This window comes from Methylophilus glucosoxydans (assembly GCF_042676145.1).
GTDB lineage: Bacteria > Pseudomonadota > Gammaproteobacteria > Burkholderiales > Methylophilaceae > Methylophilus > Methylophilus glucosoxydans.
This window is the reverse complement of sequence record NZ_JBHTJW010000001.1, coordinates 170785-228455: the sequence shown is the minus strand read 5'-3', so window position 1 is coordinate 228455 and position 57671 is coordinate 170785. Positions and strand designations below refer to the sequence as shown.

At 52.4% G+C, this 57671-nt stretch carries 53 protein-coding genes and 1 other RNA gene (1 of these 54 running past the window's edge); 21 read left to right on the top strand and 33 right to left on the bottom strand.

From position 1 onward, the window contains the following. From lpxC to mraZ, 17 genes are all read right to left on the bottom strand, one after another. A protein-coding gene (lpxC, locus tag ACFQ1T_RS01105; RefSeq protein WP_379073442.1) for a UDP-3-O-acyl-N-acetylglucosamine deacetylase crosses the window boundary here: on the bottom strand, window positions 1-619 show its 5' portion. 317 nt of this gene lie to the left of the window's left edge; the window shows 619 of its 936 coding nt (coding positions 1-619); its start codon is at window positions 617-619; its stop codon lies off the left edge, out of view. A 107-nt stretch (window positions 620-726) separates the two neighbouring features. Beyond that, window positions 727-1887 (bottom strand): cell division protein FtsZ, encoded by a 1161-nt coding sequence (ftsZ, locus tag ACFQ1T_RS01100; RefSeq protein ID WP_194749197.1) that lies wholly within the window; start codon window positions 1885-1887, stop codon window positions 727-729. A gap of 83 nt (window positions 1888-1970) precedes the next feature. After that, window positions 1971-3209 carry a cell division protein FtsA gene (gene ftsA / locus ACFQ1T_RS01095; RefSeq protein ID WP_194749196.1) on the bottom strand — a complete coding sequence of 413 codons (1239 nt, stop codon included), beginning with the start codon at window positions 3207-3209 and terminating at the stop codon, window positions 1971-1973. A 36-nt stretch (window positions 3210-3245) separates the two neighbouring features. Then, the gene (locus ACFQ1T_RS01090) at window positions 3246-3950 is read right to left on the bottom strand and encodes a cell division protein FtsQ/DivIB (protein WP_194749195.1); all 705 of its coding nucleotides are present in this window, start codon (window positions 3948-3950) and stop codon (window positions 3246-3248) included. Between the two features lie 17 nt (window positions 3951-3967). Next, complete coding sequence (locus ACFQ1T_RS01085; RefSeq protein ID WP_379073441.1) at window positions 3968-4888, bottom strand: D-alanine--D-alanine ligase; 921 nt, start codon at window positions 4886-4888, stop codon at window positions 3968-3970. Next, window positions 4885-5790 carry a UDP-N-acetylmuramate dehydrogenase gene (gene murB / locus ACFQ1T_RS01080; protein WP_379073440.1) on the bottom strand — a complete coding sequence of 302 codons (906 nt, stop codon included), beginning with the start codon at window positions 5788-5790 and terminating at the stop codon, window positions 4885-4887. Before murB ends, ACFQ1T_RS01085 begins: the two co-directional genes overlap by 4 nt. Further along, window positions 5787-7196: a UDP-N-acetylmuramate--L-alanine ligase gene (murC, locus tag ACFQ1T_RS01075; protein WP_379073439.1), complete on the bottom strand. Its 1410-nt coding sequence runs from the start codon at window positions 7194-7196 to the stop codon at window positions 5787-5789. The genes murB and murC overlap by 4 nt, the downstream gene beginning before the upstream one ends. Further along, complete coding sequence (murG, locus tag ACFQ1T_RS01070) at window positions 7193-8287, bottom strand: undecaprenyldiphospho-muramoylpentapeptide beta-N-acetylglucosaminyltransferase (protein ID WP_379073438.1); 1095 nt, start codon at window positions 8285-8287, stop codon at window positions 7193-7195. The genes murC and murG overlap by 4 nt, the downstream gene beginning before the upstream one ends. Then, complete coding sequence (gene ftsW, locus ACFQ1T_RS01065; protein WP_228518902.1) at window positions 8284-9450, bottom strand: putative lipid II flippase FtsW; 1167 nt, start codon at window positions 9448-9450, stop codon at window positions 8284-8286. The genes murG and ftsW overlap by 4 nt, the downstream gene beginning before the upstream one ends. Further along, window positions 9435-10805 (bottom strand): UDP-N-acetylmuramoyl-L-alanine--D-glutamate ligase, encoded by a 1371-nt coding sequence (murD, locus tag ACFQ1T_RS01060; RefSeq protein WP_379073437.1) that lies wholly within the window; start codon window positions 10803-10805, stop codon window positions 9435-9437. Before murD ends, ftsW begins: the two co-directional genes overlap by 16 nt. A 28-nt stretch (window positions 10806-10833) precedes the next feature. Further along, window positions 10834-11937 (bottom strand): phospho-N-acetylmuramoyl-pentapeptide-transferase, encoded by a 1104-nt coding sequence (mraY, locus tag ACFQ1T_RS01055; protein WP_194749189.1) that lies wholly within the window; start codon window positions 11935-11937, stop codon window positions 10834-10836. Between the two features lie 8 nt (window positions 11938-11945). After that, a complete protein-coding gene (locus ACFQ1T_RS01050; RefSeq protein WP_379073436.1) occupies window positions 11946-13310 on the bottom strand; it encodes a UDP-N-acetylmuramoyl-tripeptide--D-alanyl-D-alanine ligase in 1365 nt (454 codons plus the stop codon). Beyond that, complete coding sequence (locus tag ACFQ1T_RS01045) at window positions 13307-14737, bottom strand: UDP-N-acetylmuramoyl-L-alanyl-D-glutamate--2,6-diaminopimelate ligase (protein WP_379073435.1); 1431 nt, start codon at window positions 14735-14737, stop codon at window positions 13307-13309. Before ACFQ1T_RS01045 ends, ACFQ1T_RS01050 begins: the two co-directional genes overlap by 4 nt. Further along, window positions 14734-16461 carry a peptidoglycan D,D-transpeptidase FtsI family protein gene (locus ACFQ1T_RS01040; RefSeq protein WP_194749186.1) on the bottom strand — a complete coding sequence of 576 codons (1728 nt, stop codon included), beginning with the start codon at window positions 16459-16461 and terminating at the stop codon, window positions 14734-14736. Before ACFQ1T_RS01040 ends, ACFQ1T_RS01045 begins: the two co-directional genes overlap by 4 nt. 25 nt (window positions 16462-16486) lie before the next feature. Beyond that, window positions 16487-16765, bottom strand: coding sequence for a cell division protein FtsL (gene ftsL, locus ACFQ1T_RS01035; RefSeq protein ID WP_194749185.1), 279 nt, complete (start codon window positions 16763-16765; stop codon window positions 16487-16489). Between the two features lie 36 nt (window positions 16766-16801). Continuing rightward, window positions 16802-17791, bottom strand: coding sequence for a 16S rRNA (cytosine(1402)-N(4))-methyltransferase RsmH (gene rsmH, locus ACFQ1T_RS01030; protein WP_379073434.1), 990 nt, complete (start codon window positions 17789-17791; stop codon window positions 16802-16804). Next, window positions 17788-18234: a division/cell wall cluster transcriptional repressor MraZ gene (gene mraZ / locus ACFQ1T_RS01025; protein ID WP_275356553.1), complete on the bottom strand. Its 447-nt coding sequence runs from the start codon at window positions 18232-18234 to the stop codon at window positions 17788-17790. Before mraZ ends, rsmH begins: the two co-directional genes overlap by 4 nt. A 331-nt stretch (window positions 18235-18565) precedes the next feature. On the opposite strand from mraZ, the gene ACFQ1T_RS01020 reads away from it, so the two are divergent. Continuing rightward, complete coding sequence (locus ACFQ1T_RS01020; protein ID WP_379073433.1) at window positions 18566-18949, top strand: glutaredoxin family protein; 384 nt, start codon at window positions 18566-18568, stop codon at window positions 18947-18949. 305 nt (window positions 18950-19254) lie between these two features. Then, complete coding sequence (locus tag ACFQ1T_RS01015) at window positions 19255-20466, top strand: OmpP1/FadL family transporter (protein ID WP_379073432.1); 1212 nt, start codon at window positions 19255-19257, stop codon at window positions 20464-20466. A gap of 69 nt (window positions 20467-20535) precedes the next feature. On the opposite strand, the gene ACFQ1T_RS01010 is transcribed toward ACFQ1T_RS01015, so the two are convergent. The 3 genes from ACFQ1T_RS01010 to rnpB form a co-directional block, all read right to left on the bottom strand. Beyond that, window positions 20536-21702: a mechanosensitive ion channel protein MscS gene (locus tag ACFQ1T_RS01010; RefSeq protein ID WP_379073431.1), complete on the bottom strand. Its 1167-nt coding sequence runs from the start codon at window positions 21700-21702 to the stop codon at window positions 20536-20538. Window positions 21703-21807: 105 nt separating this feature from the next. Continuing rightward, entirely contained in the window at window positions 21808-23418 is a 1611-nt protein-coding gene (locus tag ACFQ1T_RS01005; RefSeq protein ID WP_379073430.1) for a sensor domain-containing diguanylate cyclase, read from the bottom strand. A gap of 377 nt (window positions 23419-23795) precedes the next feature. Then, window positions 23796-24138: RNase P RNA component class A (gene rnpB, locus ACFQ1T_RS01000), an RNA gene on the bottom strand. A gap of 61 nt (window positions 24139-24199) precedes the next feature. Here rnpB and ung point away from each other — a divergent pair. Beyond that, window positions 24200-24892: a uracil-DNA glycosylase gene (ung, locus tag ACFQ1T_RS00995; protein WP_379073429.1), complete on the top strand. Its 693-nt coding sequence runs from the start codon at window positions 24200-24202 to the stop codon at window positions 24890-24892. On the opposite strand, the gene pyrC is transcribed toward ung, so the two are convergent. Then, window positions 24889-25923 (bottom strand): dihydroorotase, encoded by a 1035-nt coding sequence (gene pyrC / locus ACFQ1T_RS00990; protein ID WP_194749179.1) that lies wholly within the window; start codon window positions 25921-25923, stop codon window positions 24889-24891. The two genes, ung and pyrC, sit on opposite strands and share 4 nt — an antisense overlap. Window positions 25924-25935: 12 nt before the next feature. Then, on the bottom strand, window positions 25936-26793 hold the full coding sequence (rsmI, locus tag ACFQ1T_RS00985) for a 16S rRNA (cytidine(1402)-2'-O)-methyltransferase (protein ID WP_379073428.1): 858 nt from the start codon (window positions 26791-26793) through the stop codon (window positions 25936-25938). 92 nt (window positions 26794-26885) lie between these two features. Here rsmI and ACFQ1T_RS00980 point away from each other — a divergent pair, with 92 nt between their 5' ends. From ACFQ1T_RS00980 to ACFQ1T_RS00970, 3 genes are all read left to right on the top strand, one after another. Next, window positions 26886-27242 carry a YraN family protein gene (locus ACFQ1T_RS00980; protein ID WP_379073427.1) on the top strand — a complete coding sequence of 119 codons (357 nt, stop codon included), beginning with the start codon at window positions 26886-26888 and terminating at the stop codon, window positions 27240-27242. An 80-nt stretch (window positions 27243-27322) separates the two neighbouring features. Next, entirely contained in the window at window positions 27323-27892 is a 570-nt protein-coding gene (locus ACFQ1T_RS00975; protein WP_379073426.1) for a BON domain-containing protein, read from the top strand. 125 nt (window positions 27893-28017) lie between these two features. Beyond that, complete coding sequence (locus ACFQ1T_RS00970) at window positions 28018-28305, top strand: DUF3579 domain-containing protein (protein WP_194749175.1); 288 nt, start codon at window positions 28018-28020, stop codon at window positions 28303-28305. 1 nt (window position 28306) lies between these two features. On the opposite strand, the gene ACFQ1T_RS00965 is transcribed toward ACFQ1T_RS00970, so the two are convergent. Beyond that, a complete protein-coding gene (locus ACFQ1T_RS00965) occupies window positions 28307-28753 on the bottom strand; it encodes a TlpA family protein disulfide reductase (protein ID WP_379073425.1) in 447 nt (148 codons plus the stop codon). 323 nt (window positions 28754-29076) lie between these two features. Here ACFQ1T_RS00965 and trxA point away from each other — a divergent pair, with 323 nt between their 5' ends. The 4 genes from trxA (at window position 29077) to ACFQ1T_RS00945 (ending at window position 32858) form a co-directional block, all read left to right on the top strand. Further along, window positions 29077-29403: a thioredoxin TrxA gene (gene trxA / locus ACFQ1T_RS00960; protein ID WP_194749174.1), complete on the top strand. Its 327-nt coding sequence runs from the start codon at window positions 29077-29079 to the stop codon at window positions 29401-29403. A gap of 81 nt (window positions 29404-29484) precedes the next feature. Next, on the top strand, window positions 29485-30744 hold the full coding sequence (rho, locus tag ACFQ1T_RS00955; RefSeq protein ID WP_194749173.1) for a transcription termination factor Rho: 1260 nt from the start codon (window positions 29485-29487) through the stop codon (window positions 30742-30744). A gap of 103 nt (window positions 30745-30847) precedes the next feature. Next, window positions 30848-31048: a 50S ribosomal protein L31 gene (rpmE, locus tag ACFQ1T_RS00950; RefSeq protein WP_018987393.1), complete on the top strand. Its 201-nt coding sequence runs from the start codon at window positions 30848-30850 to the stop codon at window positions 31046-31048. 124 nt (window positions 31049-31172) lie between these two features. Further along, a complete protein-coding gene (locus tag ACFQ1T_RS00945; RefSeq protein ID WP_379073424.1) occupies window positions 31173-32858 on the top strand; it encodes an ArnT family glycosyltransferase in 1686 nt (561 codons plus the stop codon). 42 nt (window positions 32859-32900) lie between these two features. Here ACFQ1T_RS00945 and ACFQ1T_RS00940 read toward each other — a convergent pair whose 3' ends face one another. From ACFQ1T_RS00940 to ACFQ1T_RS00920, 5 genes are read right to left on the bottom strand one after another with little or no spacing between them, the layout of a single operon-like run. Then, window positions 32901-33098, bottom strand: coding sequence for a formate dehydrogenase subunit delta (locus ACFQ1T_RS00940; protein WP_275356542.1), 198 nt, complete (start codon window positions 33096-33098; stop codon window positions 32901-32903). A gap of 55 nt (window positions 33099-33153) precedes the next feature. Beyond that, on the bottom strand, window positions 33154-34056 hold the full coding sequence (gene fdhD / locus ACFQ1T_RS00935; protein WP_379073423.1) for a formate dehydrogenase accessory sulfurtransferase FdhD: 903 nt from the start codon (window positions 34054-34056) through the stop codon (window positions 33154-33156). Continuing rightward, complete coding sequence (gene fdhF / locus ACFQ1T_RS00930) at window positions 34056-36947, bottom strand: formate dehydrogenase subunit alpha (RefSeq protein WP_379073422.1); 2892 nt, start codon at window positions 36945-36947, stop codon at window positions 34056-34058. Before fdhF ends, fdhD begins: the two co-directional genes overlap by 1 nt. A gap of 18 nt (window positions 36948-36965) precedes the next feature. Continuing rightward, window positions 36966-38531: a formate dehydrogenase beta subunit gene (locus ACFQ1T_RS00925; protein ID WP_194749170.1), complete on the bottom strand. Its 1566-nt coding sequence runs from the start codon at window positions 38529-38531 to the stop codon at window positions 36966-36968. Further along, window positions 38524-39003: a formate dehydrogenase subunit gamma gene (locus ACFQ1T_RS00920; protein ID WP_194749169.1), complete on the bottom strand. Its 480-nt coding sequence runs from the start codon at window positions 39001-39003 to the stop codon at window positions 38524-38526. Before ACFQ1T_RS00920 ends, ACFQ1T_RS00925 begins: the two co-directional genes overlap by 8 nt. A gap of 131 nt (window positions 39004-39134) precedes the next feature. Between ACFQ1T_RS00920 and moaA the strand changes: the two genes are divergently transcribed. The 8 genes from moaA (at window position 39135) to lplT (ending at window position 47514) form a co-directional block, all read left to right on the top strand. Continuing rightward, window positions 39135-40145 (top strand): GTP 3',8-cyclase MoaA, encoded by a 1011-nt coding sequence (moaA, locus tag ACFQ1T_RS00915; protein ID WP_313988555.1) that lies wholly within the window; start codon window positions 39135-39137, stop codon window positions 40143-40145. Beyond that, window positions 40145-40723: a molybdenum cofactor guanylyltransferase MobA gene (gene mobA / locus ACFQ1T_RS00910; protein WP_379073421.1), complete on the top strand. Its 579-nt coding sequence runs from the start codon at window positions 40145-40147 to the stop codon at window positions 40721-40723. The genes moaA and mobA overlap by 1 nt, the downstream gene beginning before the upstream one ends. Next, window positions 40720-41988 (top strand): molybdopterin molybdotransferase MoeA, encoded by a 1269-nt coding sequence (moeA, locus tag ACFQ1T_RS00905; RefSeq protein WP_379073420.1) that lies wholly within the window; start codon window positions 40720-40722, stop codon window positions 41986-41988. The genes mobA and moeA overlap by 4 nt, the downstream gene beginning before the upstream one ends. 89 nt (window positions 41989-42077) lie before the next feature. Then, entirely contained in the window at window positions 42078-42860 is a 783-nt protein-coding gene (locus tag ACFQ1T_RS00900) for a TonB family protein (RefSeq protein ID WP_313988547.1), read from the top strand. A 6-nt stretch (window positions 42861-42866) separates the two neighbouring features. After that, a complete protein-coding gene (locus ACFQ1T_RS00895) occupies window positions 42867-44348 on the top strand; it encodes a sensor histidine kinase (protein ID WP_379073419.1) in 1482 nt (493 codons plus the stop codon). A gap of 109 nt (window positions 44349-44457) precedes the next feature. After that, the gene (locus ACFQ1T_RS00890) at window positions 44458-44919 is read left to right on the top strand and encodes a peroxiredoxin (protein ID WP_194749399.1); all 462 of its coding nucleotides are present in this window, start codon (window positions 44458-44460) and stop codon (window positions 44917-44919) included. Window positions 44920-44931: 12 nt separating this feature from the next. After that, window positions 44932-46326, top strand: a complete 1395-nt coding sequence (locus ACFQ1T_RS00885; protein WP_194749163.1) for a PhoH family protein — start codon at window positions 44932-44934, stop codon at window positions 46324-46326. A gap of 21 nt (window positions 46327-46347) precedes the next feature. Next, on the top strand, window positions 46348-47514 hold the full coding sequence (gene lplT / locus ACFQ1T_RS00880) for a lysophospholipid transporter LplT (protein WP_194749162.1): 1167 nt from the start codon (window positions 46348-46350) through the stop codon (window positions 47512-47514). A gap of 66 nt (window positions 47515-47580) precedes the next feature. On the opposite strand, the gene ACFQ1T_RS00875 is transcribed toward lplT, so the two are convergent. The 5 genes from ACFQ1T_RS00875 to ACFQ1T_RS00855 form a co-directional block, all read right to left on the bottom strand. Then, the gene (locus ACFQ1T_RS00875; RefSeq protein ID WP_379073418.1) at window positions 47581-48906 is read right to left on the bottom strand and encodes an NAD(P)/FAD-dependent oxidoreductase; all 1326 of its coding nucleotides are present in this window, start codon (window positions 48904-48906) and stop codon (window positions 47581-47583) included. 74 nt (window positions 48907-48980) lie between these two features. Beyond that, window positions 48981-49490: a c-type cytochrome gene (locus ACFQ1T_RS00870; protein ID WP_228518896.1), complete on the bottom strand. Its 510-nt coding sequence runs from the start codon at window positions 49488-49490 to the stop codon at window positions 48981-48983. Between the two features lie 140 nt (window positions 49491-49630). Continuing rightward, window positions 49631-50113, bottom strand: coding sequence for a c-type cytochrome (locus ACFQ1T_RS00865; RefSeq protein ID WP_194749160.1), 483 nt, complete (start codon window positions 50111-50113; stop codon window positions 49631-49633). Between the two features lie 222 nt (window positions 50114-50335). Then, complete coding sequence (locus ACFQ1T_RS00860; protein WP_194749159.1) at window positions 50336-51211, bottom strand: quinoprotein dehydrogenase-associated putative ABC transporter substrate-binding protein; 876 nt, start codon at window positions 51209-51211, stop codon at window positions 50336-50338. 245 nt (window positions 51212-51456) lie between these two features. Beyond that, window positions 51457-53322: an outer membrane protein assembly factor BamB family protein gene (locus tag ACFQ1T_RS00855; protein WP_194749158.1), complete on the bottom strand. Its 1866-nt coding sequence runs from the start codon at window positions 53320-53322 to the stop codon at window positions 51457-51459. Between the two features lie 302 nt (window positions 53323-53624). On the opposite strand from ACFQ1T_RS00855, the gene pip reads away from it, so the two are divergent. The 3 genes from pip (at window position 53625) to ACFQ1T_RS00840 (ending at window position 57503) form a co-directional block, all read left to right on the top strand. Continuing rightward, complete coding sequence (gene pip / locus ACFQ1T_RS00850) at window positions 53625-54581, top strand: prolyl aminopeptidase (protein ID WP_313988531.1); 957 nt, start codon at window positions 53625-53627, stop codon at window positions 54579-54581. Between the two features lie 15 nt (window positions 54582-54596). Next, entirely contained in the window at window positions 54597-55871 is a 1275-nt protein-coding gene (locus tag ACFQ1T_RS00845; protein ID WP_379073417.1) for a YhjD/YihY/BrkB family envelope integrity protein, read from the top strand. Window positions 55872-55997: 126 nt separating this feature from the next. Further along, window positions 55998-57503 carry a tetratricopeptide repeat protein gene (locus ACFQ1T_RS00840; protein ID WP_379073759.1) on the top strand — a complete coding sequence of 502 codons (1506 nt, stop codon included), beginning with the start codon at window positions 55998-56000 and terminating at the stop codon, window positions 57501-57503. The last annotated feature ends 168 nt before the right edge of the window (window positions 57504-57671 follow it).

Genomic DNA, 57671 nt, shown 5'->3' with positions numbered 1-57671 from the left:
TGGCGAGCCCATTGGCCCGCAGGTATTCGACCTCATGCATAAAGCCGAATGTGCGTGCACGGCTGATCTCGTCCACATAGCTCTGGCTGTCGTAATCAATGGTGACTGTTTTGCCAGAAAACTCGAACACGGGATGTGCAAAATCAATAGTAAATTCGGCTTTAAAGCCATGGTGCGGCGTAAATTTTGCCCATTTATCGCCTTCGCTTACTTCTACCGGCTTGAGGATACGCACGAATTTTTTCGGTGCCTCCAACTCAGCCAGTCCGGCCGTTTGCAACAGATAGATAAACGGTCCCGAGCTGCCATCCATGATGGGCACCTCGGCGGCCGTCAGTTCTATCAATACATTGTCTACCCCCAAACCGGCGAGGGCAGACATTAAATGCTCCACGGTAGCCACGCGCGCACCTGAAAACTCTAGGGCGGAGCTCAGGCGAGTGTCATTCACTGCCATCGGGGCGACCCGCATGGCAGGCGTATCGGGCAAATCGATACGCTGGAACACCACTCCGTGATCGGCGGGCGCAGGCTTGAGCGTCAGCGTGACTTTTTCACCGCTGTGCAGCCCAACGCCAGTGGCGCTGATCGATTGTTTAAGCGTGCGTTGCTTTAACATGGTTTTCTCTACTGTTAATGATTGGCGACATTATAAGCCAATCGCTGTACTCACTCATGATTCATCTGGCCTTCCCTGTGTTGCACTCGGTTCCGCCAGGGGCATCATTAGTCAGCCTGCTTGCGCAAAAATGCCGGAATATCGTATTCCTCAATCCCGGAGTTCTTCATGGCTTCGACCTGCGCACGACGGCTGTTGCTGGTGAATACGGCCGGCTCGTCTTCTTCAACCGTGTTGAAGATCGGCTGGTTAGTCGTACCATCACGCAGGGTCGTCATCACCTTGAGCTCAGGTTTGGCCTGGCGTTTGCCCACGGAACCATTCAAGCCGGTGGCCACCATGGTCACACGCAAGTTATCGCCCATGCTTTCATCCATCACGTTACCGACGATCACGGTCGCATCTTCTGCGGTGAATTCCTTGATCGTGTTCATCACGTCATAGTATTCACGCATCTTGAAGCTGCCGCTGGCGCTAATGTTCACCAGTACGCCACGCGCATTGGCCAGATTCACGTCTTCCAGCAATGGGCTGGCAACCGCTTGTTCTGCGGCAATCCGTGCACGGTTAGGTCCGCTGGCTTCTGCAGAGCCCATCATCGCCATGCCCATTTCGGACATCACGGTGCGTACGTCAGCAAAGTCCACGTTGACCAGGCCTGGGCAGTTGATGATTTCAGCGATGCCAGACACGGCATTGTGCAAAACGTCATTGGCTGCACGGTAAGCTTCTACCACGGTCACGTCTTCACCCAGCACGTCCATCAGCTTTTCGTTAGGGATAACAATAAGAGAGTCTACATATTGGGAAAGTTCTTCCAGACCTTCTTGTGCGACTTTGGCACGTTTGCCTTCAAAGGCAAAAGGCTTGGTCACCACGGCCACGGTCAGGATGCCCATTTCACGCGCCACTTCTGCAATGATCGGTGCAGCCCCAGTACCAGTCCCGCCACCCATGCCTGCGGTAATAAACAGCATGTCTGCACCATCAATGGTTTCGGCGATACTGTCGCGGTCTTCCAGCGCGGCTTCGCGACCGATTTCCGGTTTGGCACCAGCGCCCAGGCCTTTGGTAATGTCAGAACCAATTTGCAGCACGACTTTGGCATGGCTCTTTTTCAAGGCCTGCATATCCGTGTTGGCGCAAATAAACTCAACGCCTGTCACGCTCTTGGTCATCATGTGCTCTACGGCGTTTCCACCGCAACCACCGACCCCAATCACCTTGATCACGGCGCCATCATTCTCTTTGTCAAAAATCTCAATCATACTCACCCTCCATTGCCTATTATTTGAGTGCTTGGTTTGCCCCGCACACTCGCCCTAAAACACATTAAAAAAACAACAAAAACCTAAAAGTTGCCGGTAAACCAGCGCTTCATTCTTTCAAACAATCTGCCAAATGACCCGGATTGCAGATCGCCTACCATTTGTTTCTCCACCTGCTGTTTGGCCATCAGCAACAAGCCGATGCCGGTGGCATAGCGTGGATTGCCCACCACTTCTGACAAGCCCTCCACATAGCGCGGCACACCCAGACGCACCGGCGTATGGAAAATCTCTTCGCCCAGCTCGACCATGCCGCGCATTTGTGCCGCGCCGCCGGTAATGACGATGCCGGAAGCAATCATGGATTCCATGCCACTGCGGCGCAGCTCTTGCTGCACAAACTCGTAAATCTCTTCGACGCGGTCTTCAATCACCTCGGTCAGCGCCTGGCAGGACAACTGGCGTGGCTCACGGCCATCCACCGCAGGTACTTCCACCACTTCGCGTGGGTCTGCCAGCTGACGCAAGGCACAGCCATGCTTGACCTTGATCTCTTCTGCCGACTGCGTCGGCGTGCGCAAGGCCACCGCGATATCATTGGTAATCTGGTCACCGGCAATCGGGATCACTGCGGTATGGCGGATCGCGCCATTCTTGAACACCGCCAGGTCTGTGGTACCGCCACCGATATCCACCAGACATACGCCCAGCTCTTTTTCATCATCAGTGAGCACTGATTCGCTGGAAGCCAGTGGCTGCAAAATCAGGTCGCTGACTTCCAGGCCGCAGCGCTTGATGCATTTGACGATGTTTTGTGCCGCGGCAATGGCGCCGGTCACAATATGTACCCGCACTTCGAGGCGGATGCCGCTCATGCCCAACGGTTCGCGCACATCTTCCTGACCGTCGATAATGAATTCCTGGGTCAGGATATGCAGAATCTGCTGGTCTGCCGGCAAGGCAATCGCACGGGCGGTTTCTACTACGCGGTCGATGTCCATCTGCGAGACTTCGCTCTCTTTGATTTTCACCATGCCGTGCGAATTGAGGCTTTTCACGTGGCTGCCCGCAATGCCGGAGTACACGGTATTGATCTTGCAATCCGCCATCAACTCTACTTCTTCAATCGCGCGCTGAATCGCCTGCATGGTGGAGTCAATATTCACCACCACGCCTTTTTTCAAGCCACGGGAAGCATGCTGCCCGACCCCGATCACTTTCAGGGTGCCTTCCGGCAAAATCTCTGCCGCAATCGCAACAATCTTCGAGGTGCCGATATCCAGCCCCACGATCAAATTTTTATCTTCTCTGACTCTACTCATGTGTTTTCCTTGACCTTCTTTCTGGCAATGTGCCGCCTACGCCCCAGGCCGTGGCATGCGCAAGGCAAAGCCATTCGGGTAGCGTAAATCGGCATAACGCCAGTCGCTCTCTGCAATACTTGCTTGCTGACGGTAAGCCGTCACAAACTGTTGCAATCTTTGTTTCGCGGCTTCACGCCCCAGCATCATCTGGCGGCCATCCGCTGTTTTAATTTCCCAGGCACGGCGCGAGGACAGGCTCAGTTGCTGTATCTGTAGCGGTGTGCCTGACAGCATCTGTGCAAAACTGGCATAGCCTTGCGCCACTTCTTTCACGGCATCGCCCGGCCCATAAAAGGTGGGCAATTGCTCATCTGAGGCGGCCTGAAACAGTTCGCCATGCTTGTTAACCAATGCCACACCACCCCAACGACCCAGGGCCTGATGCTCTTCAATCTGTACCACAATAGTGTCTGGCCACTGGCGACGGACGGCCACCTTGCGCGCCCAGGGCAGTTTTTCAAAAGCGGTACGCGTGCGTTGCAAATCCAGCGTATAAAAATTGCCCTTCAGGTATTTGCGCACGATGAGCTGGATCTGCTCATGGTTCACATGATCGAGGTTGCCCTCCACCTGTACCTGCTTGACCGGGAAGATGGGCAAATGCAACACCACAAACAACAAGGCGTACAACAGCATCACCACTGCCAGTGAAAACAACAGATTGGCAATCCAGTTCAGCAATGTTGGTCTATCCCACATCGTCTCAGTCGTCCTCGTTATGCGTCACGCAAGGTTTGTTGCAAAATACGGATCACCAAGGCATCAAAGTCCATGCCGGCCGCTTTCGCTGCCATCGGCACCAGGCTGTGATCGGTCATGCCTGGGCTGGTATTCACCTCCAGAAAATAGTGTTTACCGGCCTCATCCATCAAAAAGTCCACCCGTCCCCAGCCTTTGCAGCCCAGCACCTTGAACGCCTGCACGGCTTCAGCCTGGATCTGTTGTTCCTGCTCGGCAGACAAGCCACAAGGGCAGAGGTACTCGGTGTCGTCGCGCAAATACTTGGCTTCGTAATCGTAATATTCGTTTTTGGGCACAATGCGCACGACAGGCAGTGCGGTCTCGCCCAGAATGCCGACGGTATATTCACCGCCACCGACAAACTGTTCGGCAATCACCAGCGGGTCTGACTGTTTGGCCAGTGCATAGGCTGCCTGCAAATCCCCCGCCTGCTTGACCTTGCTGACACCGATGCTGGAACCTTCATTGGCCGGTTTCACAAACAGCGGCAAACCCAGTGCCGTCACGACATTTTCAACATGGGTACTGTCATCCATGAGCACATAGTTAGGCGTAGTCACACCCGCAGCCGTCCACAACAACTTGGTGCGCCACTTATCCATGCCCAGTGCCGACGCCATGACGCCGCTGCCGGTATAAGGGATGCCCATTAACTCAAGCGCCCCCTGTATGGTGCCGTCTTCACCAAAGCGGCCATGCAAGGCAATAAAGGCACGGTCAAACTGCTTGAGCGCTGACAAGTCCTGGCTGGCCGGATCAAAGGCATGCGCATCCACGCCCTGGCGCTGCAAGGCCGCCAGCACCGCCGAGCCACTTTTGAGCGACACTTCGCGCTCGCCGGAACGACCGCCGAACAACACGGCCACTTTGCCAAATTGAGACTGACTTGTACTCATGCTTGTAAAACACCCTCCCCAATTACTTTTACTTCTTGCACCAATGCCACGCCCTGTTTGGCGCGCACGGTGGTTTTCACGTGCTCAATCAGGGCTTCAATATCAGCTGCGCTGGCCTGCCCCAGATTCACAATAAAGTTGGCATGCTTTTCAGAGACCTGTGCGCCACCGATGGTGGCCCCCTTCAACCCTGAAGCTTCAATCAGCCGCGCAGCAAAATCGCCTTCAGGATTTCTAAAGGTAGACCCTGCACTCGGCATATTCAGTGGCTGGCTGGCCAAACGCTTGGCCAGCAACTGCTTGATCTGTTCGGCAGACGCCTTGCCATCGCCGGCAGGGACGGCAAACCAGCCGCCCAAAAACCACTCATCTGCCGCCGGATGCGCCACATGACGATAGCTGGGCTGGTATTCTGCTTTCATGCGCGTTTGTACCAAGCCTGCACGGTTAATCGTTTTCACTTCACTGACCCACTGCCAGGTTTCCCCCCCATAACAACCGGCATTCATTGCCAGCGCGCCGCCTACGGTGCCCGGAATGCCAGCCATAAACTCGGCCCCAACGCGGTCCTGGCTGGCCGCAAAGCGCGCCAGCTTGGCACAGGTCACGCCAGCATCCGCATAAATACGCTCACCGTGCATCTCCAGCGCTTGCAGCGCCTGATGCATGACCACCACAGTCCCGCGCACGCCCCCATCGCGTACCAGCAGGTTGCTGCCCAAGCCAATAAAGGTCAGCGGTTCACTGGCTGATAACTGCTGCAAAAACTGCTGCAAGGCTTCTACGCTGTCAGCCAGCACCAGGCGATCCGCCGGGCCGCCGACACGCCAGCTGGTATAGCGGGCCAAAGGCTCGTTCTTGAGCACTTGCAAGCCTGAGGTTTTCACACGGGTGGCACTCATACGCTAGCCAGCTCCCGTGTTTTGGCCGCCACGCTACCGATATTGCCAGCGCCCATCACCACCACCACATCGCCAGGCAACACACTCTCAAGAATGGCTGCCGGCAGCTCTTCGGTGGTTTCCACAAAGCGAGGCTCCACCTTGCCGTTGACGCGGATGGCGCGGATCAGGCTGCGCGTATCCGCCGCCACAATCGGTGATTCGCCCGCCGAATACACTTCGGTCAACAGCAAGGCATCCACGGTCGACAGTACTTTTACAAAATCTTCAAAACAGTCGCGGGTGCGGGTATAGCGGTGCGGCTGGAAGGCCAGTACCAGACGGCGACCCGGGAAGGCGCCGCGCGCGGCTGCAATCACCGCCTGCATTTCAATCGGGTGATGTCCGTAGTCATCCACCAGCGTGAAGTGTCCACCGGCATGCTCGCCTTGACTGATCGGGATTTCACCATAACGCTCAAAGCGACGGCCCACACCGCGGAACTCAGCCAGCGCCTTGAGGATGGCGGCATCCGGCACATTCAACTCAGTAGCAATCGCAATCGCCGCCAGCGCATTCAGCACATAGTGGTGGCCCGGCAGGTTCAAGGTCACTTCATTACGTACGGTCACGCCGTTTTTGCGCACCAGGGTGAAATGCATCTTGCCGTTGTCGGCAACAATATTTTCCGCGCGAATCGCAGCTTCTTCGTGCGTGCCATAGGTGGTCACTGGCCGGGTGACGCGCGGTAGGATTTCACGCACATTGGCGTCATCGATGCACAACACAGCCATGCCCCAGAAAGGAATCTGCTGCAAGAACTCGACAAACGCGGTTTTGAGTTTGTCAAAACTGTGCTCGTAAGTGTCCATGTGGTCCTGGTCGATATTGGTCACCACTGCCATGATCGGCGTCAGGTGCAAGAACGACGCATCAGACTCATCCGCCTCTACCACGATCAATTCACCGGTACCCAAGCGCGCATTGGCGCTGGCCGCTTCGAGCTTGCCGCCAATGACAAAGGTCGGATCCATATCGGCCTCTGCCAGAATGCTGGCAATCAGGCTGGTAGTGGTGGTTTTGCCATGTGTCCCTGCCACGGCGATGCCTTGCTTGAAGCGCATGAGTTCGGCCAGCATGACCGCACGCGGAATCACGGGCACTTTGCGCGCACGCGCGGCGATGATTTCCGGGTTTTCTTCATTGATCGCACTGGATACCACCACCACATCCGCATTGCCCAGGTGCTCGGTGGCATGGCCCTGAAACACGGTGGCGCCAAACCCTTGCAAGCGTCTGGTGGTGGCATTGCTGGCCAGGTCTGACCCGCTGACTTCAAAGCCCAGGTTCAGCAGCACTTCGGCAATGCCGCTCATGCCCGAGCCGCCGATGCCGATAAAATGAATTTTTTTGACTTTATGTTTCATAGTGCTTTAAGTTTTCCGTTGTTCTCGGCCAGTTGCTGGCAAATCGCTGCCACCTGGCGCGTGGCCTGTGGCCTGGCCAGTGCGCGCGCTTTTTGCGCCATCGCCAGGCAAGTGGCTCTATCCAGTGTTTGCAACAAGGCGGCCAATGACCCAATGTCCAGGTCACGCTGTTGTATCAGCTGCGCCGCGCCTGCTTGTGCCAAATACGCGGCATTGGTGGTCTGGTGATCATCCACCGCAAACGGGAAGGGCACCAGAATGCTGGCAGCGCCCACATTAGCCAACTCCGCCACGGTCAGGGCCCCGGCCCGGCAAATGACCAGGTCCGCCCAGGCATACACTTCTGCCATGTCATGGATAAAGGCGCGGCAATCAGCCGCCACACCTGCCTCGGCATAGGCTTTTTTCAAAGCCTCAATCTGTTTTTCACCAGACTGATGAATGATCTGTGGCCGCGCATTGGGCTGCAACTGCGCAAAAGCCTGTGGCAACAAGGTGTTCAATGCCACCGCACCCAAACTGCCGCCAACCACCAGGACCCGCAACACGCCGTGATGCTCGGCAAAGCGCCGTTCTGGCGTAGGCAAGGTCGTAATGCCTTCACGTACTGGATTACCGACCATTTCCCCTTTGGCTCCCAACGCATTGGGGAAGCCGGTCAATACCCGATTTGCCAGCTTGGCCAGTACTTTATTGGTCAACCCCGCCACCGAGTTTTGCTCATGAATCACCAGCGGCACGCCAGCCAGCTTGGCCATGACGCCGCCTGGAAACGCGGCAAAGCCGCCCATGCCCAACACGACATCGGGCTGATGTTCCGCAATCGCCCGCCTGGCTTGGGCAAATGCACGCAGCAGCTTGACTGGTAAAGTCAACCAGCCCATCACCCCTTTACCGCGCACGCCTTGCATGGTCATCATGGCTTTTGCATAGGGTTTGTCTGCAATCAGGCGGTTTTCCATGCCCCCCTCGGTGGCCAGCCAGACAATTTGCCAACCTTGTGCATGCAAGGCATCGGCCACGGCCATCGCAGGATAGACATGGCCGCCAGTGCCGCCCGCCATCACCAGTAATGTGTATGCACGGGTCATGACTGCAAGCCTTTCTGCAGACGTCTGTTCTCGAAATCAATGCGCAGCAGCACCGACAAAGCGATGCAATTGGCCAAAATGCCGCTACCACCGTAAGACAACAGTGGCAAAGTCAGGCCTTTGGTGGGCAACAGGCCCATGTTCACGCCCATATTGATAAAACCCTGCACGCCCATCCAGACGCCGATGCCTTGTGCCAGCAAGGCCGAGTAATAACGCTCATTGGCAACGGCTTCTTTGGCAATGCTAAAGGCGCGGATCACCAGCCAGGCAAACAGCAAGACCACGACCAGCACACCCACATAGCCCAACTCTTCCGCCACCACAGCCAGTAAAAAGTCGGTATGTGCCTCTGGCAGGTAGAGCAGTTTTTCCACACTGCCGCCCAGACCCACGCCCCAAAACTCACCGCGACCAAACGCGATCAGGGCATGCGATAACTGATAACCGGTATCAAATGGATCATCAAACGGATTCAAAAAGCCTTTCATGCGCTCCAGACGATAGGGTTCCATCACCACCAGACCAATCACCGCCAATGGCAAGGCGCCCAGCATGGCCAGAAACACCTTGAGATTGACGCCGCCCAGCCACATGATGGAAAACGCAATCGAGGCCGTGACAGCAAACGCGCCAAAATCGGGCTCTTTCAACAGCAGCACGCCGACAAACACCATCACACCCAGCATGGGTAAAAAGCCTTTTTTAAAGCTGTGCATGCTGCTGGCCTTACGCACGGCATAGTCCGAGGCGTACATGGCAATAAACAGCTTCATAAGTTCTGAAGGCTGCAGATTCATGATCAACAGGGAAATCCAGCGGCGGCTGCCATTGACCACTTTGCCGATGCCGGGGATCAACACCAGAATCAGCAGCACAATGCCGGCAATAAACAGGTAGGGCGACATCTTTTGCCACCAGGCCATGGGCACTTGAAAAACCACGATGGCCGCCCCCAAGCCGACAGAAATATACAAAGCCTGACGCACCAGGAAGTAGGTGCTGTTATGGCCAAACATCTTGCTTGAGTCTGCGTAGGCGATGGAGGCCGAATACACCATGACCATGCCAAACGCCAGCAGTGACAGCACCACCCACACCAGCGACTGATCATAGCTGGGCGAGTTATAGCGCTCACGCGACATCATCAACGGCCCAAGCATGCGGCCTCCATGGCTTTCACAGCCTCGACAAATACCTGTGCGCGGTGTTCGTAGTTGCGGAACATATCAAAACTGGCGCAGGCAGGGGACAGCAAGACCGCATCGCCCGCCTCAGCCAGTGTTTTGGCAATATGCACTGCCGCGGTTAGATCAACGGCATCGACCACAGGCAATTGCAAATGCTGCAAAACCTGTTGAATTTTGGGACCATCACGGCCGATCAACACCACAGCGCGTGCATGGTGCAACACGGCATCACGCAAAGGATTAAAGTCCTGGCCCTTGCCGTCGCCGCCCGCAATCAGCACCACTTTTTGTGGTTTGCCCTGTTTGAGCATGCCGCTGATGGCAGCGCAGGTCGCGCCAACATTGGTGCCTTTGGAGTCATCGTAAAAGTCGACATCCTCAATATTGGCCACCCACTCCACGCGGTGCGGCAAGCCGGCAAACGACTGCACGGTATGCAGAATGGAAACTTTGTCTATGCCGATGGCCTGTGCCAGCGCAATGGCAGCCAGCGCATTGGCAATATTGTGTTTGCCGCGGATCTGCAGGGTATCGGCTTCAATATAGTGGCGATTACCCGCGCACAGCCAGCCTGCGTCATTGAGGCCGTAATCATTGATGCTAGGGGCCGGGTTAACGCCGAATGAAATCTGCGGCATGGCACCGGCCAAGGCCATGCTGGCAGGATCATCACGATTTACCACGGCAATGCGGGCATGCTGGTAGATACGGGCCTTGGCCTGCGCATAATCGGTCATGCTGTCGTATCTATCCATATGATCCTCGGACAGATTGAGCACCGTGGCAACATCAACCTCCAGGCTGTGCGTGGTTTCCAGCTGAAAACTGGACAGCTCCAGCACATAAACGTCTGGCGCAGGCATGTGCAATGCATCCAGCACGGGCAAACCGATATTGCCAGCCACAATGGTATTGAGTCCGGCCTGTTTGCAGATTTCGCCCACCAGCGAAGTCACGGTGGTTTTACCGTTGGAGCCGGTGATGGCAATCACCTTGGCATAAGGCGCACGGAAGCGCGCAAACAGCTCGACATCACCGACCACGGCTTTGCCTTGTGCCATCAGATCGGCCAATACAGGCTCTTTCAGTGCCACACCCGGACTGGCCACAATCAAATCCATCGCCGCCAGCAAACTGCTATTAAAAGGTCCAAGATGGTATTCGACCTCGGGAAATTCTTCTTGCAGGCGATCCAGGCCTGACGGATGCGGGCGTGAGTCAAACATCACCACTTCTGCGCCCATACCACGCAGCCAGCGCAACGCCGAGAAGCCGGTATCACCCAGTCCCAGGACAGCAATGCGTTGGTGTTCGAAGTGTTTTTTCATGTGTTTGCCTGACAATGACGTTTTCGTCTTATCTCAATTTCAGGGTGGATAATCCCACCAGCACCAGCATCATGGTAATGATCCAGAAACGCACGACGACCTGTGTCTCTTTCCAGCCTTTTTGTTCGTAGTGGTGATGCAAAGGCGCCATCAAAAAAATGCGTTTGCCGGTCCCAGTCATTTTTTTGGTGTATTTGAAATACAGCACTTGCGCGGCCACCGAGAAGGTCTCAATCACGAACACGCCGCCCATGATGAACAGCACGATTTCCTGACGTACAATTACGGCGACCACGCCCAGGGCCGCGCCCAGCGCCAATGCACCGACATCGCCCATGAACACTTCAGCCGGATAAGCGTTAAACCACAAAAAGCCCAAGCCCGCACCAGCCATTGCCGCGCAGAACACCATCAACTCGCTGGCGCCAGCCACATAGGGAATCCCCAGGTATTTTGAAAACACGGCATGCCCGGCGACATACGAGAAAATCGCCAGCGCACTACCCACCATCACGGTAGGCAAGGTCGCCAGACCATCGAGACCATCGGTCAGGTTGACGGCATTGCTGCTACCGACAATCACCAGATAGGTCAGCACAATAAAACCGGTGGCACTCAGCGGAAACACCAGGTGCTTGAAGAAAGGCACAATCAGTGTGGTTTCTACAGGGGTGCTGGAGGTCGCGTACAGAAAGCCTGCCACGCCAAAACCGATCAGGCTTTGCCAGAAATATTTTTCTTTGGCAGACAGGCCCTTGGGATTTTTAAAGACCACTTTACGGTAGTCATCGACCCAGCCAACCGCACCAAAACCCAAGGTAGTGATCAACACCACCCAGATAAAGCGGTTATGCAAATTGCCCCAGAGCAAGGTAGACACGGCGATGGCGACCAGAATCAATGCGCCGCCCATGGTCGGGGTGCCGGCTTTGACCAGATGAGTTTGTGGACCATCATCACGCACCGCCTGACCGACTTTGTATTCGGTCAGCTTGCGTATCATGGCCGGGCCGACCAGGAATGAAATCGCCAAGGCCGTCAGTGTCGCCAGCACCGCCCTGAAGGTAATGTAGTTGAATACATGAAACCCATGCACATCCGAAGCCAGCCATTTTGTTAGTTCTAGTAACATACTCTTCCCTATTTCCCCACCTGTTCAGTGGCTTGCGCCTCAACCAACGCCTGTACCACGCGCTCCATTTGCATGAAGCGTGACCCTTTGACCAATACGATGTCTTGCGCAGTCACCGCCTGATTTAAGGCCTCGACCAGGCTGGGCAGTGACTCAAAATGTTGTGCCTGCGGCCCAAACGCCTGCGCAGCGGCTTTAGTCAGGGTGCCCAGTGCATAAAACTGACGTATGCCCCGGTCTTTGGCATAGCGGCCAATCTGTGCGTGCATGGCCTCAGCATCCGCGCCAAGTTCGCCCATGTCGCCCATGACGAACACGGTATTCTCGCCCAGGCTGCTGAGCACATCGAGCGCCGCCTTCATCGAATCCGGATTCGCGTTATAAGTGTCATCAATCAGGCGCGCACCACAGGCCGCGGTTTTTTGTTGCAAACGGCCCTTGACGCCTGCAAACCGGGCCAAGCCTTGCGCCACTTCGGTCAGGCTGACACCCGCGGCCAGACAGCTCGCAGCAGCGGCAAGTGCGTTCATCACGTTGTGAGCACCTGGCACGGCCAGCGTGACCTCGACAGACTCATCTTGAAAGCTAAGCTTGAACTGACTGTCACCATCCAGCATTTCACCCTGCACATCGGCGGCCTGCTGCATGCCAAAACTCAACACCCGGCGCGCAGGATTCAAGCCGCGCCAGTAATCGGCAAAGTCGCTATCGGCATTGATCACGGCGACCCCGTCCACAGCCAATCCGGCAAAAATTTCGCCCTTGGCCTTGGCAATGTTTTCCCGCGACCCCAGTTCTCCAATGTGCGCAGTGCCTGCATTATTGATGACCGCCACATTTGGCCGCGCCAGACGCGTCAGGTAATCAATCTCACCGAGATGATTCATGCCCATCTCGATCACGGCGCACCGGTGCGTTGCGCGCAAACGCAACAGGGTCAGCGGCATGCCGATATCGTTATTAAAGTTACCGGCCGTGGCCAACACCAGATCGGTGCCGCCGACATGCACTTGCATAATCGCGGCAATCATTTCTTTGGTGGTGGTTTTGCCGTTACTGCCAGTGACCGCAATCAGTGGCAATGCCAATTGCTGGCGCCACCAGCTGGCCAGCTGGCCTAACGCCAGGCGGGTGTCTTTCACCAGCACGGCAGGCAAATCGGTCTCTACGGGCTTGCTGATCAGCGCTGCCACCGCGCCTTGCGCAGCCACTTGCGGCAAAAAGTCATGGCCGTCAAATTTCTCACCCGGCAAGGCCACAAACAATTGCCCGGGTAGTACGCGGCGACTGTCAGTATCTACCGAAGTCACTGTGACGTCGTTGCCCAGCAAAGTGCCTTGCAATACCTCGGCGATGGTTTTCAGCGCAATCATGCGTTCACCTTTTTCTTCAATGCGCTTTGCACCCACTCCGCATCACTGAACGGATAGCGGATACCCTGGATTTCCTGATAGTCTTCATGCCCCTTGCCAGCCACCAACACCACGTCGCCTTTGCCCGCCTGGCTGACCGCCAATGCAATCGCCTTGGCACGGTCAGTCTCGACCGCGGCTTCACGGCGCATACCCTCGGCAATCGCCGCAATAATGGCGTAGGGATTCTCACTGCGCGGATTGTCATTGGTCATCAACACCAGATCGGCCAATTCATCAGCAATGCGCCCCATTTCACTGCGCTTACCACTGTCACGGTCACCGCCACAGCCAAATACACAAGTCAGCTTGCCGCGGGTTTGCATGCGCAAGGTATGCAGCGCTTTCTCCAGCGCGTCCGGCGTATGGGCATAATCCACCACCACCAGCGGCAGGTCGCCACCCCCAAACATCTGCATGCGGCCAGCCACCGGCACCAGTCCCGACACAGCCTGCAAGGCGGCAGGCAAGGCTACCTGGTTGGCCAGCAGGCTGCCCAGTACCGCCAATGCGTTATACACATTGAATTGGCCCAGCGCGTGCAATTGCACTTCGCCAATGCCATGCGGTGTACGCACCTTGATTTCAAAACCGGTGGCATGCATGGTCACGGCCGTGGCACAAATATCTGCCTCTGGTTGCAAACCATAACTGATCACGGTTTTGCCCTGCTTGCGCAGTTCGGCAATCAGGCTGGCACCAAAGGCATCATCCAGATTGATGACCGCGGCTGACAGGCTCTGCCAGTCAAACAATTTGCGTTTTGCAGCCTGATAAGCCTCCATGGTCAGGTGGTAATCCAGATGATCACGCGTCAGGTTGGTGAATACAGCCACATCAAAGGCCACCCCATTCACACGCCCCTGGTCCAGGCCATGCGAAGACACTTCCATCGCCACCATCTGCACCTGGTCCAGCACAAAGTTGGCCAGCATGTTTTGCAACTCTACCGGGCCCGGTGTGGTATTTTGCGTGGGCTGCAAGTCTTCGAGTACGCCATTGCCCAGTGTGCCAATCACAGCAGACTGTCGCTGCAAAAAGCGGTAAGCCTGCGCCAGCCAATGCGTGACCGTGGTTTTGCCGTTAGTACCGGTAACACCCACACACCACAATTGCTCGGATGGATTTTTGTAAAACTGGCTGGCGATATGGCCCACCTGATATTTCAGCTCGGGAATCGCAATATTGTGGACTTGCCAGTCAGGGTTCCAGTCAAAGCCCTCACTATCCCAGATCACAGTATTCACCCCTTTGGCAATGGCATCGGCGATGTAATCGCGACCATCGCTGTGCTGACCAGGATAAGCGAGGAACAAGCCATGCTTTTCCACCTTGCGGCTATCTGCCGTGATGCCATGGACGGGCGCGGGAATAATGTATTTACTCACATCGCCTCCTTGACTTCAGCCGCATCCGCAGGCGGCGTCACAGGCAGCGCATTGCCGTCTTGCGGGATCACCAGCATACGCAACACATCATTCATCACCGCGCTAAACACCGGCGCCGCCACACTACCACCGTAGTATTCGCCATTGCTCGGTTCGTCTATCATCACCGCCATAATCAGGCGCGGATTAGAGGCGGGCACCATGCCAACAAACGAACCCACATATTTGTCGTGCTCATAGCCATGGTCACCGAGTTTGTGCGCCGTGCCGGTTTTACCCGCCACGCGGTAACCGGTCACCTGCGCCTTGATCGCGGTGCCGCCAGGCTGCACGACCAGCTCCAGCATATCCTTGACCGAATTGGCCACTTTGGCTGAAAACACCTGACGCCCGACAGGTGGCTCGGAGAGTTTATTCAGAGTCACCGGCAGCAATTCGCCCTCGTTGGCAAATACGGTGTAAGCACGCGCCAACTGCAACAAGGTCACGCTGATGCCGTGACCGTAAGACATGGTGGCCTGCTCAATCGGACGCCAGGTCTTGTAATCACGCACCTTGCCAGAGGCCTCGCCCGGGAACCCGATTTTGGTCGGAGAGCCAAAGCCGAGTTGCACATAGGTGTTCCACAATTGCTCGCGGTTTAAATCGAGCGCCATTTTGGCCGAACCAACGTTGGAGGACTTCTGGATCACCTGTGACACCGTCAATACCTGATTCGGGTGTGCATCGTGAATGGTGGCGGTCCCAATACGCAAAAAGCCGGGGGCAGTCTGGATTTTGGTATCGGGCTGATAAGGACCAAACTCCATGGCTGCCGCCGCAGTGACCGGCTTCATGGTCGAGCCCGGTTCAAAAATATTGACGATGGCCGAGTTGCGCAGCTTGCTGGCGACATTGACCGGATTGTTCGGGTTATAGGTCGGGATATTCACCAAGGCCAGCACCTCGCCGGTTTTAGCATCCAGCACCACCGCTGCGGCCGCTTTGGCTTTGTGTTTTTCAACCGCACGCGACAACTCGCGGTGCACCACATATTGCACGGTGCGGTCTATGCTGAGTACCAGATCCTGACCATCATGCGGCAGTTTGACCGCGACCAGATCCTCGACAACATGGCCCTTGCGGTCACGCACAAAGTCACGCTTGCCGGGTGTACCAGACAGAACATTGTTGCGATAGAGCTCCATGCCCTCTACGCCTGTGTCATCCACGCCCGTGAAACCGACGATATGCGCCGCCACTTCTGCCGCTGGGTAGAAGCGTTTGTATTCTTTTTGACTGAATACGCCGGGCACTTTCATCGCCATCACCTGTTTTGCCACATCGGGCGCCACTCTCCGTTTGATATACACAAATTCTTTTTTCTTTTTCTGCAACTTCTGTTGCAGCTCTTTGGGCGGCATCTCGAGCAATTTCGCCATTTGCTTGAGCTGTGCCGCCGTAAACTGTACGTCGGTCGGGTTAGCCCATACCGACTCCACTGGCAAGCTGATCGCCAATGGCTTGAAGTTACGGTCATAAATCTTGCCGCGATGTGGCATCAACACCACTTTGCGCCGCGAAAACGCCTCACCCTTTTTAATCAGGTAATCCTTATGCAAGGTTTGCAGGTAAAACCCGCGCCCCAGCAACAGGACAAAACTCAATAGCAGCAAGACCAGCAGCGTTCTTCTGCGCCAGGCCGGCAGCTTGACCAGCTTGTGTTGGCTTTCCTTAAGCAACATGACTGTTGATCCTCGTCACGCCTGCTCAGGGCGCCGCTGGCGCATCCAGCAGAATGACCTGCGTTTGCTGCATGCTCGGGCTGTGCATATGCAAACGGGTGGTCGCAAACTCTTCCAGGCGCGAATGCATGGCCCAGGTGCTCTGCTCAATTTGCAACTGGTCATACTCGGTCATGTACTGTTTGGTCAGCATTTCTTGCCGGTCCAGCTCAAAATACAGTTTGCGCGCCTTGTATTGGGCCGTGACCACACCCAGCGCCATCGCAATCGTCAATGCAAACAAAATCAAATTGAGCCGGATCACTGGTCTAAGCCTTGTTCAAACGATGGCATCATTTAACTACTGCACCGTGGTGCGTTCAGCCACGCGCAAAACCGCGCTGCGTGAACGTACATTTGCTGCCACTTCAGCCTTGCTTGGCTTGATCGCCTTGCCCACGGGCATCATGCGCGGCTGTGGCAAGTCTTTGGCGCGTACAGGCAAGCCTGCGGGCAGGTTGTCGCGATCGGCTTCCGACTGAATAAAGCGTTTGACGATGCGATCTTCCAGCGAATGGAAGCTGATCACCGCCAGACGGCCTTGCGGGCGCAACAAACGTAAGCAATCCGGCAACACTAGCGAGAGTTCCTCAAGCTCTTGATTGACGAAAATCCGTAAAGCCTGAAATGTGCGCGTTGCAGGGTTCTGGCCCGGCTCATTCTTGGGGATGGCGCCTGCCACGATCTTGGCAAGTTGTCCTGTAGTGGTGATGGCATGCCCATCTTCGCGCTCTTTAACAAGCGCCCTTGCAACCTGCTTAGCAAACCGTTCTTCACCATAATCTTTAATCACCTCCACCAATTGTTTTTCTGGCATTTCAGCCAGCCACTGCGCCGCAGTCTTGCCGCGGCTTTGATCCATACGCATATCCAGCGGCCCGTCAAAACGGAAACTGAAACCACGCTCACCCTCATCAATCTGTGGCGACGAAATCCCCAGATCGAGCAAAATGCCATCCACCGCCTGCACACCCAACGACTCAAGCACCTCCGCCATGGAGGAAAAATGCGCATGCACCATGCTAAAACGCGCATCGGCAATCGCCTGCCCATGCGCAACAGCCGCCAGATCACGGTCCAGCGCGATCAAACGGCCTTCACTACCCAGCTGGGAAAGAATGCGGCGACTATGTCCGCCACGGCCAAACGTCCCGTCCACATACACGCCATCCGCCCGCACATTCAAGGCGTCCACCGCCTCATGCAACAACACGGTGATATGACTGGCGGCGGCTGGTGACACTGACGTTTCCGTCAAGGACGCGGGCGCTGACTTCGCGCCCCGCGTCATAGCGAGAATCCTTCGAGTTCTTGTGGAATCTGTAATTGATCCGCCGCCATCAGGCTTTCCAGCTGCTGATCCCATGCGGCCAGATCCCACAATTCAAAATGACTACCCTGCCCGACCATCATCACTTCCTTGTCGAGCTTGGCAAATTTGCGCAGTACAGCATTCACCAGCAAGCGGCCCGCAGAATCCAGATGCATCACATCTGCCTGACCGACGATCATGCGCTGAATACCACTGGTTTGAGGATTAAAACTGGACAAACTGGTCAGCTTGGTCTCAATCGGCTCCCAAGCTGCTTTGGGATACAAAATCAGGCAACGGTGAGGATGCGCAGTCAGCACAACCTCCCCCTGCCCACCGGCCGTCAGGGCGTCACGATGCTTGGCCGGCACACTTAGCCGCCCCTTCGCATCCAAACTCAACTGTACCGCCCCGCGAAACATCAATTTTGATCCTTAACCCTATTTCTTGTTGAAAAAAGGAATAATTTCCCACAATTCAACACAAAATCACCCTTTTGCACACTATAGATAAAAAAAAAGTGCTTGGCAAGCACTTTGGGTGAAAAAATCTCTTTTAAAGACAATGACTTAGAGCATTTTAACAAAGCAATTCAAATCAACGCATTGGCGCAATTAATACATAAAGTTGTTTAATAAGGATAGCTATCCCATTGAAATTATTGAATAATTAAAAAACAGTATTTTCTGGCGATTTTTTAGGCAAAAAATAGGTCTAGGCAAGCATGTCCGCCATCCCACATACACTCTTTTGATGAAACTTTCCCCACGCTTAAACTTCCTGATTTTAGGGACAGCGATTTTGCTGGCCATGCAATGGCATACCTGGTGGTTTTACCTGAACCCGCCACCAGATTTTAGCCATGGGCAAGTGGTGCTCTACGCCACCGACTGGTGCCCCTATTGCGAAAAAACGCGCGCACTGCTGGCAACGAAAGGCATTCACTATAAGGAAATGAATATCGAAACCTCAGAAGAAGCGCGCAGCCAATACCAGCGGCTGGCGGCAAACGGCGTCCCCGTCTTATTAGTGGCAGGAGAGGTGGTGCGTGGCTACCACCAGCAGAGAATGGAAGCCCTATTGGATGCCTGGCAACGGGAACACAAACCAGCGGCTCTAACCAAAGAATACGACTGACGCTAAACCATTAACAATGCCTGACATGCGCTTATTTAGCCTAAGGCCCTCTCAAACAGACCACTCAGCAATGATTAACGCTATAAACATATAGGAAAACTTCCTTAAAAAAGATATGCTTTTGCAAAATTGGCCCATGCATCCCTGTTTAATCGCCCAATCAAATAGGCTGTAAAAGCGGTATAACTGGCGGGTCCGAATACATAGTTAAAAAGTTAACTTATCAATTAGACCCTAGCCAAAATTAGACCCCAGTCATGCCACCGATGATATTCCGCACAATCCGTTTACTCCCACTTCTTTTAATGGCACTGAGCCTGCCAGTGCGGGCAACCAATGGCATTCTGCTCATTGGTTACGGCGCTGAATCCACCCTCATGGGCGGAGCGGATACCGCTGTGGCACGGGATACCAGCGCACTGAATACCAACCCGGCCGGGCTGGTGCAAATCAAAAGCAAGCAGTTCGATGCTTACGGCTCAGTGCTGCGCACCACCCATCTCGAACAGGTTGACGGGCGCAACGACCAACACGCAGATAATCGTTACACCTTATTAGCTGGTGGCGGATATGCACAAGCACTGGAGGATCTACCCTGTACTGCGGGCATCGGCTTTTTTACCCAAGGCGGGGCCGGGGCGGTGTTTAAGCATATCAACACGCCGTTTGGCACCAATGACGAAATGTACTCTTTGTTTGGTATCGCCAAAATCACGCCGGGCATGGCTTGCCAGGTGAATGACCGTTTATCCGTCGGCGCCGTACTGAGCATCAATTACGCCAGCATCAAGCAAGGTTTTTTTTACAACACCTCTGTCCCGAACGTATTTTCAGGGTTTAAAAACAAAGGTGCAGATACGATACGCCCAGGGTTTAAGGTAGGCGTGCAATATCGACTGGATGAGCAATGGACACTGGGCTTTAGCTACACCGAAAAAACAGAATTGCCACTGACTGGCGGGACATCATTGGTGAATAATGGCGCATCTGGGGTGGTCCGTTATCGTGACTTGAGCATTAAGGGCTTTGCTCTGCCGCGCGAGGTAGCAATTGGTGCTGCATTCAAACCGGATGACCGTTGGCTGCTCTCCGCCAAAATCAACTGGATACAATGGAGCGATGCCATTAAGGATGTCACCACCACCTGGCAAGATCCTGACAACTCATCAGCAGCGAGTCAACTGAGAACGGTCAACCCGCAGAACTGGCATGATCAACTGGTCTATGCCCTGGGCGCGGCCTATCGCTACGACGACAAAACGACGCTATATGCAGGTTACAACTATGGTAAGAATCCGGTACCCAGGCAAAATTCCAGCGCGCTGCTGGCGGCGACCCTAGAACAACACATCACGCTGGGCATGGCTCGCAAGCTTGATTCCAACTGGAAAATCACCAGTGGTATCGAATGGTTGCTGCCCAAAGACGTGACTTACAATAGCAATGTGTTCGGACAAAATACCGAAGCGAATAACGGCGGTTTTTTCCTGCACATGATGCTGAGCAAACAGTGGTAAACAGACACAGGTTAAGCTGAGTTCAGCTTAACCTGCCAGATGACGTTCACTGGACAATGGCGCTAGCCCTTAATGTCCCTGACCGCTTTTAAGAAGGTCAGTGTTAAATCCAAATACCTTGCCCGCCCAGAGAAATATGACCCAGGCGAGCACCCCAAACGGCAAATACCCGGCAAAGCCCAGTAGCGGCATTTCGACATAAATATGTATCACATTCACGTAAGGGATGTCGTATACCCAATAATTAGGGTTGGTGACCGGCAATACGGGATGCGCGCTACCATAGTTCCACACCTCCCAGAACAAGCCGTTAATGATTGCACTCAGCGCCATTAATAGCACTGGACTCCAATTGCCTTTTGCGACATCGGTAAATGGCGTCCAGATGCCACGCATTATCAATATGGCGCTAATGCCGATTAAAGGCGCAATCCACATGGCCCAAAATAATGGATATGGCCAGAACGGCACGGCAGCCAACAAGACAAAGCTCAGGTATAACATCGGCTTGGCCGGCAGTGAGAGCGCTGGACCTTGTGCATAGCGTGCGACAAATTTTGGAAACGCATTAAGCAAGGTATACCACTCAAAAATTGCCGGCCACACAGTGGTATACGCAAACAGAAAAATCCATACGATCTTGGCATGGCTTAATGCAGGAATATCATCTGTATTGGGGTAGTACCAGTTACCCAAGGCAAAATAATCAAAATACTCAAAGAAATACCAGCCGCCTAGCGAGACAGCCGCACTGATCAGAAATGTCTTGGGGCGGCTGGCAAACAGCGAGTAGCCGCCCGCATAGCGAAATGTCAGGCCATCGAGCACAAAGATAAATCCCCACCACATGGGGGTGAACGCGTAATACACCAGATCACCAAACGGAGTCGTACGCGCCAACATCAACCACCAGAAAAACAGCGTGACCACCATCCCGGCCCAAAACCACCAAGGCAGGGCGCGCTGGACAGGCTGCGGAGAAGGTGCGACTGGCTTAAAGCCAAACCATTGCGGGAAGAGTAAAAAAATCGCGACCGCGGCTTCGAGCAGAGCAATGACAACAAACACGATCAAATTAAAGCCAGGCGGGTCTTCAACAAACTGCGGCGGAAAAATACCGAAGCCAGGCGGAAGATGCGTAGATGGATAAGCAAACCAGGATGAGATCAATGGGATGAGTATCATCGCCAAAATGGTCATCACCAGCGCAGAACGTGTTGTTGCAGCTGCAAACATAAATTCCCCCTTGATTGACTAACAATGTGTTGCCCCAATGCTGCGCACTGATGAACATGGCATCCTTAGCGCAACTGATCTTGCCATGTTACGGCTCTTGTTTTGTTATTGTATTTTGCGCACGCGCTTATTTTCGTACATGCGCATATCCGCCAAACGCATAAACTCAGAGATATTATCAACCTCATAATAATAGGCGGACCCTGCGCTGGCCCCGGAAAACTCAAACCCCTCACGGCGCATATTTTCAACCGCCTCTTGCAGCGCCTGCTCTACAACGACCACCTCACCTTTGTGACTTAATACGGCAAACTCATCCCCACCCAATCGATACAAGATGAGCGTACTGCCTAAATAATGCTGATATTTTTTTGCAAAGCAGATCAGCAACTCATCTCCACGTGCATGCCCGTAATGATCGTTATAAAACTTAAGTCCATCCAGATCAATAAAGGTCAGGCTACTCTGCATGGGTAGCCGATCCAGCGCTTTTACAAACGCATAGCGATTAGGCAGGCTGGTTAAAGCATCCGAATTGGCTACTTTCTCCGTCATGCCCAGCGCCTCTAATGCCTCTTCTTTTTCTTTATGCAATTGGGCAAATTGAAAAGAAAGCACCAACGCCAGCAATACCACCTCAATGGCCACACTCACCAGGCCCAGATGTTCGATATACAAATCAAACTGTTGATGCATTTTGCTGAGGCTGATCGTAATAATGCCCGACACAAAAAACAGGCTAATCGCGATTAAATAGCGTTTGGCAGTGGCATTTTTACGCTGGCTTTGCCTGATGGCCGTAGCCAGCCCATAGCATAAAAACAGCCCAACTTCATAGCGGCAAAATTCCAATGCCCAATTGGGGAAAGCAATGGACAACAACAAAAACAAGACCATCACCACCAAAATCACCCGCCCCGCCGCATAGAGTCGCTTGTGTTGATACGGATTGATTTCCAGCAAATGCATCACAAACAGGATGTACGCAATACTGGAAAACAGGATAGGCATCGAAGCCCAATAGATGGAGTGAAGATTAAACAGGTCGGAAAGGACCAGCAGGGCGGCACTGTTAAAAAGAAAATTACCCGCAATAAAAATGGCATACATGGCTTCCACTTTACGATTACGGCTAGTCGCCAGTACCGTATAGTAGATGCCCAACCCCCAAAAGACCCCCAAACCAAACAGCGTCAGCGCATTTCCACGCTTGATGGCATGCATGTAACTGGCCTCATCATCTAAATAAGGCTCGGGAATCGCCAAATAATTGATAGAAATCAGTTGCGTGGCCAAGACATATTTGCCTGGTGCCAGATTGACACTGCGGCCATGCCTCAAGAAAAAGGGATTCTCAATTCGACGGCCAATCCCCCCTTCCAGCTTCGCCACCTCATGCCCTCGCTCGTCATACACCTGATGCTGGAAATACTCTATGGTACTGGTATTTTTGAAATCAACCACATACGCGTTGTTTGTCTTGATTTCAAACGAAGCAATATAAAGATAATGCCCGCCTCTCGGACTCACCGTCGCAACAGGCGCGTACTTTTGACGCAGTGGATCAGAGAGAAACTGCTGGGGACTTTGCCCGCCTTTATAGGCATGGACTAGCGACCAGACACCCTCTATCGATTGAGGAGAGGCCTGCACCAAGCCAATGGACAGCACAGCGATGATGATCGCTATGATCCCCCTGCCCAAGCTACTCAACATCCCCATCATCCATCACCGTTTTTATTGATTAATACGCAAACTATACAAGAAAGTCTCGCGAACGCACAGCTTCAAAGGCTACCTGCCAGACTGCCCTTAACACGTCTTTTCAAAACGCCAGACTGATCGAAAATCAATCACCGCAACTGTGACAGCCCGCGAATACCTTCCCGTAGAACTAAAAGGAATATCAAGCCGTTGTAGAGACTCTACTATATTGTTGATTTAAGCGTCTTCATCTGCGTCAGGAAGAGCCCCGTCGAGGCCCAGCATGCTTTAACAGCCCCAAGCACATGACTCATTGAGGGATAGATGGGTGAGGCGGCCTGATCTACGGCCAAGGAAGCGACCACTTGGAAAGTGATCGCGAAATAAAAAAGTAAAGCCAACCGGTAAGCCGGGTTCTGTAACTACTTGCGTAGCTGACAGTCATTCCTCTAGGCGTGCAATTACTCACACGCTCAAGCTATCTACCCGCTGGCAGCGCGAGCCACGCCTTATTACTTGCGTAAAATGCCAGCCTATTTGATATTGCTGCAGATGGAGGTTACCGCGTTTCACATCCACCTCACTAAAGAGGCTTACTCGTCTCTGTGGCCCTATTCCTCGCCTTATACTGTTGCCAGCTTTCAGCGTACGGCCGTTAGCCGTCATCCCGCTCTGTGCAGCCCGGACTTTCCTCCCCCTGTTTGCACAGGCGGCGACTGTCTGGTTGGCTTCACCACTATTTTACCATGCCTGAACGAACACCCTATAATGTGCGGAATTATCCTGGACTTGAATGCTCATGACCTCAACAGAAAAACCCGGCCAACTGGACCCGACCTGGCAAGCCGTGCTTGGCGCAGAATTCGATCAGCCTTATATGCACTCGCTCAAGGCTTTTTTGCAACAGGAAAAAGCGGCCGGTAAAACCATTTTCCCGCCAGGCCCCCTGATTTTTAATGCCTTTAATCACACGCCCTTCGATAAAGTACGCGTGGTGATTATCGGCCAGGACCCTTACCATGGGCCGGGGCAAGCCCATGGCCTAAGCTTCTCCGTGCCTGCGGGCGTCGCACTTCCTCCATCACTCATGAATATTTTTAAAGAGATTGAAGCCGATCTTGGGGTGCGCATGAGTGGGAGTGGCGACCTGACACCTTGGGCGGATCAAGGGGTGCTGTTACTGAATGCCACCCTGACAGTACAAATGGCCAATGCCGGTTCGCACCAGAACCGTGGCTGGGAGCAGTTTACTGATGCGGCGATTGCTGCATTGAATGCACAGCGGACAGGCCTGGTGTTTGTGCTGTGGGGCAGCTACGCACAAAAGAAAGGGGCCATGATAGACCCCAATAAACATCTGGTTTTAAAATCGGTGCACCCTTCACCACTCTCGGCGCACCGTGGCTTTTTTGGCAATCACCAGTTTTCCAAAATCAATGACTATCTGGCTGCACAGGGCCAAGCGCCGATCAACTGGCAACTTTAAACCAGCTTCCATGCCACAGTCTGCCCGGCGCGCAAGGGCACCAGCGCATCATCCGCAAAAGGAATGCTCTCAGGCACCAGCCAGCTTTGTTTGTGCAAGGTCACCTGAGTAGTATTGCGTGACAGATGGTAAAAATCCGGGCCATAAAAGCTGGCAAAACCTTCGAGCTTATCCAGCGCGCCCGCCTCTTCAAAGGCTTCGGCGTATAGCTCAATCGCCGCATGCGCGGTATACATGCCTGCGCAGCCACAGCTAGCTTCTTTGGCAGATTTTGGATGTGGTGCGCTGTCTGTCCCCAAAAAGAATTTGGGCGAACCGGAGGTCGCGGCTTTGACCAGTGCGGCGCGATGCGTTTCGCGCTTGAGCACCGGCAGGCAGTAATGATGCGGACGGATACCACCAGTAAACATGGCGTTGCGGTTCATCAGCAAATGATGGGCGGTGATGGTGGCGGCCAGATTGGCTGGCCCGGCCGCCACAAACTCGGCGGCGTCTTGCGTGGTGATATGCTCAAACACCACTTTAAGGCCAGGAAAATCCTTGAGCAGCGGTTGCAAATGGCGCTCGATAAATACTTTTTCACGGTCAAACACATCGACATCGCCATCGGTGACTTCACCGTGTATCAGCAAGGGCATGCCCTGCTTTTCCATCTCGGCCAATGCGGCTGCACATTTTTGCAGGCTGGTCACGCCTGAGTCACTGTTGGTCGTCGCGCCCGCCGGATACAGTTTGACCGCATGCACCACCCCAGATTGACGTGCCGCAGCAATTTCACTGGCAGGCGTATTATCTGTGAGATACAGCGTCATCAAGGGCTCGAACACCATGCCGGCTGGCAAGGCTTGCTTAATGCGCTGATAGTAAGCCAGCGCGGCCTCGGCGGTGGTCACAGGTGGCCGCAAGTTAGGCATCACGATGGCGCGTGCAAACTGTTTAGCCGTATCCGGCAATACGGCTTTCAAGCCTTCGCCATCTCTGAGATGCAAATGCCAGTCATCGGGACGGGTGAGGGTAATTTTGGTTGTCATGCATTCATACCTTTATTCATGAGTATTGGCGGCCTTGAACGCCAGCGCCGCTTCATAGAGTTCATTTTTTTTCTGGCCAGTGATATCAGTTGCCAGTGCCACCGCCTGCTTGAGGGGCAACTCCTGTAACAGGCGCTGCAGTATCCTTAATGTTTCGTCATCCAGGCCCTCGGCTTTTTCCTGCACATCAGCATGCACCAGCAAGACAAACTCGCCACGTTGCTGGTTGGGGTCTGCCTGCAACCAGGCGACCGCTTCGGCCAAGCCACAGGTGTGTATGGTCTCGAAGGTCTTGGTCAGCTCGCGCGCCAGCGTCAGCTGACGGTGGCCACCCAGCACAGCAGCCAGGTCAGTGACACACTCCACAATACGGTGCGGCGCCTCATAAAAAACCAGCGTGGTTGGCAGCGTTTTCAATATCTCTAACCGCTTGCGCCGCTGCGAGCCACTGGCAGGCAAAAAACCCTCAAAGTAAAAACCGGGCTGGACGATGCCTGCGGCCGACAATGCCGTAATGACGGCGCTCACGCCCGGAATCGGCACCACCGCCAATCCTGCCTGCCTCACCCCTTGCACCACCAGCGCACCAGGATCACTGACAGCAGGCGTACCGGCGTCGGTCACCAGGGCAATCGATTCCCCAGCCTGCAAGCGCTTGATCAAGCCTTGTGCCGATTGCTGCTCGTTGTGTTCATGCACCGCCAGTAAGGGCTTGCTGATGCCCAAGTGCCTTAACAACCCGACCGTATGCCGGGTATCTTCTGCGGCAATCGCATCCACCAGCTGCAATGTGCTGATTGCGCGCTGCGTGATATCGCCCAGATTGCCGATAGGCGTCGCAACTACATATAATGTGCCTGACTCTGTCATCGCGCTATTTTATGCCATCGCAGGCATTTCGCTAAGTTGTTTCATTGCGTATTCAACAACCCAAATGCAGGCATTATTCTGGTGAGAACCCTATGAAGCTGAATCAAAACAATCAGGGATTGGCTGCGGAACAAGCCGCCGTGCGCTTTCTGCAACAGCAGGGCCTTACCTTGGTGACACAAAATTACAGCTGCCGCTATGGCGAAATTGACCTCATCATGCACGAAAAGAACACGCTGGTGTTTGTAGAAGTGCGCTTGCGCAGCAACCGGGCATTTACCAGTGCGGCCGACAGTATTCATTATCACAAGCAGCAAAAACTGCTGCGCGCCGCGCAGTATTACCTGCAAAGCCTGGACCGCCAGCCGCCATGCCGGTTTGATGCCATTCTGTTTGACAACAGCAGCTACCAATCGCCAGAATGGATTCGTAATGCAATCGACACATAAAAAGCGTAGAATTTTATGCTTGAATGCCTGTCACATTAGCTCATCCGTTTGTTTCACCTAAGTCATCACAAGGAATTCTCATGACAAAAAAACTCTCACTGATCGCATTGGTATTATTAACCGTGCAATTGACAGGCTGCTTCCCGGCGGTCGTTGGCGGTGCCGCAGTCGGTGGCTCAATGGCGGCAGACCGTCGCACCTCAGGCATTTATGTTGAAGACGAGAATATTGAACTCAAAACGATGAAGCGCATGTCGCAATATATGGATAAAGCCTCACATATCAATGTGACCAGCTATAACCGCATCGTGTTGCTGACTGGCGAAGTGCCTAACGCCGGACAACAAGCCCAGGCTGAAACGCTGACTCGCGAAATCTCAAACGTACGCAGCATACACAATGCCTTAACCATAGGCTTTGCCTCTTCTATCAGTGACCGCACCAATGATGCTTACATCACCACCAAGGTCAAAGCCCGTTTTGTCAGCGAAAATATGTTTCCGGCCAATGTCGTTAAAGTCGTGACCGAAGCCGGTGTGGTTTACCTGATGGGCATCGTTTCTGAAAAAGAGGCCAATGATGCCGTCGAAATCGCCAGAAGCACCGAAGGCGTGAGCAAGGTGGTCAAGGTTTTTGAATATACCAACTAAGGATAGGCGGCATCAGTCGCGATGCGCAAACATTGCAGTCCTTCTGTGAGGTTTTTATGCATCCCAGTGCTCGTACTGATAACGCTTACCCCTGACTATTAATTTGTATTTTTTAAGGAATCCGCATGGAAACTCAGGAAATTATTATTCAAGGCATCACACTGGCGGGGAAACCTTTCCGCCCGAGCGACTGGGTAGACCGTATGTGCAGCACCTATGCCAGCTTTGGCGTTGACAAGAAGCTGCGCTACTCGCCCTATTTGAAACCGAAACTGGTCAACAATGTACGCAGCCTGTCTGTGGATATGAAGCTTAAAGACGTGAATCCGGCTGGCTTTGAGCAGCTGATGCAGTTTGCAAAAGAGAACCAGTTGAGCGTGATCAACCCAGCCGGCGAAGCAGTCAACATTTAGACTAGGGCTTTACGGGGACATTAAACGCGGATTCCTTGAGTAACTGCTCTAACCAGGCGCGACTCAACGCGCCGCGTTTAACTTGATACAAGCGGCCATCTGGCGCATAAATATAGGTGGTCGGCAAAACTTCAGGCTTGTGAGCCGTCGGCTTTTGCGCCTCACCGAGCACCACCGGATAAGAAATCAGCATATCATCGGCATACTTCTTGACTGAGGCCACAGACTCATACTGGACCGCCACCCCGAGCACCATCACGTTTTGATTAACATGGGCATCATAAAACGTCACCAGTTCAGGCATTTCTTCAAGACAGGGCGGACACCAGGGGGCCCAGTAATTCACCACCAGCCAACGCCCCTTGTATTGGGAAAGCTGATGTTTATGACCAGCCATATCCTGCATCACCCAGTCCCGGGTCACCTCCTGCGCCAGGGTCTCGCTCATGTTTGATAATAGCCATAGACTCAGCCATCCGATGCGCAACATGTTAAATAACATCAAGCCCTCTTGTTTTTAATGAAGATATGCCGCATTTACAAACAATAATGCAGGGAAAAACTTGATTATGCTTGAAAACTGTTGCTATACTAGCTGCAATCTTTTTAGTAATTTCAGTTTTCAGCAAATTACTCATTCAAAAATAATTGATTCAACTGATTCAAATAACGTTTAGCCTAAACAATATTTAGTCAAACACATTCAGAATTTTTCTGTTGATACCCTGTCTACTATTGACTTACATCCTTCACCAATCTTAAGAGGCAATAATGAGCGACAACATTACCCATTTAAGCGACGCCAGCTTTGAACAAGAAGTATTGCAATCCACGATTCCGGTACTGGTTGATTACTGGGCAGAATGGTGCGGACCTTGCAAGATGATTGCGCCGATTTTGGATGAGATCAGCAAAGAGTATGCGGGTCGCCTGAAAGTTGCCAAGCTCAACATTGATGACAACCAGAACACACCGCCTAAATATGGTATCCGTGGTATTCCCACACTGATGTTATTCAAAAACGGCAATGTTGAAGCCACCAAAGTGGGCGCCTTGTCCAAATCTCAGCTCAGCGCGTTCATCGACAGCAACATCTAACTTCTTTACCCGGTTTCAACGTCTGCGAAACCGGGTTTTCTTTTCAATCTCTCAGATGTTTTTCAATCTTGCGAGTTATTCATGCACCTATCCGACCTTAAACACCTTCCTGTGACCGAACTGGTCGAAATGGCGATCGCCAACGACATTGAAAATGCGAGCCGTATGCGCAAGCAGGATCTCATTTTTGCCATCCTTAAAAACAAGGCAAAAAAGGGCGACAGCATTTTTGGTGATGGCACGCTGGAAGTGTTGCCTGACGGATTTGGCTTTTTGCGCTCACCCGACACCTCCTATCTGGCAGGTCCCGACGACATTTACGTCTCCCCTTCACAGATTCGCCGCTTCAACCTGCACACAGGTGATAGCATTCAAGGTGAAATCCGCACACCTAAAGAAGGCGAACGTTACTTTGCCCTGGTCAAGGTTGACAGCGTCAATGCCGAGGCGCCCGAGAATACCAAACACAAGATTCTGTTTGAGAACCTGACTCCGCTATTCCCGACCATCCCACTGACGCTGGAACGCGATATCCGCGGTGAAGAGAACATCACCAGCCGTGTGATCGACATGATTGCACCTATTGGTAAAGGTCAGCGCGCCTTGCTGGTCGCCAGTCCGAAAAGCGGTAAAACAGTCATGCTGCAAAATATTGCACACGCGATTACGGCCAACCATCCTGACTGTATTCTGATTGTGTTGCTGATCGACGAGCGCCCGGAAGAAGTGACCGAGATGACCCGCTCAGTGCGTGGCGAAGTGGTGGCTTCAACCTTTGACGAACCGGCCACCCGCCACGTACAAGTGGCTGAAATGGTGCTGGAAAAAGCCAAACGCCTGGTTGAGCACAAAAAAGATGTCGTCATCCTGCTCGACTCCATCACGCGTTTGGCGCGTGCGTACAATACGGTGATCCCGTCTTCCGGCAAGGTCTTGACCGGTGGTGTGGACGCCAATGCCCTGCAAAAACCCAAGCGTTTCTTTGGTGCGGCTCGTAACGTCGAAGAAGGCGGTTCGCTGACCATCATTGCCACGGCACTGGTTGATACCGGCTCACGCATGGACGATGTAATCTACGAAGAATTCAAGGGCACCGGCAACATGGAAATCCATCTGGATAGACGCATGGCCGAGAAGCGCACTTACCCGGCGATCAACGTCAACAAGTCGGGCACCCGCCGCGAAGAGCTGTTGCTGGATAAAGATGTATTGCAGAAAATCTGGGTATTGCGCAAATTGCTCTACCCCATGGACGACCTCGAGGCGATGGAGTTCTTGCTTGATAAAATCAAGGCCACCAAGAGCAACAACGACTTTTTTGACAGTATGCGTCGCGGCTAATGCTGCCAACGATACAAATATTTTTGAGATTGTGCTTGATAAAGCAGAAGAATTCATAGATAATCGCGCGTTTACTGCAACTGCTTAAGATTAGAGAGAAAGCATGAAAGCTGATATTCACCCAAATTACCCGGAAATCAACGTCACATGTAGCTGTGGCAACAAATTTAAAACCCGTTCTACTAACGGTAAAGACTTGAACATTGAAGTCTGTTCACAGTGCCACCCGTTCTACACTGGTAAACAGAAGATCGTGGACACCGCTGGTCGCGTTGAGAAATTCCGCCAAAAATACGGCATGTAATTTCGGCGAAGATCGTCCAGAAAGGCAGCATGGCTGCCTTTTTTGTTTTAATCTATAGGCATTAAGCTTGAGCTGAATGATCTGTTCTTGTTAAGGGCGTTTACTTCGCGATCTGTATTCCACCATGCAGTTTTACATTGACCACGACTGGCAAGAAAACATGGCTACCCCGCGCGCCAAGGTCGGTGAGCGGGCAAAAACACATTTGCTGATCCTGCTCTGTGCCATCTGGTTGTGCGTGGGCCTGATAGGGCATTCACCCTGGAAGCCGTTCGAGTCGCAGACGGCCAGTATCGTCCAAAGCCTGTTTGAACATCCGTTCCTGTCCATGCAAAGCTGGACCGAAGGCTACTGGATTGCGCCAGTATCGGCAGGCCACCCTGCCCTGGAAACCCCGCCCTTGTTTTACTGGGTCGCAACTGGTTTTGCGCATCTGCTCTCCCCATTTTTACCTATACATGATGCAGCCCGACTGAGTGTTGGTGTCTGGATGTTGCTGACACTGATCATGATGGGCTTGAGTGGGCGGGAGCTGTGGAACTTTGGTGTTGGCAGACAAACCAATTTCATTTTCATAGGTTGCCTGGGGTTGGTGGTGAGCGCACACACCATGATGCCGGCCGTGGCGGCTTTGAGTGGCATCACCATGGCGTTTTACGCCCTGGCACTCGTCATCCGCAAGCCATTACGTGCTGCAGGTTTGCTAGGAGCAGGCTTGCTGATCTCATTTCTGGCGGGTGGCGTATTGCCTGCACTCACCATTATCGGGACGACGGTTTGCCTGCTGCTATTGCCTGCCATTCGTCAACATCGTGCACAATCCCAGGCCTTACTGGCAGGCGTGCTGCTTGCAGTACCTGGCATCTGGCTGTGGTGCTCGCTATGCCAGCAATGGGCTCCCGAACTTTGGCAGACCTGGTGGCAATCGCAATGGCAAGTGCAACTCCCGACAAAGCATGCTTACTTTGTCCGCACCTTGGCCTGGTATGCCTGGCCAGCACTCCCTTTTGCCATGTGGGGCGTTTGGCGCTTTCGCCAGAGCGTGCTGAGCACCTACCGCTTTCAATTGGGACTGATCTTTTTTACCGTGGCCTTTGTACTGATCGGCTTTTATAGCGACCGCAGTGAAGTGAATGCCTTGCCCTTGCTGGTCCCGCTGACCGTGCTGGCAGCTGGCAGCATAGAAACGCTCAAACGTGGCGCAGCGGGTGCCTTAAACTGGTTTGGATTGATCTTGTTTGGCCTGTTAATTGCCATTGCCTGGCTGGGTTGGTGGGCCATGCTCAATGGCACCCCCGTCAAACTGTATCAGCGTCTGAGCTACCTGTCCGGCCTGCAAATGATTCCATTCAGCCTGCTCTACGGTGCGATTGCGGTAGCCGTGACCCTGATCTGGTTGTCCATTGTCTTGCGTTCCAAACACTCCAACCGATCCAGCGCCACGAACTGGGCCATCGGCATGACCTGTGCCTGGACCGTATTCATGAGTCTCTGGCTCCCGATGATAGAAGCGGCGCGCACCTATCAGCCCCTGTTTGAAGACTTGCGCAAGCATTTGCCCACGCATTACCAATGTATTTATGCGCAAAATATAGGCAGCTCGCAAGAGGAGTTATTGCACTATCATGCCAAGATACGCCTGCAAACCCAGGCGACTGCAAAACCGGCAGACTGTGATTTGTACCTGATTGAAGACCAGCCTGGAAAACGCCACGTGTTGCCCGGGGATGAATGGCGCGTCATTTGGGAGGGGGAGCAGACCCGCCAGAATCGCGAGTCTTTCAGATTATTACAGCGACACCACAAGTAATACAGAAAACGGCGACCAGACCTTCAGGTCGCCGTTTTCACTTCAAGACAATTTTACATATTGCTGCACGGCCGCAATCACTTGCGGATGCAAGCCTTGCCCCTGATGCTGCTGCACATGGCTAACCAGGCTGTTGATCATGACCGAATTCCAGAATTTTTTCAGGTGGCTGGCAATTTCACGCTGCGCTTCCTCGGCATCAGGATTTGCCTCAAAAAAATCGCCAATCTGATTAGCCATTTTAATTAACTTTTCGACATCCATCTCTCTACACGCTTTCCAGTGACTATCCAGCTTAGCTTGTTTGGCCAAGCTCACCACTATACACAACACATTGGCCTGCTCTGGCAAAGCCAACCAGTAAAAAACCATATTCCTTGGCCAGATTGACGGCGAGGGCGGTGGGCGCAGACATGGCCACCAACACCTGACCACCGGCCATCGCCACTTTCTGTACCATTTCATAACTGGCGCGACTGGTCGTCAGCACCCAGTGATCCAGCCAGCATGCAGACCACTCGACTTGCTGGCGCAACAAGCAACCGATCAGTTTATCCAGCGCATTATGCCTGCCGACATCTTCCCGCACGCACACAATATTGCCCTGTTTGTCGGCAAGTGCTGTGGCATGCGTTGCGCCTGTCATTTGTTGCAGTGGCTGCTGTGATTGCAAGCCAGCCAGCGCGGTGGCTATCACGGACGCATCCAGTGTCGTGGGGGCGGATGCCGTCATGCCAGGATGCTTGAATACTTGTTGCAAACTTTCTGCACCGCATAAGCCACAACCCGTGCGGCCAGTCAGATTACGGCGCTGCGCCTTAAGCAAAACAAATTGTTCTGTGGCTAACTCTATGTGCAGCTCAATGCCTTGTAATTGACCATCATCATCCTCAATCGCTTTAGCCTCTACACCATAAATCTGCTTGCGCGCAGTAATAATGCCTTCGGTAAACGAAAAGCCATAGGCAAAATCTTCGAGGTCTGCCGGCGTGGCCATCATCACCACATGCGATATCCCGTTGTACACAAACGCAATCGGGACTTCTTGCGCCAAGGCGTCGGCGACCACAGTCACTTCGCCCTGACGCCAGCGCGTCACCGCCAGCGTCGTGACTGCCTGCTCAGCAGGCTGCATCGGCATTTCCTGATAGGCTGACAGGCGACATTGCGCCTCAGCCTCCTTAATGGCCTCGCTCATCAGGAAACAACCGTCTGCGGATCCATGCCGGACAACTCAATCTGGGTATCGCTGAATGAACGATACTGTTTCTGCCAATCAGACAACTGGTTCACCTTAGACACCTGTACTGCCGTGACCTTGTACTCTGGGCAATTGGTCGCCCAATCCGAATTGTCGGTGGTAATGACATTGGCACCGGACTCAGGATGGTGGAAGGTGGTATAGACCACGCCAGGTTGTACCCGCTCGGTAATCTTGGCGCGCAGCACGGTCTGCCCGGCGCGGCTGGTAATTCCCACCCAATCGCCTTCAACAATCCCGCGATCCTCAGCATCGTGCGGATGAATCTCGATCACATCCTCATGATGCCAAACCACGTTTTGTGTGCGTCGGGTTTGTGCACCCACATTGTATTGTGACAGGATACGGCCGGTGGTCAGGATCAATGGGTATTTCTGGTTGACGCGCTCGGTGGTAGGCACATATTGAGTAACAAAGAACTTGCCCTTGCCGCGCACAAACGCATCCACATGCATGGTCGGCGTCCCCTCTGGCGCCTCGTCATTGCAGGGCCACTGGATACTGCCCAACTCGTCCAGTTTCTTGAAGCTGACCCCAGCAAATGTAGGGGTCAAGGCAGCGATTTCATCCATGATCTCGCTGGCATGGGCGTAATGCATGGGGTAACCCAAGGCGGTCGAGAATCTTGCAGTAATCTCCCAATCTTCCATCCCATTCTTGGGGGTCATGACTTTACGCACCGGGGAAATGCGGCGTTCGGCATTGGTAAACGTCCCGTTTTTCTCAAGGAAGGACGCGCCCGGGAAGAATACATGCGCGAATTTGGCAGTTTCGTTCAGGAACAAGTCCTGCACAATCACACATTCCATATTCTCCAGTGCATGGGTCACGTGCTGGGTGTCAGGGTCTGACTGGGCAATATCCTCACCCACGCAATACACCGCCTTAAAACTGCCTTCAGCGGCCAAGTCCAGCATATTGGGAATACGCAGCCCGGGGTCAGCGCTCAGTTTGACGCCCCATGCCTGCTCGAACTGCGCCCGTGTTTCATCATCAGACACATGACGGTAGCCAGGAAACTCATGCGGCATGGATCCCATGTCACAAGAGCCTTGTACATTGTTTTGACCACGCAAGGGATTCACACCCACGCCTTCACGCCCGACATTGCCGGTTGCCATCGCCAGGTTGGCTATGCCCATCACCGTGGTCGAACCTTGACTGTGCTCGGTGACCCCTAACCCGTAGTAAATTGCCGCATTGCCGCCGCTGGCATACAGGCGTGCAGCTTCTCTCACCTCGTTGGCTGGCACGCCCAATTCTTTTTCCAGTGCTTCTGGAGAGTTTTCAGGCTTGGCGGCAAAATCACGCCAGGCCACATAAGAATCCCATTCGCAGCGCGCTTTAACAAAGTCCTCTTGCACCAATCCTTCAGTCACAATCACATGTGAAATGGCTGAAATCATGGCCACATTGGTCCCAGGCCGCAGCTTGAGATGGTAGTCGGCGCGAATATGGGGAGAATTAGCAACCAGGTCGATTTCACGTGGATCGACGATAATCAACTTGGCCCCTTCACGCAGACGGCGTTTCATCATTGAGCCAAACACCGGGTGACCATCGGTAGGGTTGGCCCCCATGACGAAAATCACATCTGATTTCATCACGGAATCGAAGGTCTGTGTGCCCGCGGACTCACCCAGGGTTTGCTTGAGGCCATAGCCAGTCGGGCTGTGGCACACACGGGCACAGGTATCGACGTTATTCACACCGAACACGGCACGGATCAGTTTTTGTGTGACATAGACTTCTTCATTGGTGCAACGACTGGAAGTAATTCCGCCCACGGCCTCTTTGCCATAGGTTTGCTGGATACGCTGAATTTCACTAGCGGCATAATTAATTGCCTCATCCCAGCTCACTTTTTGCCAGGGATCATGAATACTCTTGCGTATCATGGGCGTGGTAATGCGATCCGCATGCGTCGCATAGCCCCAGGCAAAGCGGCCTTTGACGCAACTGTGACCATGGTTGGCGCCGCCTGCTTTGCTCGGCGTCATGCGGACAACCTGCTCACCTTTCATTTCTGCATCGAAACTGCAACCAACGCCGCAATAGGCACAAGTCGTTGTCACTTTGTGCTCAGGCGTGCCTGCCTCAATCACGGTTTTTTCCATCAATGTGGCGGTCGGACAGGCTTGCACACACGCACCACAGGAGACACATTCTGACTCCAGAAAGTCTTTGTTGCCTGCAGAAACCTTGCTGTCAAAGCCGCGACCTTGAATGGTCAAGGCAAAGGTGCCCTGTGTTTCTTCACAAGCCCGCACGCAACGTGAACAGACAATACATTTGGAAGGATCAAAGGTGAAGTAGGGATTGGACTCATCTTTGGCTTGGCCCAGATGATTTTCGCCTTCGTAGCCATAGCGGACTTCACGCAAACCGACCGCACCTGCCATGTCCTGCAACTCGCAATCCCCATTGGCGCCACAGGTCAGACAATCCAGCGGATGGTCAGAAATATATAATTCCATGACGCCCCGGCGCACATCCGCCAATTTAGGGGTTTGCGTCTTCACCTTAAGCCCGGGGGCGACTGGCGTCGTGCAAGAGGCCGGATAGCCGCGACGGCCTTCGATCTCGACCAGACACAGACGGCAGGAACCAAACGGCTCGAGGGAATCGGTAGCACAGAGCTTGGGCACGGTGACGCCACCCAACTGCGCCGCATGCATGATAGAACTGCCCTCGGGCACAGTAACATCCACCCCATCGATATTGAGGGTCACCATCACTGCGCTGTCTGATTTTGGCGTACCGTAATCCTTGTCTGGGTCATACTTGAGGGATTGCGGCTGCGAAGAGGAATACTTGATATCGTCCATAATAATGTCCTTTGCTGCCTAGGCTGCAGCCTCTTTACCACTTAATCCAAAGTCTTCAGGGAAATGGTTCAATGCGCTCAAGACCGGGTAAGGCGTCATCCCGCCCAAGGCGCACAGGGAACCGTTAAGCATGGTGTCAGACAAATCACGCAACAAATGCACTTGCTTGGCGCGATTGTTGCCCAGCATAATCTTGTCCATCACCTCTACGCCACGGGTAGAGCCGATCCGGCATGGCGTACATTTGCCGCAGCTTTCCTCGGCGCAAAACTCAAAGGCATAGCGGGCCATTTTCGCCATATCGACACTGTCGTCAAAGGCGACGATGCCGCCATGACCGAGTACCGCCCAGATTTTGCCAAACTCTTCATAATCCAGTGGCGTATCAAACTGACTCTCTGGCAAATAGGCCCCCAGCGGACCGCCGACTTGCACGGCGCGAATCGGCCGCCCGGTCGCTGAACCACCACCATAGTCGTAGAGCAATTCGCGCAAGGTCGCACCAAATGCCAGCTCGACCAGGCCGGTGTGTTTTAAATTGCCCGCCAGCTGGATAGGCAAGGTGCCGCGCGAACGCCCCATGCCGTAATCCGCATAGTATTGCGCACCCTTATCCAGAATAATCGGTACGGTAGCCAGCGAAATCACGTTATTGACAATGGTCGGCTTGCCAAACAAGCCTTCAATGGCAGGCAGTGGCGGCTTGAAGCGCACCAGCCCTCGCTTGCCTTCCAGGCTTTCCAGCAAAGAAGTCTCTTCGCCACACACATAAGCGCCTGCCGCACGGCGCACCTCCAGGTGAAACGTTCGGCCTGAGCCCTGAATATTCTCGCCCAGATATCCGGCAAGATTGGCCTTGCGGATCGCCTCATTCAGTGTTTTCAAGGCATGCGGATATTCACTGCGCAAGTAGATATAGCCCTGCGTTGCGCCGACCGCAATGCCGGCGATGGTCATGCCTTCAATCAGCACAAACGGATCGTCTTCCATGATCATGCGGTCAGAATAGGTGCCAGAATCGCCCTCATCCGCATTACAGACGACGTATTTTTGTTCAGCGGGCGCATTGAGCACGGTGTTCCACTTGATGCCGGTCGGAAAAGCGGCACCACCCCGGCCACGCAAGCCTGAGTCAGTCACCGCTTTGACTATGTCAGCGCCGGACATGGTCAGCGCATTTTTGAGTCCTTGATAGCCATCATGCGCGAGGTAGTCCTCAAGAGACAATGGATCAGTGATCCCCACCCGGGCAAAGGTCAGTCGTTGCTGTTTTTTGAGCCAGGCCAGCTCTTCAGTCAAGCCGAGATATAAGGGATGGGCTTTCGCCTGGTCTGCCAAGGGCTGAGTAAACCCGGCATCAAACAAGCCTGCGACATCTGCGGGCGACACCGGGCCAAAAGCGACGCGCCCTTGCGCACTCTCTACTTCTACCAGAGGTTCCAGCCAGAACAGGCCACGAGAGCCATTACGCACCAGCGTAATCTCGAGGCCTCGCGCCTGGGCTTCCTGGATGATTTTTTTCGCGGTACGCTCAGCACCCAAAGACAGTGCTGTCGAGTCGATTGGGACATAGATCTTAACCATGACATACCTCGGCAATCAGTTCAGTCACTTTTTGCGTATTCATGCGGCCATAGACCTCTTCATCGAGCATAACGGCCGGGGAACAGCCGCAATTACCCAGACAATAGACCGGGAGCAAGGTCAGTGTGCCGTCAGCGGTGGTTTGATGATAGTCCACGCCTAGCCTTGCTTTTAATTCGGCTTCAAGCCTCTCTGAACCCATGGCCTGGCAGGATTCCGCGCGGCAGACTTGCAACACATGCTTGCCGACCGGATGCGTACGGAAATGATGATAGAAACTCACCACGCCGTGCACCTCGGCCACCGAGAGCGCCAGGGCTTTGGCAATGTCAGGATAGACGGTTTCCGGCACATAGCCAATATCCTCCTGAATCGCATGTAGCAGAGGCATTAAGCCGCCCGGTACATGCTGGTGTGCTTGAATATGCGCTTGAATTTGCGCATGCTGTTCATGGCTTAATGTGTTATCCAAACCGACCTCACATCTTAACGAGTTACAATTCAGTTACATTCTATCACCCTGGCATCATATCCTCTATTTATGCCTTGTTAAAGCAAAAAAAGGGCATAAAATGCTGATTACTTTAAATTTTAATGATTGCAATGCATACGCCAGCCACTCTGCCCACCCAATTGATCGACCAGTTTGGCCGACAGGTGGACTACATACGCCTGTCGATTACTGACCGCTGCGATTTTCGCTGCCAATACTGCATGGCAGAGGACATGACGTTTTTGCCCCGTCACGAGGTCATGTCACTGGAAGAGTGCGCACGCTTGGTTAAATTGTTTGTCCGTATGGGCGTGCGTAAAGTTCGCATCACCGGCGGCGAACCACTAGTGCGCAAAAATGCACTGTGGCTGTTTGAGGAAATTGGACATTTGCCCGGTCTGGAGGAGTGTGTCATTACCACCAATGGCAGCCAACTGGATAAATACGCGCAGGCATTGAAGGCGGCAGGCGTCAAACGCATCAATATTTCCATCGACAGCTTGCAGGCTGACCGCTTCAAGGCGATCACCCGGGTAGGTGAGTTATCCAAAGTGCTGGGCGGTCTTGAAGCAGCCATCGCCGCCGGCTTTGAAAACATAAAGCTCAATTCGGTATTGATGCGCGGCATCAATGACGATGAAGCCGAAGCCCTGGTGAACTTCGCCATTCAAAAACGCATAGATATCAGCTTTATTGAAGAGATGCCCTTGGGCGAAGTGGCGCACGACCGTGAACAGAGCTGCGTCAGCAATAAAGACACCCTGGCATTACTTAAAAGTAAGTTCTCACTGACGCCAAGTACCCATCAAACAGGCGGCCCCGCACGCTACTGGCAGGTCAATGGCCAAGCGACCAGGATCGGCTTTATTTCACCGCATAGCCACAATTTTTGTGAAAATTGCAACCGGGTACGCATTACCTGCCAAGGAGAATTATTTTTATGCCTGGGCCAGGACCATCAGGTGAATTTATTGCCGCTGTTGCGTGCGCACCCAGACGATGACCAGCCCCTGGTAGAAGCGATTTTGCACGGCATGCATATCAAACCCAAAGGCCATGACTTTGATTTACAACGTGCAGGACCCGCTGTGATCCGCTTTATGTCGCACACAGGTGGTTAATGCAGATTACCGCAGTGATTCTTGCCGGGGGGCGTGGCTTGCGCATGGGGGGCGTGGACAAAGGTCTGGTGGACTACCAAGGCAAACCACTGGTCGCACATGTGCTGGAGCGCATCCAGCCGCAAGTGAATCATGTCATCATCAATGCCAACCGCCATCTGGACGAGTACCAGCGCTTTGGCATCCCTGTGGTCGCCGATGCCAATGAACAATTTGACGGGCCTTTGGCAGGGATGCAAGCAGGGATGCATCATGCCAGCACCGAGTGGATTGTGAGTGTCCCCTGCGATTCGCCGCTGCTGCCGCTAGATCTGGTCAGCCGCCTCAAGACTGCCCTGGAACAAACACAACACCTGCACAAGCAAGACCATGGGCTGGCCATTGCACGCAGCCAGAGTGGAACACACCCCGTTTTCTGCCTGATGCCACGCGCCCTGCGCGAGGATTTGGATCATTTTCTCGAGCAAGGCCAGCGCAAAGTGAGCGCATGGCAAGCGCAACATCCACATGTATTCGTGAGCTTTGAAGATGAGCAAGCGTTTACTAACATTAATGAACGGCCATCATCATCGCTATGAACCAGACACCAGATTTATTACGTCAATTGGCCCACGACCCGGCGGGCGCAGAGGATTATGACCCAAATGCAATGTCGGTATCGCAAGCGCGACAATACATTCAACAATTCCTGACGCCTGTGCAACAGACCGAACGCCTTTCGATTAAACAAGCCTTGGGACGGGTGCTCGCCAGCCCTATCGCCTCTACACTCAATGTGCCAGGTCACAACAATTCAGCCATGGATGGCTTTGCTTTCAGGCTCGCTGAAGCCTCGCAGCCATTGCGTATCGTCGGCACGGCGTTTGCCGGCAAGCCTTTTAACGGCACGATTCCTGAGGGTGGCTGTATCAAAATCATGACCGGGGCAGTGATTCCGGCAGACGCGGACACCGTCGTGATGCAAGAGCATGCAACAGTGACCGGCGAGCATGTCAGCATCCAAAAATTGCCTGAAAAAGGCGCCAATATTCGCCTACTGGGTGAAGACATTGCTATCGGACAAACCGTCCTTGCTACTGGCCATACCTTGCGACCGGCAGATATGGGCTTGCTCGCCTCGCTGGGTGTCGCAGAAATTGAGGTTTACCGGCGTCTTAAAGTGGCCTTTTTTACCACGGGCGATGAACTGGTGAGCGTAGGCCAGCCCTTACAAGCCGGACAAATTTACGACAGTAACCGCTATAGCCTGTGGGGCATGTTGCAAGCCCTGGGCACAGAGGTGGAGGACCTGGGCAATATTGCCGACAATCCCCAAGCCTTGGAGCACACTCTATTGCAAGCCGCCGCCCGCTTTGATGTGGTTATCACCAGTGGCGGTGTGTCCGTGGGGGAAGCGGACTTCATGAAACAACTGCTCGCCACCCATGGTCAGGTGCTGTTCTGGAAAATCAACATGAAGCCAGGGCGACCGCTGGCTTATGGCAAGCTGGGACAAGCGCATTATTTTGGCTTGCCCGGCAATCCGGTCGCCACGATGGTAACGTTTTACCAGTTTGTGCAAACGGCGTTAAAAACCTTGATGGGAAGCCATGAGCGCGTACAACCTTCCTTCAAGGTCGAGTGCGTGAGCCCGATTAAAAAGGCCGCAGGCCGCACCGAATTTCAGCGCGGTATCCTGTTTAAGGACGGTACAGACTGGAAGGTAAAAACCACAGGCGAGCAGGGCTCCGGTATTTTAAGCAGCATGAGTCAGGCCAATTGCTTTATCTTGCTCGATGAAGCCTCAGGGCCGCTACCCGCAGGCAGTTGGGTTGAAGTACAACCTTTCACCGGCATTTTCTAAGGCATCCTTGTATCTGCAAGCTGGCAAGAAGATTCAAAAATAGCTTATAGTGTCGGCTTGCGTTGGGGGTCATCAAAAGGGATATTGGCGTGCAAGCCGTTTTAAAAGAAACAAAACAATTCAGTCATTTATTAGAGTGGTGCCTGATTGCCTCACTCCTGATACATGCCTTGATCATGTTTACTCTACCCAAACCTGATTACGACCTGCCGCCCCCAAACAAGCAAGAAATACGGATTGAGCTGGTCAAACCAGAACCACCCGCTGTCACGCCCGCGCCACCTGCACCAGCAGAACCTGAAGTGGTCAAACCCACCCCTCCCAAACCGCAGCCACAGCCTCCAAAGCTAGAACCCAAGCCCGTAGAGCAAAAACCTGTGACGCCGCAAAAACCGTCGCCTATGCCAGAGCAAGCGGTAGAAACACCCCGCCCCGTAGTGGAATCACCAGCCCCGGCCGTGATTGCCGCCAAGCCCAGCGTCAGTGAAACCAAGTCTGAAGTCGTGGTACCGCCCCCCGCGCCCCCTGTGCCACCAGAACCAGTCAAAGCCTCTGGGCCCAGCGAAGGGGATATTGACGCCGCGCGTAATGCGTTTAGAAGTGCGGCGCATAGGGAGCTGAAGAAAAACCAGCGCTACCCGCGGATTGCGCAAGACAGAGGCATAGAGGGCGATGTCAAATTAAGCATCAGCATTGACGATCATGGCAATATCACCAATATTGAAGTCGTCGAGTCCAGCGGCAACAAAGCCATTGATGACGCAGCCTTGGCGGCAGCGCAAAAATCGCAGCTGAAACCGCATTTTCATGAAATACTACGTGGCAGAATCAATAACATTATTGTCACGGTCAGCTTCAAACTGTCCAGTTAGGTGCACATGCTGTTCAAGCGCAAGCAGACAAGCTCCTCTCCCCATTGGCAACACGACAAGCCGCTGCGCTTATTATTGCTTTTTCATGACATCTATTTTATTGCACTGATCGTCCTCGCCGTCGCCAGTGGCGCTTATGGCATCTATTTGTGGGACAAAGCCTCCAAACAATCCCAGCGCATCAATGTCGTGATCCAGGAAATCTACCTGGTACGTGGCGACCTTTACCGGCAAATGAAAGAGTTGTTTGATGCATTTTTTTTGCAAGAGACGAATGCGCTCAATGAATACAACCAATACACCACGTCGATTCTGATCCATATGGAGCGCCTGCAGTCGATCGCGCTGGACCAGGAAGAACGTGATGCCTTGATGGAGATTGAGCACAAATACCGCAACCTGGTGAATGAAGCACCTGCGCTGTTCTATCGTTACCAGAACAATCCCGACCGTAATGCCCAGAAGTCGATTTATCAGGATATTGAAACCGGCATCTTCAAGCATTATGAAGAGGTGTCCAAGCGGGCAGAACGCCTGCTCATGATCAAGCAAGGTGAAATCAAGCACAGGCTGGATGAAGCCAGGAGTAACTCCATTGCCGTTTTGTCTTTGCCGCTGTTACTGGCTTGCGTACTGATTGTCTATTCCAGACGCATCCTCAAAGAGTCTATCGTGCGCCCGATAAATGACATTATGCAAGCCACCAATGCCATCAGTGGCGGCAGCCTCACCCATCAGGTGCCAGAAGCTGGCGCCGAGGAGCTGGCGATGCTGTCACGCGAAATCAATAAAATGGCCGAAGACCTGGCCGCCAGCCGCGATGCCCTGGTCAAGAGCGAGAAACAGGCGGCACTTGGCCTGTTGGTGCCTATGCTGGCGCATAACATCCGCAATCCCCTGGCGAGTATCCGCGCTACTGCGCAGGTCATCGATGACCCGCAGCTGGACAAGGACACCATGGAATCGATTCAAGGCATTATCCATACCGTAGACCGGCTTGAGCGCTGGACCGGCAGCCTGCTGTCTTATCTGCATCCGATCAAGCCTATGCTTAATCAGCTGCGGCTATCCAATATCGTTCAAGGTGCGGTCACTACCTTGCATCCCAAACTGAATGAAAAGCAGATCAGGCTGCAAGAAAACAGTGACACGGTGCAACAATTGATTTTGACCGACGAGCATTTATTGGAACAAATGCTATACAACCTGCTTCTAAACGCGACAGAGGCTTCTCCCAAAGGCGCCGAGATTCAGCTGCAATGTGCGCTACATGATCACCTGCTAACCCTGGTGATTATCGACCAGGGGCCAGGCATGCCGTTCAAGCCTGATCCGCATGCACTGACACCGGGCCCCACCACCAAACGGTTCGGCACGGGTCTCGGCATTCCTTTTGCATTTAAAGTTTGCGAAGAGCTCGGCGGGAGCATGTCTTTTGAAAGTGGCGCAAGCACAGGTACCCGCATTACCATCTTATTACCGCAATAATCATCCACCTCTCGTGAGATGCTTGATCGCAGGCGGTGAATATGCGATTTGTGCTTGCTTAATTTTGTATTTTTATCAACAATGTGATTAAGTGATAGCGATGTCAACTATGTTAAATTCACCTGTTCCAGAACTCAGCTTACCAGCGACCTCCAGCCTGCAATTCAATAGCAAAGACTATTTGGGCAAGTTCCTCGTCCTGTATTTCTACCCCAAGGATTCCACCCCAGGCTGTACCACGCAAGGGATGCAGTTCCGTGACATGCATGCCGCATTTCTCGAAGCCAATGCCATCATTTTCGGCATTTCGCGTGATACGCTCAAATCGCACGAAAACTTCAAGGCCAAATACAGCTTTCCCTTTGAATTGATCTCGGACAGCGATGAAATCGCTTGCCAGGCGTTTAATGTGATCAAAATGAAAAACATGTATGGCAAACAGGTTCGCGGCATTGAGCGCAGTACGTTTCTGATCAACCCACAAGGCATCATTGTGCGCGAATGGCGCGGTGTCAAAGTCGATGGTCATGCCGCTGAGGTATTAGCCAGCATACAGTCTTCCCACTCATAAAAGTGATTTTCTATGGCCCGTGCTCCACAAACCAAGCTTTTTGTCCTCGATACCAACGTTTTGATGCACGACCCTTCGTCGCTATTCAGGTTTGAAGAGCACGACGTCTACCTTCCCATGGTCACCCTGGAAGAGCTGGACAACAATAAAAAAGGCTTGACCGAAGTTGCACGTAACGCGCGCCAGGCCAGCCGTTTTCTTGAAGAAATCATGGGGGGCAATGAAACAAGCAATCTTGAGGAAGGCTGTCCGCTTGCCATTCAAGGCAACCGTCATTTAACGGGCAAGCTGTTTTTCCAAACCGAACATGTGCCGACGGATTTACCAGGCCTCGCTGGCAGCAAGGCAGACAATCAGATCATCAGCGTGGTGCTGGCACTCAAAAAACAACACACCAAACGCAATGTCATCCTGGTCAGCAAGGATATCAACATCCGCATCAAAGCCCGTGCCATGGGCGTGGCGGCAGAAGATTACTTTAATGACAAGGTACTGGAAGACAGCGACATGCTGTATACCGGCCTGCGCGAACTGCCTGAAAACTTTTGGGACTTGCACAGCAAGGACATGCATTCATGGCAAGAATCTGGCCGCATGTATTACAAAGTCAGCGGGCCTATCGTCAAGTCACTGCTAGTAAATGAATTCGTGTTTTATGAGTTCAACAAACCGTTTCACGCCATTGTGCGCAAGATTGAAGACAATACCGCCATTCTTGAAGTGGTGCAGGACCACATGAACCCCAAACACAATGTGTGGGGCATCACTGCGCGCAATCGTGAGCAGAACTTTGCGCTCAACCTGCTGATGGATCCCAACATTGATTTTGTTACGCTGCTGGGGCAGGCCGGGACGGGTAAAACCTTGCTCACCCTCGCCGCCGCCCTGACGCAAACCCTGGATAAAAAACGTTATTCTGAAATTATCATGACCCGTGTGACGGTACCGGTCGGCGAAGATATTGGCTTTTTACCTGGCACGGAAGAGGAAAAAATGGCGCCATGGATGGGTGCCCTTGAGGACAACCTCGATGTGCTCAACAAAACCGATGAAGATGTGGGTGAGTGGGGCCGTGCAGCCACCCAAGACCTGATTCGTACCCGGATTAAAATCAAATCGCTGAACTTCATGCGTGGGCGTACCTTTCTCAACAAATTTCTGATCATAGACGAAGCACAAAACCTCACCCCCAAACAAATGAAAACGCTGATTACGCGGGCCGGACCGGGCACCAAAGTGGTCTGTCTGGGCAATATTGCCCAGATTGATACCCCCTACCTGACGGAGGGCAGCTCGGGATTGACCTATGTGGTTGACCGCTTCAAGAACTGGGCGCATAACGGGCATATTACCCTGGTACGTGGTGAGCGCTCACGTCTGGCAGACTTTGCGGCAGAGGTCTTGTAGACAGTCGTCTGCTCGCTTCTTATGGTCAAAGGCTTCTATACCTTACTGATTGCCCAGTTTTTGTCGGCAATCGCAGATAATGCTCTGCTGTTTGCTGCGATTGCCCTGCTGGCAAAGCTTAACGCACCCAGCTGGCACGAACCACTTCTACGCGAATTTTTCGTGATTTCCTATATCGTGCTCGCGCCTTTTGTCGGCCCCTTTGCCGATGCGCTGCCCAAAGGCCGGGTCATGTTTTTAAGCAATGGGTTGAAGTTTATCGGTTGCCTGATGGCACTGGCGGGCGTGCCGCCCCTGTATGCGTACGCTGTGGTGGGGATAGGTGCTGCCGCTTATTCGCCAGCGAAATATGGCATTTTGACGGAAATGCTGCCATCGCATTTGTTAATCAAGGCCAACGCATGGATGGAAGGCACCACAGTCACCGCCATTATTCTGGGGCCGGTCTTGGGTTCTACGTTATCTGCCAACAATCCATACATGGGCATAGCCTGCATCATGTGCCTATATTTGCTGGCCGCAGCGTTCAACTACTACATTCCCAAAGTACCGATTGACCACAAAGTAGCGCAAAAAACGCTCTGGTTTTTACTCAAAGATTTTTGGCATGCCTTTATGACGCTGTGGAAAGATCCGCAAGGCCAGGTCTCGCTGGCCGTCACCACTTTGTTCTGGGGCGCCGGGGCCACCTTGCAATTCGTGGTATTACAGTGGGCAGATGTCAGATTGGGCTTCTCTCAGCAACAAGCGACTTATTTGATCGCCATCCTTGCCGTTGGCATCGCCATCGGCTCAATCATCGCTTCCAAGTATGTCGAGCTGGAGAATGCCGTGAAAGTGTTACCGGCAGGCATTTACATGGGGATTCTGGTGATGAGCATGATGGTGATCCACAGCCCCATTCTGGCAGGGATCCTGCTATTTGTGATTGGTGTGCTTTCAGGCTATTTTCTGGTGCCGCTCAACTCCTTATTACAACACAGGGGCCATCATTTACTCGGCGCCGGGCACTCGATTGCCGTACAAAATTTTAACGAGAATATAGGCATCTTGCTGCTGTTGGGCGCTTACACCTGGATGGTAGGCGCCAAGCTAGACATTAATACCATTGTGGCCATCTTCGGGGTATTTATTATTTTCAGCATGTCATTGATCACACTGGTTTATCGCAAACATATCCGGCGATAAGCGCAACGCAGCTTTGATACAATCAACAAAAAAGGGCGCCTGAGCGCCCTTTTTGCTCTCTAGCGATCAATGCAATTTGACATGTGGCTCGGTACGTCTTGAGATAATACGACCGATGGTATGAACAATCACCGCCAGCACACCGTGCAATGCCATCAAGTGCATCTTGTACAAGGAACGGTACATCACGCGTGCGAACAAGCCCTGAATGTACATGCTGCCCCCCGCCACGGCACCCATCAAGCTGCCCACGGTAGAGTATTTGCCCAAATTGACCAGTGAGCCGTAATCGGTATAGTGGAACTCTGGCAGCGATTCTTTACCAGCCACACGCGCCTTTACCGTCTTGAGCAGCAGCGAAGCCTGCTGGTGTGCCGCTTGCGCACGTGGAGGTACCGTCGCGTCATGCCCCAGCCATGGACAGGCTGCACAATCACCAAACGCAAAAATATTCGTATCACGAGTGGTCTGCAAATGCTGATTCACCACCAGCTGGTTAATGCGGTTGGTTTCCAGCCCATCGATATCCTTGAGGAAATCCGGTGCTTTGATGCCAGCCGCCCACACTACCAACTCCGCAGGAATCGTACGGCCGCTGTGCGTCGTGATGCCTTTGGGAGACACCTCAGTCACACGCTCGCCAGTAAACACATTCACCCGCAGTTTACGCAATTCAACATCGACCGCATAAGAAAGCTTGGGTGGTAATGCTGGCAAAATACGGTCACTTGCTTCAATCAGAGAAATCTTGACGTCACGATCTGCATCAATTTTATCCAGACCATAGGCGGCGAGCTCACGCGTAGTATTGTGCAGTTCAGCCGCCAACTCGACACCCGTCGCCCCAGCGCCCACAATCGCCACTTCAAGCTGACCGGGTTTTAATGGTTCAGGCTGTGTTTGTGCACGCAATAATGCGTTGTGCAGATAGCGATGGAATTTTTGCGCCTGCGCCTGGGTATCCAAGGCAAGCGAATACTCACGTGCCCCTTTAATGCCAAAATCATTGGTTGTACTACCCACCGCGATAATCAGGGTATCGTATTTGAATGAACGGCGCGCAATAATTTCATTCCCATCTTCGTCATGTACCGGCGACAAAAACACTTCACGTGTTGCACGATTCAGCCCATCCATCCGGCCCAGCCTGAACTTGAAGTGATGCCAATGTGCCTGTGCCAGATACTCCAGCTCATGGCGATCCGGATCCATACTACCCGCTGCAATTTCGTGCAACAGCGGCTTCCAGACATGGGTTCGCGTTGCATCAATCAACGTGATCCTTGCTTTTTTCTTTTTGCCCAAGGAGTCACCCAACTTGGTCGCCAATTCAAGGCCACCTGCACCACCACCTACAATAATGACATGGTGTAAATCATTTTCGTCAGTCACGCTCACATTAATCCTTCAATAAAAAAGCGCGCCTGCCGTACTGCCAAGCGCGCACAACACCTCAAATAACACGACTATTCGTTACCAGTAATTTTGGCATGACTACGAATAAAAGCGATGATTTTCAATACATCGTCAGGCTTCAAACCATCATCTGGCGCCATCAAGCCAAAACCTTTTGCACCCATGCCACCATTGGTGCCATGCCAGATCGTTTCAAACATGCCTTTATTGGTTGCATTCTTCGCATAACGGAAATTCTCGCCAATCAAACCAGGCCCGACAGCGCCTTCACCATGACCACCATGACAAGCAACGCAAGAGAACAGGTTAAACTTTTTCTTGCCTTCTTTAATCGCCTCTTCGTTACCAATATAAGGGTTTTTACCCGTCGCCAAAAATTCTTTCGCAGCAGGTGTATCAAACATTTTATGGTCAATTTCCATAGGTTGACCATCTTGGGTGGTGACAAATTGTATCGCCTTGATATCGCCACCTTCTGCTGAAGCGCCAGCAGATTGCCCACCGTTGTTACATGCCGCCAACATTGCTGCCAGCAATGTCGTCAATAATAAACTTCTCATCGTTACCCCCAGGTTTTATATAGTGTTATTCCTTAAAATCCTGCCATGTCTATTATTATTTTAGCTTCACACAGCACGCTTTAATTGTGCCATAAAAACAAAAAACGGTCACCTAAGTGACCGTTTTTATTCGTAACGAGTTATTCGTTACCTGTCATGCCTACGTTGCTATTACTACGCACAAAGGCAATCACTTTCAATACTTCATCTGGTTTCAAACCATCATCTGGCGCCATCAGGCCAAAACCTTTAGCACCCATACCACCGTTGGTACCGTGCCAGATGGTTTCGAACATGCCTTTGTTCGTTGCGTTTTTAGCGTAACGGAAGTTAGCACCGATCAAGCCTGGACCCACAGCGCCCTCACCTTTACCACCGTGACAGGCAACACATGAGTACATGTTGAAAATCTTTTTACCTTTTTTGATAGCGTCTTCGTTACCGATGTATGGGTTTTTACCAGTAGCCAAAAATTCTTTGGCAGCATCTGTATCGAACAAAGCTTTGTCAATGTTCAAGGTGGAACCGTCTTGAGTTGCTGAAAAAGTGATATCAGCCATTGCGCCTGTGGCAAATGCCATCAAGGAAATCAACAATGCTGATTTAAGTGTGTTGCCTAACATGTTTTCTCCTAATCCTAAACAAAATGAGCGGCGACAAGTGGTAAACCAAACAATTACCGCATGCTCATTTAACGAATCGTTCCAGAAACGGTTGACGAATAATTCATTAATAATGACAGAATTTATCACACAGCCATCTCAAAACAAGCCAACGATTTTACTGTGTTTTTTTTTCCTTGTCATTAGCAACTGTCTGTTTATAAAACTTTTTCAACAGTACTGTTATTTTTTATACACACTGTCGCCTTCAACAACTGGCACGGTGGGGATACCATAATCCTTAAGAATCGCATCAATCTTGTCTTTGTTGCGCTCTAAAGCTTCATTAATCATTTTGATGCGGTCTTTGTCCTTCATACGGACAGCTACTGAAATATTCCAATACTCCTTACCTTTGAGGTTGACTTTGTTGTACTCAGGAATCAAGCGCATTTCCAGCGGGACTTTGGAATTTTTAACGTAGTAACCAGCGATAGGACCCCACATCACAGCGACATCAATATCGCCTTTGACCAAATCATCAATAATGAAGCTGGTTGGCAAATTCAGATCGCGCTGCAAACGGTAAGGACGCGCATTAGTCATCAAGTTGTAATCATTGAGCGGGATAGTCGCTGGGCTCTTGTCAACAATCCCGATAATGCCTTTTTTCAAATCTGGCGAATCCCAGTTGGTAATGTCGTAATTGCTGTCTTTGCGCCAGACAAATACATGTCCTGAACGATAGTAGGGTTTGGACGTTCTCAACCCATCGAAGTCTGAGGTCATACCGATGATCACATCACATCGCATCGCATTGATGGTATTACGTAGAAACCCTTGACGGTTATAAGCATATTGGAAGCTCAGCTTCTTGCCCAGGTCATCGGCCAGTACTTTTGCAATCTTGTCTTCAAATCCTTCCAGCTTCAAGTTAGAGTAAGGCATATTATCGGGATCAGAACAAACCTTGAACTCTGATTCATCAGCCACACGACGTACTTCACCGATCCGGCCTTCATCCGGGTTGATTGAAGGGATTTCGATCTCCTCAGCAGACACCCATGATTGCGTTGCCAACACCAATCCCACCGCACCCAGCATATTCCATATTTTCATTTTGATTTCGTTCCTTTTTGTGATTGTTTCCTGTCGTTTTTTGAACTTAATCATATGCAAAAGTTCGATGAATTCACGACAAACTCAATCATCTTATCGCGAATACGTATTGATTTGTAGGGAAGCCCTACTTAAATTCCTGTTCATGGTTTTTAATCATGAAATTCATGAAAAAAAACACCCTGCCTAAGCAGGGTGTTAAGGAGTCAACGTACTTCTATTAGATAATTTAAGACAAGCTCAAATTACAGTGAGAATACGTTCAATGCACCGCCGCCAGGAGCAGCGTTGTACTTGGTCAACTCTTTGTAACCACCAGCAGCACCCAGTGCGTCTGTGTCGTTAGTCATACCCAAGTTCATCGCAACACCAGCCCAACCACCGATACCAGACAATACACCAACGTATTGTTTACCAGCATGGCCGTAGGTGAATGCGTTACCAATCACACCGGAACCCACTTGGAATTTCCACAGTTCTTTACCGTTTTGTGCATCAACAGCCTTGAACCAACGATCCAATGTACCGTAGAACACAATGTTAGAAGCTGTAGTCAGAGCACCACCCCAAGCAGAGAACTTCTCTTTGTTGTACCAAACTTTTTTGTTGGTCATTGGGTCGTAAGCACCGAAACCACCCATCACGCCGTCTGGACCAGCAAACATGGTCAGTGTCGCACCAACCCATGGTTGACCAGCAACGTATTTGGACTCAACTGGCTCGTATGTCATACATACGTGGTTCAATGGTGTGTACATCAAACCAGTTTTTGGTGAGTAAGCCGCTGGCTGTTGGTCTTTAGTACCCAGAGCCGCTGGACATACACCTTTAGCGTTGTAGTCTTGGTGTGTAGAAGCAGATGCCAGTTTGTCTGGTACACCTGTTTTCAGGTCAACGCTGTTAGCCCAGTTAACAAATGGGTGCACTTTTTCAGCAGCAACCAATGTACCGTTGTTAGCTTGCCATGTGTAGATAAAGCCGTTACGGTCATGGTGCCATGCGTATGTTTTGCCACCTTTGTCGAACAGGATCACTTCGTTAATACCGTCGTAGTCCCACTCATCGTGTGGTGTCATTTGCATTGCCCATTTAGCAACACCAGTGTCCAGATCACGTGCAGTGATTGTCATGGACCATTTGTTGTCACCTGGACGTACGTCTGGGTTCCAAACGGATGGGTTACCTGAACCGTAGTATACCAAGTTTGTCTTGGCATCATATGGCCACCAGCCCCATACGGAACCACCACCATGTTGCCAGCCGTCTTTCACAGCTTGTGGTTTCAACCAAGTACGTGTACCCAGTTCTTTTTCGCCGATTTTCAGTTGGTCGTTAGGGATCTTTTTGAAAGAACCGCCTTGTTTGTTACCACCGTTCACGTCTTCATAAACAGACAGCGCGTTGTACTGTGGGTTTTCTTTGTTAGTGTTAGCGTCGTGCAATGTTTCGCTATCTGGGCCTGTAGAGTAGGCTTTCCATGCCAGAGAACCATCTTTAATGTTATAAGCAACAATAAAGCAACGTACGCCGAACTCAGCACCTGAGCAACCAGTCAGTACTTTGTCTTTGATCACGTGTGGTGCGTTGGTGTTAGTTGCACCGACTTTTGGATCAGTGTTTTTAACGTCCCAAACTTTAGCACCAGTTTTTGCATCCAAAGCAACCAGCATGCCGTCGTTTTGTTGCAAGAAGATTTTGCCGTCGCCGTAGCCCAGACCACGAGAAACGTTGTCACAGCACAGAACTGCTTGTACGCTTGGGTCTTGTTTTGGGAAATAGGACCAAACGATTTTTTGGTTGTCGTTCAAATCCAGAGCGTATACGTTGTTTGGGAATGCTGTATGTACATACATCATGTTACCCACAACCACTGGAGAACCTTCGTGACCACGGTTTACACCGGTTGCGAATGTCCAGGCTGCTTTCAGGTTTTTAACGTTACCTTTGTTGATTTGAGCCAGGTTGCTGTAGCCTTGGTTGAAATGGTTAGCGCGTGGGTGTGCCCAGTTGTTGGCATCTTTCATCGCAGCTTCTTGGTCAGCAGCAGCGAATGCAACCATTGGCAAAGCAGCTACCAGACCCAGGGCCAGTTTGATTTTGTTAACTTGCATATTGATCTCCAAAGTTAGTACTAAGGGTTTAATATTAGGTGTGCACCTGATTTGCTGACACTAGGAATGAGCATAAAAGGCACACACTTTACACACCAGAGACAAGGGAAATTATCCTGAACTAACTTGGAAATTGTCACTTGCCACATGTGAGGATTGCAATATAGAACAATTTGTTTTCAATTGCAACACTTTGGTTACAAATTGGTTACAATTTTTTCAAATTATTTTTTGAATTTTTCCACCGTCTCATTGGAAATAAATTTTTACAAATAAAATCAAATAGTTAAAGAAAACCCTCTATGAAGAACCTCGCCCTCTTTCCCGAATGCCAACCATTCAAACAGTGGCATCTTGCTGCCACTTCGTTACATTCTATCTATGTTGAGCAGTGCGGGAATCCAGAAGGGGTTCCCGTGATTTTTTTGCACGGTGGCCCGGGCAGCGGCTGCAATCCTGCGCAACGGCGCTTTTTTGATCCTGCGCATTACCACATCATTCTGTTTGATCAGCGCGGCTGCGGCCGCAGCATGCCGGCGGGAGAAATTCAAGACAACACAACCCAACATCTGGTTGCCGATATTGAACAGATTAGGACCAGGCTAAATATTTCACGCTGGCATGTCTTCGGCGGATCATGGGGCAGCACCCTGGCGCTGGCTTATGCCAATCAACATCCGAATCAGGTGATCAGCCTGACCTTGCGTGGCATCTTTCTAAGCAGGCCACATGAAATTAACTGGTTTCTGGGACAGGTTGCATTGTTTTTTCCTGAAGCATGGCAGGCATTACTAGCCCCAGTCCCAGAAGCGCAGCGCAGCCAGGTACTGGAGTACTATGCAACCCAGGTGTTCGATCCTGACCCTATCGTCAGTATTCCGGCGGCAATTCATTGGAATGCATTTGAATCCAGCATCATGAGCCTGCTGCCCAAGGCTGACAGCAGCGCCCCGGATGGCCAGGTGGAGCTCGCCCGCGCACGGGTACAAATTCATTACATCCGGCATCTCTGTTTTGTGGATGGTGAGCAGATGCTCTCCGATGCGGGCAAACAACTGACGCACATTCCAACGACAATTGTTCAGGGCCGTTATGACATGGTGTGCCCACCGCAAACGGCTTGGGCACTGAGCCAAGTTCTGCCTCACGCCAAGTTTGTGATGGTGCCGGATGCTGGTCACTCCGCGATGGAGGCAGGTACCTGCCTTGCCCTGCTGAACGCCACAGAACAATATAAGCATTTATCAGACGCAGACTGAGCCACTAAACGCAATATGATGCCATCCGTATTATGGTCAACCTTGCAGCAGCAATGGCAAGGCTTGAAACAGCAGCTGTCGGCTTATACCTATTGCACGCCACTATTTGTGGTGCAGACCACCTGGCATGGTGTGATTCGCCACCGCCTGATGGCGCTGGCGGCAGCGTTGTCGTTTTATGCCCTGTTTGCGCTGATCCCGCTGATTGTGCTGATTTTCTTTTTACTCAGCCACTTGGTGTACTCATCGGATTATGCGATCGTGAAGCTTGCCATCCTGACCAGCAATCTGCTCCCGGAATTTAGCCAGCGCATCATGGTAGAGGTGTATCACAACACTCAAACCGAAGCCGCCTGGGGTGCTGTCGGCTTCTTTATTCTGCTATGGACCATCACCCCTCTGGCTGCACATATGCGCTCCAGCTTTTATCTGATTGCCAGCCGCCAGGATGTCCCCTCATTCTGGCATAAGAAGCTGCGGGACATCATGGCGGTACTGGGCGTGTTGCTGGTGTTCTTCCTGTTTACCGCGGCTGGCTTTGTGCTGGAATCAGTGATTGTCTTTTTGGCGCAGCACCTGCCAACAGCGATGATCAGCGTGGTCGGCTGGCTGGCTTCACTCTTGTTGACCACCTTGCTGATCGCCGGCTTTTATCATAGCTTTTGCCCTCTCCCCATCCAGTGGCGTCATTTGCTCATCTCAGCCTTGCTGACGGCGACGGTGTGGATGCTGATGCGCCCTGCCTTCGGGTTATTTTTAACGGTGAATAAAAATTTTGGCGCCGTGTTTGGCAGCATGAAAGCCATGTTTGTCTCGATCAGCTGGTTATATCTCAACTTTGCCGTCTTTTTGGCGGGCATAGAATTGATGGTCACGCTGAAACAAAAAGAAATATTGCTACTGAAAGGTCTGTTTGATGATGTGCCCAATCAGCAGCATTACCTGCAAGCGCTGACACAGATCTTTGGACAGTCCTATAGCAAAGGCGACCACATCATCCGGCAAGGCGCATTGAGTAACTACTATTACATGGTGGTCGAGGGCACCTTGCATATGACACAGCACGCTAATGGGCAGAAAAGCACCGTGCGCATTTTGCAGTCTGGCGATTTCTTTGGTGACATGGCCTTGTTTTCTCAACAAGCGGCAACCGCCAGTGTGGTGGTAGTCTCCGAGAGGGCATCCGTCATCCGCATAGAAAGCGACTACATGCACAGCTTGCTGGAACAAGCCCCTGAAATTGCCGTTAGACTGCTCAAACAGCGCTCAGACCATCCCCGCCCCCACTAACCCACCTGCTTTTTGGCACCCAATCCCCTTTTAGACAATCACCATTTGCGGGAGATCAACACACGCAATCATTGCGGAATTGTAATATCTGTTACAAAATTGTAACTATATTGGGAATTTTTCATGATGGCTATTCCACTCTCACAAGAGATCAATGCATTAATACAGCAACTGAATCGCGGCCAATTCGAGGCAGTGATTCAACGTGCTCGCCCTTTAGTGGCGCAACATCCTCGCGAATTTATCTTGCATCATTTGCTGGCGCTAGCATTCGATCAACAGCAAGCCTACCCGCAAGCGGCTGAGGCTTACCAACATGCTTTAAACCTAAACCCGAAAGTCCCTGAGCTTTGGTTCAACTATGCGATTGTTAAAACACATCTGAATGACCTGGTTGCCGCGGAGCAAGCTTATGCCCAAGCCATTGCCTTGAATCCGCAATTTTTTGAAGCCCACGGCAATCTGGGCACGATATTGCAAAAGCAAGGCCGGCTGGACGAAGCTGTCGCCAGTTATCAGCGCGGCTTGCGCATCCAGCCGCAAGATGCACGCGGTCATTTTAATCTGGGCACCGTGCTACGAGATCAAGGCGACTTGCAAGCCGCCGTACAAAGCTATGAGCGTGCCATCGATTTGTTCCCAAATTACACGGATGCCTATAACAATCTGGGGGAAACCTGGCGCGATCAGGGCGATATGACACGGGCGGTCAACTGCTATCAGCAAGCCTTGCAGCGCAATCCCCAACATGCTGCAGCCAATTACAACATGGGCGAGTTTCTATATTTGGCCAAGCGCTTCGAAGAAGCGATCCCTTACTTTGAGACATCGCAACTGGAAGACTGGCAAGCCAGAGTCTTGTATTGTTTATATCGCGCCGAACAATTTGAGGTTTTTAAACAACGTCGCGATGCAATGCTTGCGCAAGGCCCGCACACGGCACCGTTTATCGCCACCCTCTCTACGCACTACAGCATCAATCATGGCGAGCCCGACCCTTACCAGTTTTGCCCGGATGGCTTTTCGTTTGTCTATCACCGCAGCCTGCCTGAGCTGGCCCCTGGCAGCCCCTTGCTCACACAGTTATTGAACGATATCGCGCAAGCAGATATTGCTGAACGCAAACAAGCGCGGCTCACTCACGGCAAACAGTCTGCTGGCAACTTATTCAAACGTGCGGAAGCTTCGTTCAGGGCACTGGGCGAAATCGTCAAGCGAGAGTTTCGCTCATACCACGAACACTATAAACATGCGGACTGTGCCTTAATTACCCATTTCCCCTCAGCACTGGAGTTCACCAGCTCATGGTATGTCAAGATGCAAACAGGCGGGCATCTGGATGCGCATATCCATGAAATCGGCTGGATCAGCGGCGCGGTTTACCTGGCCATGCCGAAGACTGAGGATGAAAAGGAAGGCGCCTTTGAATATGGCACGCATGGCGACCAATACCCGCAATTGCATGATCGGTTTCCAACACGTTATATCAAGCCGGCGATTGGAGATATTGTGCTGTTTCCCTCCTCGCTCTTTCATAGAACGATCCCGTTTCAGGCAGACGCAGAGCGCATTTGCATTGCCTTTGATTTAAAACCCGCGACGCCAACCGGCTTCACACGTAGTGACTATTAATCTCCTGCAGGTTCACAAGCCAGAAAAAATCCTTTAGTTTGATGAATTTATCAAACCGATACAGAATTTATCAATTTTGCTGATTATAGATAGCTGGCCGCAAGGTATGATAGGCATTGCATCAGACGGTAAGCTGGTCATGGCAATGCCTTAAAACTGGCCCGCAAC

Bases quoted from the DNA above. Each gene is read 5' to 3' on its own strand.
- ftsZ (WP_194749197.1), bottom strand. From the start codon at position 1,887: ATGATTGAGATTTTTGACAAAGAGAATGATGGCGCCGTGATCAAGGTG.
- ftsA (WP_194749196.1), bottom strand. From the start codon at position 3,209: ATGAGTAGAGTCAGAGAAGATAAAAATTTGATCGTGGGGCTGGATATC.
- ACFQ1T_RS01090 (WP_194749195.1), bottom strand. From the start codon at position 3,950: ATGTGGGATAGACCAACATTGCTGAACTGGATTGCCAATCTGTTGTTT.
- ACFQ1T_RS01085 (WP_379073441.1), bottom strand. From the start codon at position 4,888: ATGAGTACAAGTCAGTCTCAATTTGGCAAAGTGGCCGTGTTGTTCGGC.
- murB (WP_379073440.1), bottom strand. From the start codon at position 5,790: ATGAGTGCCACCCGTGTGAAAACCTCAGGCTTGCAAGTGCTCAAGAAC.
- murC (WP_379073439.1), bottom strand. From the start codon at position 7,196: ATGAAACATAAAGTCAAAAAAATTCATTTTATCGGCATCGGCGGCTCG.
- murG (WP_379073438.1), bottom strand. From the start codon at position 8,287: ATGACCCGTGCATACACATTACTGGTGATGGCGGGCGGCACTGGCGGC.
- ftsW (WP_228518902.1), bottom strand. From the start codon at position 9,450: ATGCTTGGGCCGTTGATGATGTCGCGTGAGCGCTATAACTCGCCCAGC.
- murD (WP_379073437.1), bottom strand. From the start codon at position 10,805: ATGAAAAAACACTTCGAACACCAACGCATTGCTGTCCTGGGACTGGGT.
- mraY (WP_194749189.1), bottom strand. From the start codon at position 11,937: ATGTTACTAGAACTAACAAAATGGCTGGCTTCGGATGTGCATGGGTTT.
- ACFQ1T_RS01050 (WP_379073436.1), bottom strand. From the start codon at position 13,310: ATGATTGCGCTGAAAACCATCGCCGAGGTATTGCAAGGCACTTTGCTG.
- ACFQ1T_RS01040 (WP_194749186.1), bottom strand. From the start codon at position 16,461: ATGTTGCTTAAGGAAAGCCAACACAAGCTGGTCAAGCTGCCGGCCTGG.
- rsmH (WP_379073434.1), bottom strand. From the start codon at position 17,791: ATGACGCGGGGCGCGAAGTCAGCGCCCGCGTCCTTGACGGAAACGTCA.
- mraZ (WP_275356553.1), bottom strand. From the start codon at position 18,234: ATGTTTCGCGGGGCGGTACAGTTGAGTTTGGATGCGAAGGGGCGGCTA.
- ACFQ1T_RS01020 (WP_379073433.1), top strand. From the start codon at position 18,566: ATGAAACTTTCCCCACGCTTAAACTTCCTGATTTTAGGGACAGCGATT.
- ACFQ1T_RS01015 (WP_379073432.1), top strand. From the start codon at position 19,255: ATGGCACTGAGCCTGCCAGTGCGGGCAACCAATGGCATTCTGCTCATT.
- ACFQ1T_RS01010 (WP_379073431.1), bottom strand. From the start codon at position 21,702: ATGTTTGCAGCTGCAACAACACGTTCTGCGCTGGTGATGACCATTTTG.
- ACFQ1T_RS01005 (WP_379073430.1), bottom strand. From the start codon at position 23,418: ATGTTGAGTAGCTTGGGCAGGGGGATCATAGCGATCATCATCGCTGTG.
- ung (WP_379073429.1), top strand. From the start codon at position 24,200: ATGCTCATGACCTCAACAGAAAAACCCGGCCAACTGGACCCGACCTGG.
- pyrC (WP_194749179.1), bottom strand. From the start codon at position 25,923: ATGACAACCAAAATTACCCTCACCCGTCCCGATGACTGGCATTTGCAT.
- rsmI (WP_379073428.1), bottom strand. From the start codon at position 26,793: ATGACAGAGTCAGGCACATTATATGTAGTTGCGACGCCTATCGGCAAT.
- ACFQ1T_RS00980 (WP_379073427.1), top strand. From the start codon at position 26,886: ATGAAGCTGAATCAAAACAATCAGGGATTGGCTGCGGAACAAGCCGCC.
- ACFQ1T_RS00975 (WP_379073426.1), top strand. From the start codon at position 27,323: ATGACAAAAAAACTCTCACTGATCGCATTGGTATTATTAACCGTGCAA.
- ACFQ1T_RS00970 (WP_194749175.1), top strand. From the start codon at position 28,018: ATGGAAACTCAGGAAATTATTATTCAAGGCATCACACTGGCGGGGAAA.
- ACFQ1T_RS00965 (WP_379073425.1), bottom strand. From the start codon at position 28,753: ATGAGCGAGACCCTGGCGCAGGAGGTGACCCGGGACTGGGTGATGCAG.
- trxA (WP_194749174.1), top strand. From the start codon at position 29,077: ATGAGCGACAACATTACCCATTTAAGCGACGCCAGCTTTGAACAAGAA.
- rho (WP_194749173.1), top strand. From the start codon at position 29,485: ATGCACCTATCCGACCTTAAACACCTTCCTGTGACCGAACTGGTCGAA.
- rpmE (WP_018987393.1), top strand. From the start codon at position 30,848: ATGAAAGCTGATATTCACCCAAATTACCCGGAAATCAACGTCACATGT.
- ACFQ1T_RS00945 (WP_379073424.1), top strand. From the start codon at position 31,173: ATGCAGTTTTACATTGACCACGACTGGCAAGAAAACATGGCTACCCCG.
- ACFQ1T_RS00940 (WP_275356542.1), bottom strand. From the start codon at position 33,098: ATGGCTAATCAGATTGGCGATTTTTTTGAGGCAAATCCTGATGCCGAG.
- fdhD (WP_379073423.1), bottom strand. From the start codon at position 34,056: ATGAGCGAGGCCATTAAGGAGGCTGAGGCGCAATGTCGCCTGTCAGCC.
- fdhF (WP_379073422.1), bottom strand. From the start codon at position 36,947: ATGGACGATATCAAGTATTCCTCTTCGCAGCCGCAATCCCTCAAGTAT.
- ACFQ1T_RS00925 (WP_194749170.1), bottom strand. From the start codon at position 38,531: ATGGTTAAGATCTATGTCCCAATCGACTCGACAGCACTGTCTTTGGGT.
- moaA (WP_313988555.1), top strand. From the start codon at position 39,135: ATGCATACGCCAGCCACTCTGCCCACCCAATTGATCGACCAGTTTGGC.
- mobA (WP_379073421.1), top strand. From the start codon at position 40,145: ATGCAGATTACCGCAGTGATTCTTGCCGGGGGGCGTGGCTTGCGCATG.
- moeA (WP_379073420.1), top strand. From the start codon at position 40,720: ATGAACCAGACACCAGATTTATTACGTCAATTGGCCCACGACCCGGCG.
- ACFQ1T_RS00895 (WP_379073419.1), top strand. From the start codon at position 42,867: ATGCTGTTCAAGCGCAAGCAGACAAGCTCCTCTCCCCATTGGCAACAC.
- ACFQ1T_RS00890 (WP_194749399.1), top strand. From the start codon at position 44,458: ATGTTAAATTCACCTGTTCCAGAACTCAGCTTACCAGCGACCTCCAGC.
- ACFQ1T_RS00885 (WP_194749163.1), top strand. From the start codon at position 44,932: ATGGCCCGTGCTCCACAAACCAAGCTTTTTGTCCTCGATACCAACGTT.
- lplT (WP_194749162.1), top strand. From the start codon at position 46,348: ATGGTCAAAGGCTTCTATACCTTACTGATTGCCCAGTTTTTGTCGGCA.
- ACFQ1T_RS00870 (WP_228518896.1), bottom strand. From the start codon at position 49,490: ATGAGAAGTTTATTATTGACGACATTGCTGGCAGCAATGTTGGCGGCA.
- ACFQ1T_RS00865 (WP_194749160.1), bottom strand. From the start codon at position 50,113: ATGTTAGGCAACACACTTAAATCAGCATTGTTGATTTCCTTGATGGCA.
- ACFQ1T_RS00860 (WP_194749159.1), bottom strand. From the start codon at position 51,211: ATGAAAATATGGAATATGCTGGGTGCGGTGGGATTGGTGTTGGCAACG.
- ACFQ1T_RS00855 (WP_194749158.1), bottom strand. From the start codon at position 53,322: ATGCAAGTTAACAAAATCAAACTGGCCCTGGGTCTGGTAGCTGCTTTG.
- pip (WP_313988531.1), top strand. From the start codon at position 53,625: ATGAAGAACCTCGCCCTCTTTCCCGAATGCCAACCATTCAAACAGTGG.
- ACFQ1T_RS00845 (WP_379073417.1), top strand. From the start codon at position 54,597: ATGATGCCATCCGTATTATGGTCAACCTTGCAGCAGCAATGGCAAGGC.
- ACFQ1T_RS00840 (WP_379073759.1), top strand. From the start codon at position 55,998: ATGGCTATTCCACTCTCACAAGAGATCAATGCATTAATACAGCAACTG.